This window comes from Streptomyces sp. NPDC058470 (assembly GCF_042721055.1).
Lineage (GTDB): Bacteria > Actinomycetota > Actinomycetes > Streptomycetales > Streptomycetaceae > Streptomyces.
The window spans coordinates 198,314-255,984 of record NZ_JBHXMF010000003.1 but is presented as its reverse complement, the minus strand read 5'-3'; the positions used below and the strand labels follow the sequence as shown (position 1 = coordinate 255,984).

Sequence of the window (57,671 nt, the reverse complement as noted above, 5' to 3'; positions counted from 1 at the left end):
TCCGAGGATCTCGGCGAATGCGGCGCAGAGGATCTCCGCCTGCTCCGTGGCCGGTGCCCGGCGCGTGCCGGTCGGGTAGGTGGGCCGTGGGAGCGCCCTGCGGTCGATCTTGCCGTTGCTTGTCAGGGGGAAGCCGCCGAGTACGACGACGGCGCTCGGCACCATGTACTCGGGGAGCCGTCCGGACGCGAACGTGCGGACGGTGGCGGGCAGTTCGGCGATGCGGGAGCCGTCGGCCGCGACGACGTACGCCACCAGGCGCTTGTCTCCGGCGGGTTCCTCGCCGACCACCACGATGGCCTGTTCTACGTCGGGGTGTGCGGTCACCACGGACTGCACCTCGCCGGGTTCGATCCGGTAGCCGCGGATCTTCACCTGGTCGTCTGCCCGGCCGACGAAGGCCAGTTGGCCGTCGTCGGTCCATTTGACGTGGTCTCCGGTCTGGTACATGCGGGTGCCGTCCGCGGCGAACGGGTCGGCGACGAAGCGTTGTCCGCTCAGTGCCTGCCGTCCGAGGTAACCCCGGGCCACTCCGGTTCCGCCGACGTACAGGTCTCCGACGATTCCGGCCGGGACCGGAAGCAGCGCCTGGTCCAGTACGTACACCCGGGTGTTGGCGTTGGGTGTGCCGATGAGCGGCTCGTCTTGGGCGTGCAGGGCGCCGGTCATGGTGGCGCAGACCGTCACCTCGGTGGGGCCGTAGGCGTTGATGAACGTCCGGCCCGGGGCCCAGCGTGCCAGCAGGTCCTTGCCGAGTGCCTCGCCCGCGGAGATCAGGGTGCTCACGGAGGTGAGGTCTTCGGGAGCGAGCACCGCGAGTACGGCCGGGGGCAGGGTCGCGTGGGTGACGCCGTGCCGGTTGAGCACGTCCACCAGGCCTGATCCGGGCAGCAGTTCCTCGGCGGGGGCCACCACCAGTCGCGCGCCGGTGCCCAGTGCCATCAGCAGTTCCCAGGTGGCGGCGTCGAAGCCGACCGACGCGAACTGCAGCACCCTGGCACTCTCGTCTACGCCGCATCGCCGGGCCTGCACCGCGGCGAGGTTCACCGCGCCGGCGTGGGTGAGCATGACCGCCTTCGGTGTGCCCGTGGATCCGGAGGTGTAGATCACGTAGGCCAAGCCGTCCGGCTTCAGGGCTACTTGGGGCGCAGTGACGGGTGCTGACGCGAGGGCGGCCTGTACGGGGGTGGAGTCCACGGCGAGTGTCAGGACGCGCCTGACCGGGAGGTCGTCGAGGAGTTCCTCTTTGCCGAGCAGCATCGCGGCGCGGCTGTCGGCGAGCATGAAGCCGATGCGTTCGGCGGGCAGCGAGGTGTCGATAGGCAGGTAGGCCGCGCCGGCTTTGAGCACCGCGACCAGGGACACCACCAGGTCCACGCCGCGCTCCATGGCGACCGCCACCACGGACTCCGGTCCGACCCCGTGGGCCTTCAGGTGGTGTGCCAGGCGGTTGGCCCGCTCGTCGAGTTGTGCGTACGACAGCCGGAGTTCGTCGGATGCCACGGCAACGGCGTCCGGTGTCCGCGCCGCCTGCGCGGCGAAGAGTCCGGGGACCGTGGTGGCCTCGATGTCGGTGCCGGTCCCGTTCCATTCGAGCAGCACGCGCAGGCGCTCGCCGTGTTCCAGAAGATCCACACGGCCGACCGGGTCGGTGGGGGCGGCGGTGACGATCCAGTTCAGGATGTGCAGGAAGCGGCGGGCGATGTCCGGGGCCGCGGCCGGCTCGTGGACGTCGAGGTTGACGTCCACGTCGAGCTGTACGCCGGGTTCGCCGGGCCTGGTGTAGAGGTCGATCCGTGCGTTGTCGATCGGGCCGGTGGAAAGGTTGTGGCAGGTGATCCGGCAGTCACCGAACCGTTCGGGATAGTCGAAGGACATGACGTTGACGTGCAGGCCGCACAGCGTGTCGCCCTTCGCGCGCTTCAGATCCCGGAGGGTGTTCTCGTAGCGGTACCGCTGCTGGCGCCAGCCCTCGCGGACGGTGCCGGTGGCCTGTCGGATCACGTCGGCGAGGGTGGTCTTCCGGTCGAACCGGACGCTTACCGGCATGTTGTTGGCGGTCATGCCGGGAATGCCGAGGGCTCGCTCGCCGAGCCGGCCGGCCACCGGGAGGCCGATGATGACGTCCCGGTCTCCGGTGACGCGGTGCTGGTGGATGGCCGCCGCGGTGATCACCAGGCCGGCGAGACTGGTCCTCAACCGGCGTGCGACGGCCTCGAGTTCGGTGACCTGTTCGGCGGCGATACGGTCCCGGTGGCGCACCAGGGTGTCGGGCAGGCGTCCCCCTGTGGGGCCGCCGGCTCCGTCCGTGTTCGCGAGCTCGGACAGGGTGTCGAGCCAGTATGCGCGGTCGCGCGCGAAGTCGGGTGAGTCCTGGTAGGCGCGGTCCGCCGCCAGCAGTACGGACAGGGGCTCCAGCGACCGGCCCTCGGGGGCTCGGCCGGTCAGGAGCGCGTCGTAGAGCCGGCCGACCCGGGTGGCGATGGGGCCCGCCGCCGGGCCGTCGGCGATGAGGTGGTGGTAGCGCTGGTACCAGAAGTGGTGCTCGGGGCCAAGCTTGAGCAGGGCGAAGGCGAACAGTGGCCCGTCCGTGAGGCAGGCGGGGCGGCGGAACTCCGCCCGCATCCATTCCTGGGCGGCCGCGTCCGGATCCGGCCCGGCGCTGACGTCGATGACATGGATCGGATAGCCGTCGTGCGGGTCGGCGACGTACTGCATGGGGGTGCCGTCGACCACCCGGAAGCGCAGCCGGAGGCTGTCCGCCTCGTCGACGGTGCGCCGCAGGGCCTCCACGAAGAGCTCGACGTTCAGATCGCCGTTGATCTCCAGATACTCGGCGACGTTGTAGATCGGGTTTTCGGGCGCGAGTTGCTGCGCCTGCCAGATCTCCAACTGGCCAGCCATCAGATGCTGGATTTCGCGGTCGATAGCAGCCATTCCCGTCCACCCCAAGTATTCCGGCACGCCTATTGACAAACAGAGGTCAGCCGCCGTTCAGGCATGCTGAAAGGCGCCCAGTTCCGATGAGAGAACTGAGCCTTGGCAATTGGAAGTCCAGGGAGCGCGGACAGCGCCCCGGCGGTGTGTCAAGCAGGATCGCTGCCGCTCGGCGGACCCGAACGAGGGATCGCCGAGCGGCAGCGGTCACTTCCCCATGGCCTCGATCAGGCTCTTGGGTCGCATGTCGGTCCAGGACTTCTCGATGTAGTCGAGGCACTCCTGCCGTCCGGCCTCGCCGAATACGGTCTTCCAGCCGTCGGGCACATCGACGAAGACCGGCCAGAGCGAGTGCTGTCCTTCGTCGTTGACCAGGACCAAGTAGATGCCATCCGGGTCGTCGAACGGATTAGTCACGACGCCGTCCCTTCCTGGGTGAATTGAATCGGGCAGCCATGGGTCTGCCCCGATGAACGATGGTCCGAGCCTTGAGGCTAATCAATCCCCGGCGATCACCACACCCGCCGTTCAACTGCGTCGCCGCACCAGTTGAACAGGGCTCCGGTGCGGGACGGGTCCCGGGTGACGGCGGCTCCTGGCCCCTATGGTCGGGCGGTACGGGCGGGCGTGAACCGTTGCGGTGAAGGGCAGTTGACGCCGACCGTGAGATGCGGTGCCGACGGCGCGCGACCCGCCTGTCGCCGCCCGGCGCTCCGACGGCCGGATGCCCGAAGTCGGCCGCGGTTGTGCCGTGTTCTCGACCTGGATACGGTCGCCGGACGAAGAATTCATGGGGAATGCGATGGCGTCTGCTGTGCCGACAGGCGGTACTCAAAGGAGCGGCAAGATGCAGGTACCGGGCATGAGCGCGGCCGTGGTCGCTGGATTGGGAACCTGTTTACCTTCCACCAAGGTTGACAACGCGTCGCTGCCGGATCACCTGGACACCAGTGACGAATGGATTCGCACCCGGACGGGAATATCCGCGCGCCGTCGGACCGCCCCTGACGTCTCCGTGAACGATCTGGCCTGTGCGGCCGCCGCCAATGCGATGAGTTCGGCGGGGACCGGCACGGTAGGGGCCCTCATTCTTGCCACCACGACACCGGAACGTCCCTGTCCGCCTGCCGCGCCCGAGATCGCGTACCGCATGGGGCAGGGAAGGATTCCCGCATTCGACGTGTCAGCCGTCTGCAGTGGATTCCTGTACGCCGCCGCGGCGGCCGGAGGTCTGATCACGGCCGGCATCGTGGACAGTGTTCTGGTGGTCGCGGCCGAAACCTATTCCCGCATCGTCGATCCCCTCGACCGGTCCACAGCCGTGCTCTTCGGAGACGGTGCGGGGGCCGTGCTGCTGCGCCGCGGCTCCGCAGCCGAGCAGGGCGCGTTGCTCGCGTTCGACCTCGGCAGCGACGGCTCCGACGCCGAGCTCATCCGTGTTCCCGGCACGCGCGAACAGCCGACCGGCGAGCGCTGGTTCTCGATGGCGGGACGCAAGGTGTATCTCCAGGCGGTCGAGCAGATGACGAACTCGGCCCTGCGGGTGATGAAGGACTGCGACTGGAGCCCCGAGACGCTCGACCTGCTCGTACCGCATCAGGCGAACGCTCGCATCATCGAGGCGGTGGCGAAGCGGCTCGGCCTGCCACCCGAGCGCGCGGTCTGCGCCCTCGCCGAGGTGGGCAACACGGCGGCCGCCTCCATCCCGCTGGCCCTGGCCGGGGCGACGGCCGCCCATGAACTCCAGCCGGGTGACCGGACCGTACTGACCGCCTTCGGCGGCGGCCTCACCTGGGCGTCGGCCGCGCTGGTCTGGCCCCGGCTGACAGCTGTCCATTCGGAGATCTGAGTGAGAAGGGAATGCGGCATGTATGTCACGTACCTCACCACCATCCTGAACACCGTCTACAAGGTTCCCGACCCCATCGACCCGGAGAGGTCGTTCATGGACCTGGGGGTGGATTCACTCTCCCTCGCGGAGCTCGGCGCGCATCTTGAGGACGAGCTGGGTGTGACGGTCGACGAGGAGGATCTGAGCGCCGTCACCACCGTCTCCGGGCTGGCCGTCCTTCTGGAATCCCAAGGCGCGGTCATCCCCGCATGAGCAACAGGGGACTTCGGCGCCCGGAGGTGGTGATCACCGGGATCGGGATGGTCACTCCGGCCGGGGTCGGCACGGGCTCGGCCTGGAAGACGGTCTGCGCCGGACTGTCGACGGCCGCCGCGGACCCGCGACTTGAGGGCCTGGCCGTCGATTTCAGTTGCGGGGTACGGGAGTTCGACGCGGACGGGTTGCTGGGTGCCGAGGCGCGCCGGATGGATCCCTTCACGCAGTACGCGACGGCCGCGGCCCGCGAGGCGGTCTTCGACGCCGCGCCGGCGGCCGGGGACTGGGACCCGGCCAGGGTGGGCGTGCTCATGGGCACGGCGCTCGGTGGGCACGCCACCTGGCAGGAGCAGGGAGCGCGGTTGCGGGACAGGGGGCCGCGTGCGGTCAATCCGCTGACCGTTCCGAAGGCCATCGGCAATATCGCCGCGGCCAACGTGGCCATGGAACTCGGCCTGCACGGCCCTGCTCTGAGCCTGTCCACCGCGTGCGCGTCGGGCACCACGGCGCTGGGCTTCGCCCTCGACCTGCTGCGCGCCGACCGCTGCGACGTCGTCCTGGCGGGCGGTACCGAAGCCGGTGTCTCGCCGCTCATGTCCACCGGGTTCGACCGGCTCAAGGCGCTGTCCCGGCGTCGTGACGAACCCGCGGTCGCGTCCCGGCCGTTCGACCGGCAGCGCGACGGTTTCGTGCTGGGAGAGGGCGCCGCCGTTCTCGTACTGGAGCGGGCCGCGGACGTGAGGGCGCGCGGCCGGCACGCCTACGCGAGGCTGCTCGGGTACGGCGAATCCTCGGACGCGCACCACCTCACGGCACCGCATCCCGACGGGCTGGGCGCCCAACTCGCTGTGCGGCAGGCCCTGGAGGACGCGGACATCGGCCCGTCGGACATCGCGTTCATCAACGCTCACGCGACCAGCACCCCCCAGGGCGATGCCATCGAAGCGCGGCTCATCGAGCAGGTCTTCGGGAACGGCACACCGGTCACCTCCGTCAAGGGCGTGACCGGGCACATGCTGGGTGCCGCGGGAGCCGTCGAGGCCGCGTTCACCGCTCTCTCGGTCGAACAGGGAATCGTCCCGCCCACCGCGAACTTCGGCGAGCGGGATCGCGGCATTCCGGAGATCGACATCGTGCACGGTGCGCCCAGACATACGCCCGTAGGTGCGGCCGTCAGCAATTCCTTCGGTTTCGGCGGCCACAACGCGGTCGTCGTCCTCGGCGCAGTCTGAGCAAGATGGGGTTTCCGTGGATTTCAGCCTTCTGTATTTCGCCAACCGTGAGGTCGTAGACCCGCCGCAGGAGTACGAACTGCTGCTGGAAACAGCTCGATTCGCCGACGAGCACGACTTCAAGGCTCTCTGGATTCCGGAGCGGCACTTCCATCCCTTCGGTGGCGCGTATCCGAATCCGGCGCTCGCCGCGGCGGCGCTCGCCACCAGGACCCGGCGCATCCGGCTCCGGGCGGGCAGCGTCGTCCTTCCGCTGCGCGACCCGCTGACCGTCGTCGAGGACTGGTCGTTCGTGGACAACCTCTCCTACGGGCGGGTCGATCTGGCGATGGCCACCGGGTGGAACCCCAACGACTTCGTGCTGGCTCCCGACCGGTACGCGGACCGTCGGCAGTACACGCTGGACACGATCGAGGAGATCAAGAGCCTCTGGGCCGGCAAGCGGCTGTCGCGGCGCAACGGCGAGGGCGAGCTGGTCGAAACACTGACGTACCCACGGCCCGTCCAGCCGGAGCCGGACATCTGGCTCACCTGTACGTCGAGTCCCGAGTCCTTCGCCCAGGCCGGAGCGCGGGGACTCAACGTCCTGACGGCGCTGCTGTTCCAGAGCGCGGACGAACTGACCGAGAAGATCAAGCGTTATCGTGCCGCCCGCGAGGAGCACGGCCACGATCCCGCGGCGGGCACCGTGACCCTCATGCTGCACACGTTCGTGGGAGAGAACGACCGGGCGGTGCGCGACACGGTCCGTGCCCCGTTCGGCGAGTATCTGCTCTCGTCCATCGATCTGTGGAAGAGGCAGTGGAGCGCGCTCCAGCAGGCCGATCCCGAACGGCTTGCCCAGCTGGCCTTCCAACGCTACTTCCACGCCGCGGCTCTGTTCGGATCGGTCGACAAGTGCACGGACTTCGCACGCGCCCTCGGGGCGGCCGGTGTGGACGAGATCGCCTCGCTCGTCGATTTCGGAGTCGACGGTCACAAGGTGCTCGCCGCGCTCCCCCACCTCGACGAGGTACGGCGGCGGGTGCAGGAGGGCGAGGCCACAGCCGCGTAGCCACGGTACGGCTGCCGCTGCTCCTTCACGTCAGGTGAGCACCCCGGCGCACGTGCTGTGCGCCGGGGTGCTCACCGATAGGAGTCCCTAAGGCTGCGGGTCCCCTCTCACTGCGTGCGTTCGTCCAGCTCCTTCGCGAACTCCGTCCAGGTTTCCGCGTACTGGCGTGCCAGGTCGACCACCAGGTCCCCACAGTGCGACGGCACCGCATCGGCCAGCTTGGACCAGTCCTGCTCTCCCAAGGCGTTCTGCTGCAGCACCCGCAGCAGACGCCTGCCTTCCTCCTTGTGCCGCAGTGACGGATCACGCAGCAGCTTCTCCAGCAGGGGTACCGGATCCGGCGGGACCAGCCGGGCCTTGCGGGCGGCTCGGCGCTCGCCGGCCCAGCCGGGTTCGGGGGTCTCCTGCCGCCCGTCCTTGGCGGCGAACTCGTCCGGCTCGGGCACCGGCGGCTCGCCGGACATGACCCGTTTGCGGACATCGCTCACGGTCGCCGGAGAGATTCCGGCGAGTCGTGCCAGTTCGCGCAGTGACGCGTCCGGGTACTCGGCGATGAGTGCGGCGGCCCGCTCCCGTCCCTCCGCGCTGTTGAGGGGCCGCAGTTTGCCGTCCCGTCCGATGCGTGCGCTCAGCTGCGGGGCGGCGTCGAAGGCACTGCGCCGGACGGCTGCCACCGTCTTGGCGCCCAGCCCGGTGGCCCGTGCGATCGCCCGGTCCGACATCTCGGGATGTGACGAGATGATGCGCTCGGTCGCGGCTCGCCGGTCTTCCTTGGAGAGCGGAAGGCCATGCGTGACGTTCGCTTCGACGGCCCGCAGGAAGGCTTCTTCAGGGGTGCCGTCGAAGAACTCGACGACGATCGACTCGTCGCCCCTGAGGAGGGCCGCCGTCAGGCGGTGCATCCCGTCGATCACCCGCATGCTGCGCCGCTCCACAAGGATCGGCGGAAGCGGTTCGTCGATCTCCAACAGCCGGCCCACGTGCTCCGCGTCCTGTCCTTCCAGACGCGGAGAGTCAGCGGGAAGGAGTGAGGCGATGGAAATGGAAACGGCGGTTCGTTGCGGAGCTTTCGGATGTCTGACGGCTCTGATGAGATCGACTGACTTTTTTGCGGGTTCCGGTCGTCTTAATTGGACAGCCTCGCTCTTCAAACTGATCTCCCCCATTTGCCGCACGGTAAGAATCGATTTTTCTCGATGCCTTCCACTGGCCACACCAGTTCGCGCAGAGATTTCAGGGAATGTGGAAGACGGCGAGCACCGACTCTCCCTCCCCGTTCCCTACATGCGATCCATGCAGGTGAAACGAGAAGCACCATGGACGATCCGGCAACGGCTTCGGTACTCCACCTGACCGTTCCCCACGAGCCCCAGAAGTCTCGTTCGAACATACATCAGGGGTCACGGTTTGGGTACAGAAGCCCTCAAGGCAAACACAAGGTCAATCTCCCGTTCAACTGCGGCACCGCATCGGTTGAACGGCGGGCCGGGGGCCAGCGGTGGGGCCGCCACAGGAGCCTCACCCGTGTCACCGTGCCGGACCCCCGCTTCGACCGCCGGAATTTCTGTGCGGTCGCTGATATTCCGCTTCAGATCGAACGACGACGACGCCGGGCCTACAGGCACCGCATCCAGCGGTGGAATCAAATACTTCTTTCATAAACAATGCGGACACGGCATCCGCTCACCGCGGTCAATCGTCTCGGACGACACAGCACAGTACTCTGTGACAAGGGCCCGACCACACCACTCAAGGGGCGCATACGCCCAGGTGGCAGCCCCCTTTGGCCAGATGTTCCGGAATCGTCGCGACATCCTCGCCCCGCACGGGCATGCGCCTTGGGCGGCCTCTCATTCCGCATACACCGCCCCACGTCAATTCTTCGGCCACGGTCGCCGGTTGCATCACTATCTTTCGAACACGTCCAGACCTTTGATAGGAACCCCTCATGTCCGCAGGCACCACCGAAGATGCGTCCACCGCCATTCGGGCAGCGCGCCCACGGCTGCGGACGCCCCGGACGACAGGCGGCCACCGATGAGAAGTGCCACGGTCATCGGAACCGGCGCCATCGGTACATCGGTCGCCCTCGCCCTGACGCGCAACGGCGTGGCCGTGCATCTCCAGGACGTGAACAGCACGGCGGCCAGGACGGCCGAGGCCATGGGTGCGGGCTCGCTCCGGACGCCCCAGGAACCGGTCGACCTCGCGGTACTCGCCGTACCGCCCGCGCACATCGCCACCGAACTCGCGCGCGTCCAGCGCGGCGGCCTCGCCCGTGCCTACACCGACGTCGCAAGCGTGAAGGCGGGGCCGCACCGCGACCTGCACAGCGAGAGCGCCGACGCCGCCAGCTACGTCGGCGGTCATCCGCTGGCCGACACCGAGCGCTCGGGACCGCTGGCCGGGCGGGCCGACCTGTTCGAGGGCCGGCCCTGGGTCCTCACCCCGTCGGCGCACACCGAGGAGGCCGTCCTCAACCGTGCGCTGGAGCTGGTCGCGCTGTGCGCCGCCACGCCGGTGATCATGGACGCCACCTCGCACGACCGGGCCGTCGCCCTCACCTCGCACGCGCCCCACCTCGTCTCCTCCCTCATGGCGGCCCGGCTCGGGCACGCCCCGGAGGCAAGCATTCGGGTCTCGGGGCAGGGATTGCGGGACGTCACCCGCATCGCGGCCGGCAATCCGGCGCTCTGGCAGGACATCCTCCATGCCAACGCGGAGGCGGTGGCGGAGATCCTCGACGCCTACGCGGCCGATCTCGGCCTGGTCATCGGCGCGCTGCGCGCCCTGGCCGGCACGGACCCGGTGGCTCGCAAGCGCGGGGCGAACGATGTGGAGCGACTCCTCGAACAGGGCTGCGCGGGGCGAGCCCGTATCGAGCACAAGCCGGGCACGTCACTCGCCGACCTGGCCGCGGTCACCGTCACCATCCCGGATCAGCCGAATTCGCTCGCTCGGGTGTTCGCCGCAGTCGGCGAGATCGGCGTCAACATCGAGGACGTCCGTATCGAACACTCGCCGGGCCAAGGGCAGGGCCTCGTCGAACTTCTCGTACGGCGGACCGCGGCTCCGGAGCTGTCCCGGATGCTGGGCGCCGACGGCTGGTCCACTTCGCACTGAGGGGCGCCCTCGACCCGCGCCGGGGACGACGACCAGGCACAGCGTTCGCCCCGGAGTCCTCAGCGGCCCTGCCACCGGGGCGCACGGCGCTCCGCGAAGGCCCGCGGCCCCTCGACGGCGTCCTCGCTGTGCCTGCGCCGCTGCTCCCACGCGAACGGGGTGCTGAAGGCGTCCCGGAGAGGCATGTCCAGCGACCGCATGACCGCCTCCTTGATCGCCCGGACCGCCAGCGGGGCGCTGCGCACCAGATCGTCGGTCCACCCGGCGACGCACTCGTCGAGCTGCCGCAGCGGCACCACCTCGTTGACCAGACCGAGGCCGAGCGCAGTGGTCGCCGTCATACGGCGGCCCGTCAGCAGGTACCCCATCGCTGTCTTCAGGGGGAGCTGACGGGCAAGTCTGAACGCGCCGCCCGCGCCCGGGACGAGACCCAGCCGGGCTTCCGGCAGAGCGAACTCGGCGTGGTCGGCAGCGATGATCAGGTCGCAGGCCAGGGCGAGTTCGAAGCCACCGCCCAGCGCGTAGCCGTTGATCCGGGCGACCACCGGTTTGGACAGCTCGAACCGCTCGGTCAGCCGTGGCCAGCCAGGTTGGCCACGGCTGCCGAACGTCGAGCGCGGCACCCCCTCCCGGTCGAGCCGGGCCCGCTCGCGCAGGTCCTGCCCGACCGAGAAGGAGCGGTCGCCGGCACCGGTGAGAACCGCGACCCGCAGCTCGTCGTCGGCCTCGAAGTCGTCCCAGACGGCGGCGAGTTCCTCGTGCGTCCGCAGATCCATGGCGTTGAGTACGGCGGGCCGGTCGAGTGTGACGCGGGCGACGCCGTTCTTCTTCTCGTACCGGACGCGGGGCTCCCGTGCGTCACTCACCGCGGGCTCGCCGGCCTCGCCGCGGAGAAGCGGCCGACCTTGTCGAGGACGTCGGAGCTGTACAGACGCAGCGCCTGCTGGAGAGCGAACTCGGCCATGTAGAGACGGAAGACGTCCACCGGTTCCTCGGCGAGATTCAGCATCCGCCGGTTGGCGACGACGGCCGGTCCTCGGAGTCGTTCGACGCTCCGCTCCACCGCCAGGTCCAGTTCGTCGCTCTCGTGGACCTCGTCCACGAGCAGCCGGGCCGCCGGTTCCGCCGCCCGGATGCGGCGCCCTTCGAGGATCACCTGGCGGGACAGGCGAGTGCCGGCGGCCCGGCTCAGCCGGAGCGCCGAGGCCCCGGGGATTATGCCCTCCTTGGCGGCCGGAAGGCTGAGGAACGCGTCGGACGCGGCGAGGACGTGGTCGAACACGAACAGAAGCTGCGCGCCGCCACCGATGGCGAAGGTGTCCACTACGGCGACCCAGGGCTTCTCGGCCATCGTTCCCCGCCAGCCCGCGCCGTCCTCGACGCGGATGCCGCGCAGGATCTTGTGGAGGTAGCCCAGTTCGCGCCGCAGGAGGAAATCGACCAGCGAAATGCCGCCGCCGTGCAGGGACTTGAGGTTGATTCCCGCGCTGAACACACGCCGCCCCCGGTAGCGGGGATGTGTCATCTCGCCGCCGCGAAGCAGACAGACCTCCGTCCCGGTGTCCAGGAGTGCGAGGTCGACGGCCGTCTCCATGTCGTCGATCTGCTGGTTGTCCTCGGCGTTGAGACAGTCGTCGCGACACATGGTCAGCCGGGCCACCCCGGCGTCGCGATCCAGCCGTACGGAGCCCAGGTCCGCCGTACCGGTTCTGCTGAACTCCGCCAGCAGGGCGAGTGCGCGGGGGGTCGGGGTGAGCAGGGTGTCGATCAGGTGCGGGCCTGCCTGCGACGAGCGCAGCACCCGGCTGAAGAAGATGCCCTGATCGATCTCGTGCCCTTCCTTTCCCGCCTGGGGCAGGGCGCGTTCGGCCTTGAGCCGGTCGGCCGTGGGCACCAGGCCGGGGAACGCCGTCGCGGCGGCCTCGGCGAGTTCGGCGAGCCTTGGGCGGCGGGTGCGGCCGGCGGTGAGTTCGTCGTAGACCGCGTCGGTGTGCGCGTCCATGAAGGCGGCGCGCAGTGTCCGGGTGGCGTCGAGCGCCGCCGCGGCACGGTCGCGCTGTCGTGGTGACCGCTCCTGCGGCCCGGGCAACGCGTCCAGGAGCTCGTCGGTATCTCCGGCGGACTCGGCGAGCGCGGCCCGGGCGTACGTCAATTCCGCTTTCGCGGCGGCGAGTTGGCTGCCCCGCGAGACCTGGTCGTCGGCGGCGGTCACGACGCGGCTCCGCCCGCCGCCACGGCCGCCCGCCGCAACGTGCGGTCGCAGGCGGCCAGATGGGCGCCGAGCGCCTCCTCGAAACCGGTGGTGGAGGCGTCGAGCATCAGTTGCCGCCGTATCGCCAGTTCGGTGCCCGAGACGGTCGCGAGCCGTTCCCGGGCGAGGGCGAGGGTGCGGGCGGGGTCGTCGGACAGTTCGTCGACGAGGTGCAGTGCCAGTGCCTCGGACACCTCGACGGGGGTGCCGAAGAGCAGTGCACGGCGGATCACGGAGCCGCTCGCGCCGTGCCGGCCGAGCCTGTACAGCGCCATGCCCGGCCAGGTGCCGCCCTCCCCGGCCGGCAGCAGGAGTCGTACGGAGGGGGTGGCGATGCGGTAGTCGGTGGCCAGCAGCGCGTCCAGGGCCAGTCCGCCGCAGTCGTCGGCGGCGACGGCGACGGTGGCGGCCGGCAGGCGCTCCAGGCGGCGCAGTGCGCGTTCCCACTTGCTCACCAGGGACACCGTCGGATTCCCCGCCCAGGGTTCTTCGGGGGCGCCGGACACATGGACGACGACCCTGCTCCGGCCGCCGCGGTCCTCGGCGCTGTCGCAGGCCGCGCTCACCACGCCGATCCACTCGGCCGACAGGGCCTGGCGTCCGTCGATCCGCAGCACCACTTCGTCGGCTCCGTCGTGGAGCCCGTCGGTCTGCGGCATGCTCTCGCGGGTGTTCATCTGCCCTTCCCTCACCATTGCGCCAACGCGGTCTCGATGGTCGAACCGGGGCCCATCGTCATCAGGACGCCGTAGTCACCGGCCTGGGCGACCCGCTCCCGGAGCAGCCGCTCGTAGGAGAAGAGGAAGGAGCCGCTCGACACATTGCCCTGGTCGCGCAGGACTCCGGTCGTGTGCCGGAGGTCGTGGCGGGTGAGGCCGAGGTTGACCCGTACGGCGTCGATGACCTTCTTGCCGCCCGAGTGCACGAGCCAGTGACTGATCTCGCTGCGCCGCAGTCCGGCGCCGGACAGCAGCCGGTCGACGACCTGTTCCGCGTTGGCCCCGACCACGTAGGGGATCTCGGGGTCGAGATAGAAGCTGAACTTCGCCTGTACGTCGTCCCAGTCGTACCGCATCGCGTCGATCGCGTCGGTGATGAGGTGGCTGGCGAAGCCGATGAGGCGCGGGCTGCCGGGGGCCGCCGGCACGTCGGCCGGACCGTAGGCGGTGTCTGGGGTGTCGGCGACCAGGGCGATCGCCGCGGCGCCGTCGCCGAACAGACTGTTCACCACCGCGGTGCGCATCGACGCGTCGATGACGTAGGCGGCCGAGCAGGCTTCCACACACAGCAGGACCGCTACCTTGCCCGGGTTGGCGACCGCCCAGCCCGCGACGGCGTTGAGGGCGTTGAGTCCGGCGTTGCATCCCATGCCGACCACGTCGACCCGGCTGGTCCTGGAGAGGATGCCCATCTCCCGGATGAGCAGGGCGCTCAGTCCCGGGGTGAGAAACCCGGTGGTGGTCACGCAGCAGAGGTAGTCGATGTCCGAGACGTCGAGGCCGGAGCTGTCCAGGCAGGTGCGCACCGCTCTCGCCCCCATGTCCAGAGCGAGCCGCTTGTGTTTGGCGAGCAGCTCTCCCTGGGGTTCGGGGAGGCAGACGCCGTCGGCGTCCAGGGGTGGCACGGTGAGGTGGCGCCGTTCGATGGCGCTGTTGAGGAAGACGGAGCGGACCCTGGGGTCGGTGATCCCGAAGAGGTCGATGAGTTCACGCTGGGTGTAGGAGACTCCGGTGGTCGCCGTTCCGATGCCCACGATGGCGGCGGCGCCGGTGTTCTTGCCCCGGGGGGCGCCGAGTTCGGTGGTGAGGTCGGTGCCGGGACGTTCCGTGGTGACGGTCATCGGTAGGTCCACCCCCACATCCGGGTCTTGCTGCGGATGGTGCTCACTGCTGTCAGCACGTCGATCACCCTTCCGGTGAGCTGCTGGTCCGGGACCTGATGAACCGCGCCAGTCGTGCGATCCCGGCGGCGATCTCGTCGTGGGTCAGGTAGCTGACGGACAGGCGCAGGCCGTGCTCGCCGCCGCCCTCGGGATAGAAGTAGGACATCGGGGTCCAGATGACGCCGAATTCCTCCGCGGAGCGCCGCAGCGCGGTGTTGTCCGCGCGGAAGGCGACGTCGACCGCCAGGAAGAAGCCGCCGCTGGGTTCGTTCCAGCGGATGCCGAGTGCGGCCCGCTCGTCCTCGGGGAAGGTCTCTTCGAGCTGCCGCAGGGTGACGCGCATCGCGTCGCCGTAGTACGCGGCGGTCTTGGAGTTGAGCTCGGAGGCGCGTTTGTCGGCGGCGAGGAGCATGCCGGCGACGACGGCCTGGGCGACCGGGGAGGTGTTCACCGTGACCATGCTCTTGATCTTGGTGAGTTCGTCCGCCAGCAGTCCGGTGCCGCCCGCGTCGTCGTGGACGTCCTGGTCCGCGATGACGAAGCCGACGCGCGCGCCGGGGAAGAGCGTCTTCGAGAAGGAGCCCAGGTGGACCACGCGGCGGTCCCGGTCGAGGGCCTTGAGTGTCGGAAGCTGGGTGCCCGGGCTGACCAGCCGGTAGGGGCTGTCCTCCAGCAGCAGGATGTCCTCCCGGGCGGCCAGGTCGAGCAGTTCCCGGCGGGTCTCCAGGGGCATGGTGGTGCCGGAGGGATTCGCGTGGTCCGGGATGACGTAGAAGGCCCGGGGGTTACGTCCGCGGGCCCGCTCGGCACGGATCGCCGCCGCCAGGTCGGCGCAGCGGAATCCGCCGGGGTCCTCCGCCACGGCCGTCAGTTCGGCGTCGAGCAGCCGCGCCGCGCCGGTGATTCCCACGTAGCAGGGGCTGGAGACCAGCAGTACGTCCTGCGGCCCGGCGATGAGGGCCCGTACGGCGAGCAGCATCGCCTCCTGGCAGCCGACGGTGACCACGATCGAGTCCGGGGAGACGTCGATGTTCTCGTCCAGGCGCAGCCAGTCGGCGATCAGTTCGCGGATCTGGCCGCTCGTCGGGCCGTACTGGAAGAGCGCGGAGCGGACCTGGTCGGGCGAGGATCCGCTCTCCTCCAGGTGGTCCAGGTAGCGGCGCAGGTACGTGAAGATCTGCTCGGTCTCGAAGAAGCCGTCGTACGGGCGGCCGGGCGCGAAGGAGATCGCGTCGGGGTAGCGGTGGGTGATCTCGTTGAGGAAGTTCATGGTGTCCAGCACCGGGTCACCGAGGCTGCCGTGCAGCTCCGCCTTGCGCAGCCCCGGGCCGCTCGTCCGCCCGACCGGGCGTACTGCCTGCGGGGTTGGGGTGCTGTTCGGTGTGCGCACCAGCTCCGGTCCCGCGTCCGCGACCGTGCGGATGCCGGTGAGGGTCATCGCCTCCCTGAGCTCGTCGGTGACGATGCCCAGGACGTGGCGTACGCCTTCCTCCTCGGCCACCGCCAGGCCGTGCAGTACGGGGCGGCCCAGCAGTACCGCGTCGGCGCCCAGTGCCAGGGCCGCGAGGACGTCGGCGCCGCGGCGGACCCCGCCGTCGAGGAGGACGGGGCAGGCGCCCGCGACCGCTGCCGTGATCTCGGGCAGTACGTCGAGGGTGGCGGGCGCGCCGTCCAGCTGCCGGCCACCGTGGTTCGACACCACGATGCCGTGTGCCCCCGCCGCGATCGCCCGCATGGCGTCGTCGGCGGTCAGGATGCCCTTGACCAGGACGGGCAGGGAGCTGATGGAGCGCAGCCACGCGACGATCGACCAGTCGAGGGACGGATCGAACTGGGCCAGTGCGTGGGCGGCGGGTGCGGCGAAGCCGTCCGTGGTCAGATTCGCCGGCTCGATTCCGACGGGCAGGGTGAAGTCGTTGCGCAGATCGCGTGGCCGTCGGCCCAGTTGCGGGGCGTCGGCGGTGAGCACCAGGGCCTCGAAGCCCGCTCTTTCGGCGCGTTCCACGAGTTGGCGCGTCACGTCGCGGTCGCGGAAGCAGTACACCTGGAGCCACAGGGGGGCCGCGGCGGCGGCGATGTCCTCGAAGGTCCGCCCCGCGAAGGTGCTCACGACGAGGGGAACGCCGGCTTGTCCGGCGGCCCGGGCCGTGGCGACCTCCCCCGTCGGGTGGGCGAGGGTGTGGTAGGCCACGGGCGCGACGGCGATCGGCGCCGCCCAGCGGCGGCCGAGGAGCGTGATCCCGGTGTCGGGGCGGCCGGCGCCGGTGAGAACGCGCGGGTTCAGCCGCACGCGGTCGAATGCCCTCAGGTTGTCCGCGAGGGTCCGTTCCTGTCCCGCACCGCCTTCCAGGAAGTCCCAGACAGCGGGGCTCATCCCCGTGCGCGCCAGGGTGGCGTAGTCGGTGAGGGTGAGCGGGCTCGCGGTCCCGGCGTCGGCGTCCGGGGCGCTCACGAGGCGGTCAGCCGGTCGCGCTCCACCGCTTCGTACAGGGCGCGGATGTTGGCGCTGCCGAATCCGCGGGAGCCCTGGCGCTGGATGAGTTCGAAGAAGAGGGTGTTGCGCTCGTAGGGGGAACGGGTGAACAGCTGGAGCAGGTAGCCCCATTCGTCGCTGTCCGCGAGTACCTGGGCGTCCCGCAGCCCGGCGATCTCCTCGTTGAGGCCGGTGAGGCGGTCGGCGAGCATGTCGTAGTAGGTGTCCGGCGTGCTCAGGAACTCCACTCCCCGGTCCCGGCAGGCACGGACGGCGGGGATGATGTCGTCGACCAGGAAGGCGAGATGCTGCACGCCTTCACCGGCGTTGCGCTGGAGGAAGGCGTCGAGCTGGCCGGGCTCCTTCGACGGGTCGGGGGCGACGAGGGTGAAGATGACCCGCTCCGAGGCGCTGCGCACGACGAGCGAATCCATCGCCTGTCCCCCGACGGCCACGTACTCGGAGGAGTAGCGGGCGAAGCCGAAGGCGTCCTGGTAGAAGTCCGCGTGGCGGTCCAGGCTGCCACCCTCGACGCAGACGGCTACGTGGTCGAGCAGTCGGATCGGACCCTCGGGGCGTGCGGACGGCTCAGGAGCGGCCGTCCACCGCCTGCCCGGGGGCAGGTAGGTGGCCGAGCGTGCGGTGACCGGGAGGAGCGGGTGGGTGACGTCGCCGAAACCGGTCACGACGGGGCTGCCGTTCGGGGTGCCGACGGACCGGGCGCCGGCCGCCACCGCCGCGTCATGGGTGGCGGCCACGTCGTCGCACGTCAGGGCGATGGTGGCGATTCCGTCCCCGTGCTTGTCGAGGAACTTCCAGACCCCCGGACCGGAGGTGGCCACCAGATGCAGGTCACCCTGTCCGAGCAGAACGGAACTCCGGTCGACCTCCACGCAGTCGGCGACCCGGGTGAAGCCCATGGCCTCGACGAAGTAGTCGGCCATGGCAGCTTTGTCTCGCGTGTACATCTCGACGTGCGCTATGTCGTGCGCAGGCATGGAGGTGCCCTCCTGATGTGCGGGTCAAGAGCGGGTGCTTGGCCCGCCCGGTGGGATTACCAGCGCCATTCCTGCTGGCCGTACAGGTGCCCGGCCTTGATGCCGCGGTCCTTGCACCAGGTCATGAACTCGTCGATCTGCTTGATCTGGTAGGTGTCCTCGTTGTACGTGGTGGCCATGACATGGCCCAGCCAGGGCTCCTCGCCCATGGCGTAGACGTACGCCTCCTTGGCCCCCAGCTCGGTCATGATCGCGGCGGCCTGCTCCGCGTTGGACCCCGAGAGCTTGCGCGAGTTGCTCATCTTCTTGGTGACCGGGATGGTCAGCAGGGCCTGGTAGAGCCACGTCAGCGGTGCTCCGTCGCACTCCATGCCGAGGTAGGCGAAGTCGGCGGTGCCCAGGTGCTGCTTGATGTAGCGGTAGAGCATCGGATCGATGCCGGAGGAGTCGGCGCCGATGAAGACCTTCTTGCCCGCCAGTTCCGCCCAGTAGGTGGACTTGGCGCGGATGTCCAGGTCACAGTGCTCGCCCAGGAAGGGGGTCGCGGTGACCTTGCCGCCGGGGAACTCGACCTCGTCGAAGTCGTCGACCTCGATCACCGGGAAGCCCTGGTTCTTGAGCATCAGGGCCATCGACGGGTCGGCCAGGTTGCCGCGCGAGGAGCGCGGCATCACGACCGCGCCCAGCCGGCCACGCAGTTGCAGCAGGGTCTCCAGGACGATGTGGTCCTGGTGGCCGTGGGTGATCAGCACGAGGTCGATGTAGTCCGGCAGATCGTCCAGGGTGTAGCGGTCGCCGACGGAGTTGTCGGCGCTGATGAACGGGTCGGTCACGACGGCGGCCTGCGGCGTCTGCAGGACGAGACAGGCGTGCCCGAAGTAGCGGATGCGGCCGCCTTCCTGGATGTGCCGGTCCTCCGCGAGACTGGGCTGCTCGCTGAACATTCCGGCGAGCCGGTCCACTTGTGCGCCGGCCAGTCCGAGCCCGTCGGCGACGTGGCTCACGCTGGTGGGGCGTACGCGTGCCTTGAACAGCTCTGCCAGCCCCGGGTGCTTGAACGGCACGTCCAGCTCCAGCACGTCCGGCGAGGTCAGTCGCGGTGTGCTCAGGATGAAGGGACGCTCGATGCCGGTCTCGTACGAGATCTGCACCGACTGCCGCGACTCCTGGTAGACGTCGCTGGTGTAGACGATCGGCTCCATGAACCGCATCTGGGCCTGGTTGTCGGTGTCGTAGGCCAGCTCGACCAGTCCGCCGAGCTCCGGGGGCAGCTTCGGGTACAGCGGGGTCAGGTCGAATCCCGTCGCGTTCGCCCGCAGCAGTTCCTGGCCGGCGGCTATCGCCTCGGCGAAGCGCAGGATCGCCGCACGGTCGCGCTTGATGCCGGCGAGGAGATCACGTACCTCGTCGGCGCGCTCCTCGGCGATGTTGATGAAGTAACCGCCGCGCAGCTCCGGGTTGTTGCTGGCCGCGACGTGCACCTGAGGGGACTGCAGATAGGACTCGAGCAAGGGTACCTGGAGGAACGCGAGATTCATCGCGGACTGAACCGGCGCCAATGTGTACGGCCAGGCGAAGAACCTGTCTATCAGTGGCTCGACAATGACGTTCGACCGCAGGAACAGCTTCTGGTCAGTCATCTGCGCCCCTCCTTCCGGGAGATATTCGGAGCAACGACTTCCCTCAATACATACGTGGGAACACCTGTGGCCCAAGGCGCTTATTGCGCCTCTCGCTTCAGCAGGATGCCCCGTCGACATACGGTGGATCAATACGCGGCGGCGTCACTCACCGATGGGCACGGAAAACTCCTGGAAGTTCCCCACCCGTCCTCTCGCTCGCTTTTTGAACGGCTTTTCAGCGGCCCTCGCCGGACGGGTTCTCTCCTCGGGTGTTTAACTGCGCTGCGGCGTCAGTTGAACGGGTGGGGAGGCCTCGGGCCGGCCGTCGTGAACCCTTGTTGATAGGTCCGGCCGCCCGGTGACATCGTGAGGCGCAGCCGGCCGAACACCCCTGCCGCACCGCGAGGAGAGGGCCTTGCCCAAGACGAGAACCGACGCCCACCGTGATTCCGCCGACGCGCGCCGCGCAGCGTTCCACCGCGTCGCCGGCCGGGAGTGAGTGAGACCGCCATGCCCTTCGTCAGCACCAACGGCATCCGGCTGTCCTACCAGCGCTCGGGCCGTGGCGAGCCGGTCCTCCTCATCATGGGGTCGTCCGCCGCCGGACGGGTGTGGACCGTGCACCAGACACCCGCGCTGCACCAGGCGGGTTATGAGACGGTCGTCCTCGACAACCGGGGCATCGCACCCTCCGACGCGCCGGACGGCGACTACTCGTTGGCCGATCTGGTCGCCGACACCCGTGGAGTGATCGAGGAGTTGGAGCTCGGTCCGTGCCGCGTGGTGGGCACGTCGATGGGCGCCATGATCGCCCAGGAGCTGGCTCTCGGCCAGCCGCACCTGGTGCGTTCGGCGGTCCTGTTGGCCGGCCGGGCACGGTCGGACGTCCTGCGGCGGGCGCAGTCGGCCGCCGACCGCGCCCTGCGGGACAGCGGGGTGCGGCTGCCGCCCCGGTACACCGCGGCCAAGACGGTGATCGAGATGCTCTCGCCGAAGACCCTGAACGACGACGGCGCTGTCGCCTCGTGGCTGGAGCTCTTCGAGGTCTCCGGCGGTGGCGACACCGTCCCCGGTCAGTCGGCGGCCGTGGCCGAACTCGGCGACCGCCGTGCGGAATTGCGCGGCATCACGGTACCGTGTCGTGCCATCGCGTTCGCCGATGACCTGATCTGTCCTCCGCATCTCGTCGCGGAAGTGGCCGACGCCATTCCGAACTGCGATTTCGTGCAGATTCCCGACTGCGGTCATCTCGGGTACCTGGAACAGCCGGAGATGGTCAACTCGGCCATCATCGAGTTTCTCGACAAGTACTGACAGAGCGATTTTCTCCACTCGTTGCCGGGCGTCCACCAGCGGCCATTCGCCGTGCCGTGCGAGAGAACAAGAGAGCGAGGCGAAATTCCGTGGCCATGATGGGCGGGCCGGGTATGGGCGGACCGGGCATGAGCGTGCCGATGCGGGTACGGCAGGGCGAGGAATCACTGACGCGGCAGCGGATCAAACCGGGCACGGTGCGCCGCATCCTTCCGTACGCGCGTAAATACCGCTGGCAGGTGGCCCTGCTGGTGTTCGCGACGAGCGTGAGCGCGGCCATCACGGCTGCGGGACCCCTGGTTCTCAAGAAGGTCATCGACGACGGGATCCTTCCCAAAGACCTCGGGGTGGTGGTGTGGCTCTGCGTACTGCTGGCAGGCCTCTCCCTGGTCGACGCGGCGTCGCTGTTCGTCCAGAACCGGTGCTCGGGACGGATCGGTGAGGGGCTCGTCTACGAGTTGCGCACCAAGGTCTTCTCCCATGTGCAGGAACAGTCCCTCGCGTTCTTCACCCGGGCCCAGACGGGTGCGCTGGTCAGCAGGCTCAACTCCGATGTCATCGGCGCCCGGCAGGCCGTGACCACCATGCTGTCCCAGGCGGTCTCCACGATCCTGACGCTGCTTCTCGTGCTCGGCGCCATGGTGTACCTGTCGTGGCAGATCACCGTGGCGGCGCTGGTGATGATTCCCCTCTTCCTGGTCCCCGCGCGGCTGATCGCGCGCAGACTTCAGCGGCTCACCCGCGAGACGATGCAACTGGACGCGGAGATGAGCTCGATGATGAACGAGCGCTTCAACGTCTCCGGGGCGATGCTGGCCAAGCTGTACGGCCGGACGGACGAGGAGTCGTCGCTGTTCGCGGGCAAGGCCGGCCGGGTGCGCGACGTGGCGGCGCAGGCGGTCACCTGGGGGCGGCTGCTGCCGATCATCGTGTCCGTGCTCACCGCGTGCACCACGGCGCTGGTGTACGGCCTGGGCGGCAGCCTCACCATCGACGGCACCCTGCAATTCGGCACGCTGGTGGCCATGGTGACGCTGCTGATGCGGCTCTACGGGCCGGTCAACCAGTTGTCGAGCCTTCAGTCGACCGCCATGATCGCCCTGGTGAGCTTCGACCGGGTCTTCGAAGTGCTGGACCTCAAGCCGCTCATCGAGGAACGCCCCGACGCCCGGTCGGTGGACCTCACCAAGGACGTCACCGCGGAGCGGGACACCCCCGAAGGCGCGGGCACGCTCGCGCCGGACATCGAATTCTGCGAGGTCTCCTTCCGCTATCCGACCGCCAGCGAGGTGTCTCTCGCCTCACTGGAGTCGATCGCGATACGCAAGCCCGAGCGCACGAGTGAAGCGCTGACGCTGGAGAACCTGTCCTTCCGCGCACCGTCCGGCAAGCTCACCGCACTGGTCGGTCCCTCCGGTGCGGGTAAGACCACCATCACCCATCTGGTTCCGCGTCTGTACGACCCGTCGTCGGGCAGCGTACGGATCGGTGGGCACGACATCCGGGAGCTGACCCTCCAGTCGCTGCGCGACACCGTCGGAGTCGTCACCCAGGACGCACACCTCTTCCACGACACCCTGCGCGCCAACCTGTCGTACGCCCGGCCGGAGGCAAGTGAGCAGGAGCTGATCGACGCCTGCCGGGCCGCCCTGATCTGGAACACCATCGAGGCGTTCCCGGACGGTCTCGACACCGTGGTCGGTGACCGCGGGTACCGGCTGTCCGGCGGTGAGAAGCAGCGGATCGCTCTGGCCAGGCTGCTCCTCAAGGCCCCGCCGATCGTCGTCCTCGACGAGGCGACGGCCCACCTCGACTCCGAGTCGGAGGCGGCGATCCAGCGCGCGCTCAAGACGGCCCTGTCCGGCCGTACGTCGTTGGTGATCGCGCACCGGTTGTCGACCATCCGCGAGGCCGACCAGATCCTGGTCGTCGAAGCCGGCCGGATCCGCGAGAGCGGTACCCATGAGGAGCTGCTGGCATCGGGCGGACTCTACGCCGATCTCTACCACACCCAGTTCGCCCACCAGGCCCCGGACAGCATGAGCGCCGGTTCCTCAACCCTTCCGGTCGGCTCGCAGCCGATCCCCTCGCACGACGGGGCGTGACCACCTCCCGTCCCCGCGCGCCCGAAGCAACAACCGACCGTGGAGAGAAGAAGCTCATGTCGATGACCCTGGGCTGGCAGCCCCGAGAGCTGACTCCGGACGGCGCAGGCGTGGGGGCGAGCGCGCAGGGGCTCCTGGAGCTCTTGGGCCGGCTCGACGTCGGCGCCCTGCTGGCGGACGAGAAGGCCCTGGTCCTCCGGGGGTTCGGCATCACGCCCGAGACCCACGGCACGGCCGTCGACGCACTCCTGCCTCGGCGCCTGGCCTATGTGCACGGGAACTCCCCGCGTACGAAGGTGGGCGACAACGTCTACACGTCCACCGAATATCCGGCCGAGTTCGTCATTTCGATGCACAACGAGATGTCGTACTCACACACCTGGCCGTCACGGCTGCTGTTCTTCTGCGAGCAGGCCCCGGAGGGCGGTGGCGCGACCCCCGTCGTCGACGGGCGGCTCTGGCTGTCGACGCTCGACCCCGAAGTCCGGGCCGCGTTCGCTCCGGGCGTCCGCTACGTCCAGAACCTTCATGACGGCTACGGGTTCGGCAAGAGCTGGCAGGACACCTTCGAGACCGACGACCCGTCCGCGGTGGAGAGTTTCCTGACCGGCACGGGCGCGGAGTGGACGTGGACCCCGGACGGCACCCTGCGCATCAACCATCTCCGGCCCGCCACCACCCGGCATCCCGTCACCGGTGCCGAGGTGTGGTTCAACCAGGCGGACCAGTTCCACCACGCCGGCCTGGGCGAACACGCCGCGGCCGTACAGGAGTTGATGTCCGAGGACGAGCTGCCACAAGCGGTGACATTCGCCGACGGGAGCCCCATTCCCGCCCAGTACATCACTCACATCCAGGAGACGGGACTGGCCCTGGCGGTCGACGTCGAGTGGGCGCCGGGCGATCTGCTCCTTATCGACAACGTGCTGGTGGGGCACGGCCGACGCCCGTTCACAGGGCCGCGCCGTGTCCTCGTCGCCATGTCCGACTGACCTGCGCGTTGCTGTTTGTGATCTTCGTGGTTCGGTGTGCAGGGTGGTGCGGTCTTCACTGTCGAGGCCGGAGGTCGCGCCGTGCCCACGCCCGCTGCCGTCATGAAGCGCCGACTGCGCGCGTTCGAAGCCCGTGCCGCCGAGATCTGGGACGCGGCCGAGCAAGTACTACGCGGTGATGCCGGTGAGGCAATCGTGGCCTGTCCCCGTCGGCCGATGGGGACACCTCGGGCGACGCGGCAACGGGGAGTCCTGTCGGTGGTGGCGGCGAGTCACGGTACGTGCCGCAGCGGCAGGAGAACGACGACCCGAGCCGGCTACCCGGCCTCTACTCCAAGATCGTCGAGTTCGTGTGGGATGCGCAGGAGCCGGTGCGGGTGCGGGACGTGGTGCGGGCGCTGTTCGGCGAGGGGCCGGCCGCACCGGGCAGGCGGTGTGCGCTGTCAGCTCAAGCGACTCGTCCAGCGGGACTGGCTGGCCGGCGCGGACGGCCGGGAGTTCAGCGCGGTGACATGACGCCGCTCACACCGGCCGGTCCTGTCCAGCGGCTCCTGGCCACGGGCGCGGCGCAGGAACTGCAGGTCCACCACCTTGTTGATGTGGCCGTCGATCTGGTCGACCAAGCGCGACTCGTTGGTGCCGGCCGGGAGGAACGCGCGGATCATCTCGACGATCTCGTCTCGGGTGATCATGAGCTGGGTGCCGTCCGCGCCCGCGTCGAACGCGAGACGCTTGCGCAGCAGCACGACCAGCAGACTGACGGGGTAGGACAGCGAGCGGCGGGGCATCAGTCGTGGCGGCGCCGTGCGCGGATACGCGGACGGGCGTCTTCGTCACCGGGTTGCGAAGAGCACCGCTCAACCGAGCCTATCCCCCCAACGCAGAGACCCCGTGGGAAAAAGCCGACGGGGGGTCCACATCAGTCACTGCGATCACATGCGCGTCACCAACAGTGTCGACGCGTCTGGATCACAAGGCCCTGACCAGGCCGAACGCTCCCCACCTGGACCACATGGACGCCAGAAGACGCTTCCTACTACCCGTGCCGCGTCGGACCGTTGCCGCATCCACTGCAAGACGCCCCTCACACATCTCTCTGCAGGGCACATCCAGGGCACACACACCTGGAAAACGCTGCGAAGCGACGAGAACTAGTGAGGGGCGTTTCTGCAGGTCAGCACACATCAGAGCGCGTTCGAGCAGGTCAGAGACGTGCCGCAGAACTCCACTCTCAATCGCACGCGCTCAACCTACTGCCCGGTGTCGATTTTCCGGCAGCCCCCTCTTGACAACCCCCGACACACGGCGGCAATCTTCCATTAGGCAGAAACGAACTTCCGCAATACGGAATCAGCCCAGAATCACCCGTACACCCGACCCGCTGATAAGGAAGGGAGCGCCGACCCCCATGGGATTCGCAGACCAGCGCTTCAACGTCAACCTGTCGATCCTCTTCACGGAACTCCCACTCCTGGAGCGCCCCGCGGCCGCGGCCGCGGCGGGCTTCACGGCGGTCGAGCTGTGGTGGCCCTGGGTCGACTCCGCCACCCCCGAGCAGTCCGAACTCGACGCCCTGAAGCAGGCGATCGAGGACGCGGGCGTCCAGCTCACGGGCCTGAACTTCTACGCCGGACAACTGCCGGGCCCGGACCGCGGCGCCCTGTCGATCCCCGGCGAGGAGTCGGTGCGGTTCCACGCCAACATCGACGTGGCCGCGGACTTCGCCGAGTCCCTCGGATGCCGGGCGCTCAACGCCCTGTACGGCAACCGTGTCGAGGGCGTGGACCCGGCCGAGCAGGACGAACTCGCCCTGGAGAACCTGGTGCTGGCCGCCCGCGCGGCCAACCGCATCGGTGCGATCCTGCTGGTCGAGGCCCTCAACAAGCCCGAGTCGCCGCTCTACCCGCTGGTGAGCGCCCCGGCAGCCATCGAGATCGTCGACAAGGTCAACGAGGCCACTGGGCTCGGCAACGCCAAGTTCCTCATGGACCTCTACCACCTGTCCATGAACGGCGAGGACCTGCCGTCGGTCATCGAGCAGTACGCCGCCAAGACCGGCCATGTGCAGATCGCCGACAACCCGGGCCGCGGCGCGCCGGGCACCGGCTCGCTCCCGCTGGAGGACCTCCTCGACCAGTTGGGCAAGGCCGGTTACGAGGGCTGGGTCGGCCTGGAGTACAAGCCGGGCGACCGGCCGAGCGCCGAGTCCTTCGCGTGGCTGCCCGCAGCGGCCCGAGCCGCCCGCTGAGCGGCAACTCACCGACGTATCACAGCAGTCAGAGAGGCACCCTCATGAGCAGCAATCTCCCCAAGGTCGCATGGGTCGGTCTCGGCATCATGGGCTCCCCCATGTCCGAGAACCTGATCAAGGCCGGATACGACGTCACCGGCTTCACCCTGGAGCAGGACAAGCTGGAGCGGCTGGCCGGCGCCGGCGGCACGGCGGCGGGCTCGATCGCCGAGGCCGTACGGGACGCCGACGTGGTGATCACCATGGTGCCCGCGTCCCCGCACGTCGAGGCCATCGCGTACGGCCCCGACGGCATCCTGGAGAACGCGCGGTCCGGCGCGCTCCTGATCGACATGTCCTCCATCACCCCGCAGACCTCCGTGGACCTCGCGAAGGCGGCTGTGGCGAAGGGCATCCGGGTGCTCGACGCGCCGGTGTCCGGCGGTGAGGCGGGCGCGGTCGAGGCCGTGCTGTCGATCATGGTCGGCGGCGAGCAGGCCGACTTCGACGAGGCCGAGCCGATCTTCGAGGCCCTCGGCAGGACCATCGTGCTGTGCGGTCGGCACGGCTCGGGCCAGACCGTGAAGGCCGCCAACCAGCTGATCGTCGCCGTGAACATCCAGGCATGCGCCGAGGCCGTGGTCTTCCTGGAGAAGTCGGGCGTGGACCTGAAGGCCGCCCTCGACGTCCTCAACGGCGGGCTCGCGGGTTCGACCGTGCTGACGCGGAAGAAGGACAACTTCCTCAACCGCGACTTCAAGCCGGGCTTCCGCATCGACCTGCACCACAAGGACATGGGCATCGTCACGGACGCCGCCCGCAACGTCGGCGCTGCTCTTCCGGTCGGCGCCGTGGTGGCGCAGCTCGTCGCCAGCCTGCGCACGCAGGGCGACGGGGGCCTGGACCACTCGGCCCTGCTGCGGGGCGTGGAGCGCCTCTCCGGCGCGCAACTCTGAGCCCAGGTCACGCCTTCAAGACTTCCGGGCCACGGCGGCGCTGACACCTGTCCTGTCGCGCCCATGCGCCACCGTGGCCCGGATTCACACTCTGGACTTCAACGAACCGTTGACGCCGTACCCGGCGCTCAACTCAATGGCTGCGTCCGGGATCCGACGGGAGGTCTGATCCGGGGCGCACGCCCGCCACGGCCGTGGACCCGGATCAGGGGTGGTCACACGGTCGGCGGCGGGCAGGCCGAGGACCGCGGCGGCGTGCGAGCCAGTGCGGTGGTAAAGGTCCCGGGGTCCCCTTCTCGACCTGAGGGAAGGCGGCCCCGGCTCCATCGCACCCGCCGCGGTCCCAGCCACACGGCACGATCCACACCGAGTCATAGGGCACGCGCACCGACTCCCAACCCTGCGGCACGTCCCTATGGCACGCTCACCGACTCCGTCCGGCGGCGCGAATGTTCCGTTACGCCCGGCCTCGCGCCCTCGGACGGCACAAATTCGCAGATCACCGGCCCAGAGCGCCGGGTACGGAGCACCCCGTATCCGGCGCTCCGTCGTGTACCCGGGGTGCGGATCGGGCCGACGCGCAGCAGCCTGGGGTCATGAACCATCCCAGCATCGTCGTGCACACCCCAGGTCTTGACGGGTCCCGGCGGGTCACCGCCGGGGACGAGACGCTCGGTGTCGCCTACCACCTCGATGACGTCGTCGACATCCTGCGCCGGGCGGACGTGGACCTCGACGCCATCGAGGTCGAGGAGAGCGACATCATCGACTGGCAGGGCGGCAGCCCCGACGAGTGGCCGGGGCTGTCGGAGCACACCGAGCCGTGAGCCCGGCTCCCCGGTGGGTACACCAGCAGGCGTACGCGGGGTACGGAACCCTCAAATCAACCTCTGAACACGGCCCCGGGGGCTTCAACTCCCCCCGGGCAGGGGCACATTCTCAGCACACGGGGCCCGCCGACACGGGGGCGGCGGGCCCCGTCCTCGGGGGGACACCATGGACAGCGCGTCGATTCAGCTTGGGCCACACGCCGTCGCACTGCTGCGCGGCGGACCACTCGCCGCCGTGAAGGTCGCCGCACTCGCCCTGCACCTGGAGGGCGCCGCGAACTCCGCACGGGCGGGCACGATGCGGACCTCGGGGGTGGCTGCGCAGCTTGCGGGTCATCCTCTGGAGAAAGCGGTGCACACCTCCCTCTATCACCGGCCGACGGGGGTACGGGACCTGTTGAAGCAGCCGCGGATACGGACGTCGCTGGAGGACCTGCGCGCCGAGCTGATCGCGGCAGGGCTACTGCGCAGTTTCCCGCGGGCCCGGACACGGACCGCCCGACACACCCTCGACGACCTTCGTGCCCAACTGCCCCTGCCCGCCGGACGGGAGGGCCTCTCGAAGGACGACGTGCTGCTCGCGGTCGCGCTCTACGACGACGAGGCACTGACCGTGCTGTCACCACGCTTCGCCCGTGACGCCGGGCTGTTGGGGCGCGGCGGGGCGGCCGAGCAGGAGCGGCCGTCGCAGGGCTCGGACGGCGGTGGGTTCGGGGCAGCCGGAGCGGCCTTTTAGACGGCTCGCACGCCTCGCACGCCTCGGACGACTTGGACCCTCGGACGGCTTGCACGCCTCGCACGCCTCGCACGGCGAAGAGGCGGCTCTCCTCCCAGTGAGCCGCCCCTTGCCGGACGTATGGCCTGCCGTGTCCCGCGGGTCAGACCTTCAACGTCCTGATCGAGGTGGGCGCATGGCCCGGTTCGGTCGCGATCTCCTCGAACTCGACGACGTTGCTGATGTCGTTCGTCTTGCTCATCGCGATGTTGGTGATGCGCTCCAGGATCGCCTCGACGACGACGGGGACCTGGAACTCGGCGGCGAGCTTCTTGGCCTGTTCGAAGGCGGCGCCCAGTTCGCTGGGGTCGGTGACGCGGATCGCCTTGCAGCCGAGCCCTTCGACGACCTTGACGTGGTCGACACCGTAGACGCCCAGCTCGGGCGAGTTGATGTTCTCGAACTCCAGGTTGACCTGGAAGTTGATGTCCAGGCCGATCTGCGCCTGCCGGATCAGGCCCAAGTAGGCGTTGTTCACCAGGACATGGACGTACGGGATCTTGTGCTGGGCTCCGACGGCCAGTTCCTCGATCATGAACTGGAAGTCGTAGTCGCCGGAGAGCGCGACGACCTGGGCCTCCGGGTCGGCCTTGGCGACGCCGAGCGCGGCCGGGATGGTCCAGCCGAGCGGGCCCGCCTGACCGCAGTTGATCCAGTGGCGCGGCCGGTAGACGTGCAGCATCTGGGCGCCGGCGATCTGCGAGAGCCCGATGGTGGTGACGTACCGGGTCTCCGGGCCGAAGGCCTTGTTCATCTCCTCGTAGACGCGCTGCGGCTTGATCGGGATGTTGTCGAAGTGCGTACGGCGCTGGAGAGTTGCCCGCTTCTCCTGCGCGGAGGCGGCCCACGCGCTGCGGTCGGGAAGCCTGCCCTCGTCCTTCAGCTCGCGCGCGACCTCGACGAACAGCTTCAGCGCGGCCTTGGCGTCGGAAGCGATGCCGTAGTCCGGGGCGAAGATCTTGCCGATCTGGGTGGGCTCGATGTCGACGTGCACGAACTTGCGACCCGCGGTGTAGACGTCCAGCTTGCCGGTGTGCCGGTTGGCCCAGCGGTTGCCGATGCCGAGGACGAAGTCGGACTCCAGGAAGGTGGCGTTGCCGTAGCGGTGCGAGGTCTGCAGGCCCACCATGCCGGCGTTCAGGTCGTGGTCGTCGGGGAGGATGCCCCAGCCCATCAGGGTCGGCACGACCGGAGTGCCGGTCAACTCGGCGAATTCGACGAGGAGTTCGGCGGCGTCGGCGTTGATGACACCGCCGCCGGCGACGATCAGCGGCCGCTCGGACTCGTTCAACAGCCCAATCGCCTTCTCGACCTGGGCGCGGGTCGCGGCGGGCTTGTACGCCTGGAGCGGCTCGTAGGTCTCCGGGTCGAACTCGATCTCGGCGAGCTGGACGTCGATGGGCAGGTCGATGAGGACCGGGCCCGGACGCCCCGAGCGCATGAGGTGGAAGGCCTGCTGGAAGACGCCGGGGACCTGGGCCGGCTCAAGGACGGTGATCGCCATCTTGGTCACCGGCTTGGCGATGGAGGCGATGTCGACGGCCTGGAAGTCCTCTTTGTGGATCACGGCGGTCGGCGCCTGGCCGGTGATGCAGAGGATCGGGATCGAGTCGCCGGTGGCGGAGTACAGCCCGGTGATCATGTCGGTGCCTGCCGGTCCCGAGGTGCCGATGCAGACGCCGATGTTGCCCGGGTGCGTCCGGGTGTAGCCCTCCGCCATGTGCGAGGCGCCCTCCACATGGCGGGCGAGGGTGTGGTTGACCCCGCCGGCGGCCTTGAGGGCCGCGTAGAAGGGGTTGATCGCCGCGCCCGGGACGCCGAACGCGTTGCTGACGCCCTCGCGCTTGAGGATCTCGACTGCCGCGCGGGCAGCGGTCATACGAGCCATGGAGTACTCCTGCTTCGGCTGTCGGTTTCTCGCTCCCGTCGCGCCCGCGGAGAGCTGGTGATTCCGTTTGCGGTTCCGCAGCGGCTTCCCTGTCCGAATTCCGTATTGCGGAAACTAACTTCTACTATCTGGAAGCAATGTAGGTGGAGCACCGAGAGGCGTCAAGAGTGCCGCCGGAGGCTGTCGGGCCGTTTCCCTGTCGGAGGCCCCCTCGCTGGAGGACTATGGACACGCTGTCCCGACGTGACGACGTGACGACGTCCTGGAGTGGGCCATGGCCGAGAGCGTGCCGGTGCGGTGCCCGGCCTGCCGCCGCGAGCATCTGTACGCGGCGCTGTCCTATCCCTGCGTGTGCGGCGCCCCCGTCACACCCCCGCTCGACCGCCTCGCGGAACCGGCGGCCGTCACCTACCGCACCTGGGACGAGGACTGGGTCACGGTCCGTTGCGAGGCCTGCGGCCGCGAGGACCAGTGGCCCGCTCCCGAGCTGGGGTGCCCCTGCGGTACAGAGCTGCGGATTCCGGTACGAGGGATACGCCGCGCGCAGCACACGCCCGGCGCCGTCGCCGAGGCGAGCCGCGACACGGACGAGGACACCCGCCCGCAGACCCTCCCGGGCCCCCGGGCCCATCCGGCCGACAGCCCGCCGCCCACCTCCGAGGACACCTCGCCCGCGCCCCGCCCCGCGTTCCGGCCGGTCACCATCCGGACCGCCCGGGACGCCGTGACGGCCACCGCGCTGTACCTGCGCTGGCTCGGCTACCGGGACATCAGGCGGGCGGACCAACGGCCCCCGTCGGGGATCGGCCTTGCCGCCCGCGGGATCCTGGCCCAGGTGGACCCCACGGTCCGGCCCGCCTCGCTGCGTGACGTGGAGTGCCTGTGGCTGACGGCGATGACGGAGTCCGCGGGGTGCGTGTACTTCTCCCTCGCGGGCTTCGCGGACGACGCCCGCGCCCGCGCCGACACCCTCGGCGTCCCCCTCTTCGTCCTCGACCTCACGGGCACTCCCCAGCCGGTGAACGGCACGGCCGACGAACTCGTCGCGACCGGCGCCTGAGCACCGCTCTCACTCCTGGTACGACTCCCGCAGCTCGATCTTCCGCACCTTCCCCGACACCGTCATGGGAAAGGACTCCAGGATCCGCAGCCGGCTGGGGATCTTGTAGTGCGCCAGCCGCCCCTCACAGAAGGCCCGCAGCTCCGCCGGCGTCGGCGGGTCGGTCACGTCGCGCGGGATGACGCAGGCGAGCACCTCCTCGCCGTAACGCTCATGGGGCACGCCGACCACCTGGACGTCGGCGATCTTCGGGTGGGCGTACAGGAACTCCTCGATCTCGCGCGGGTAGATGTTCTCGCCACCCCGGATGATCATGTCCTTGATGCGCCCGACGATCTCGGCGTAACCGTCCTCGCGCATCACGGCGAGGTCGCCGGTGTGCATCCAGCGGCCCGCGTCGACGCTCTCGGCGGTCTTCTCGGGCTCGTTCCAGTAGCCGAGCATGACGCTGTAGCCGCGGGTGCACAGTTCGCCCGCCGAGCCGCGCGGCAGTGTCACCCCGTCCACCGGGTCGATCACCTTCACCTCGATGTGCGGGAGGACCCGGCCGACCGTGCCGGTGCGGTGCTCCAGGTCGTCGTCGCGCCGCGTCTGCAGGGACACCGGCGAGGTCTCCGTCATGCCGTAACAGATGGACACCTCCGCCATATGCATCTCGGCGACCACCCGTTTCATCACCTCGACGGGGCAGGGCGAGCCCGCCATGATGCCGGTACGCAGCGACGACAGGTCGTACGTCGCGAAGTCGGCGAGGTTCAACTCCGCGATGAACATGGTCGGTACGCCGTACAGGGATGTACAGCGCTCCTCCTGGACCGCGCGCAGGGTCGCCGCCGGGTCGAAGGAGGGCGCGGGGATGACGATGCACGCACCGTGCGAGGTCGCCGCGAGGTTGCCCATCACCATGCCGAAGCAGTGGTAGAAGGGCACCGGCACGCAGATCCGGTCCTGCTCGGTGTAGGCGATCGACTCACCCACGAAATAGCCGTTGTTGAGGATGTTGTGGTGGGAGAGGGTGGCGCCCTTGGGGAAACCGGTCGTCCCCGAGGTGTACTGGATGTTGATCGGGTCGTCGCAGGACAGCTCGCTCGCGCGGATGCGGAGGTCATCGGAGAGTTCGGGGATGCCACGCCCGATCAGCGTGTCCCAGCTCGGGTCGCCGATGTACACGGTCTCCCGCAACTGCGGGCACCTGCCGCGCACTTGCTCGACCATCGCCCGGTAGTCGCTCGCCCTGTGGCTGAGCGAGGCGAACAGCACCGAGATGCCGGCCTGGTTGAGGACGTACTCGACCTCGTGGGTGCGGTAGGCCGGGTTGATGTTCACCATGACCGCGCCGATGCGGGCGGTGGCGTACTGGACGAGCACCCACTCCGGGCAGTTGACCGCCCAGATGCCGACGCGGTCGCCCTTGGCGACTCCAAGGGCGAGCAGCGCGCACGCCAACCGGTCGACGTCCGCGGCGAATTGGGCGTACGTCCAGCGTCGCCCGGACGGCACGTCGACGAGCGCCTCCCGGTCGGGCCAGGCCTCGAAGCCCCGGTCCAGGTTCGCCCCGATCGTGTCCCCCAGCAACGCGGTCGTGCTCGTCCCGTGCGCGTACGACGGCTCACTCATCGGAAGTCCTCCTCGCGGTACTCGGCGTCCGAGCCCGCGGCCGTGGCCTCGCGCAGCTCGATACGGCGGATCTTGCCGGACACGGTCTTGGGCAGTTCGCCGAACTCCAGGCGGCGCACCCGCTTGTAGGGCGCGAGGACCGTGCGGGAGTGTTCGAAGAGGACCTTGGCGGTGTCGGGGCCCGGCTCCCAGCCCGCCGCGAGGACGACGTACGCCTTCGGCACCGCGAGGCGCAGCTCGTCCGGCGCGGGCACCACGGCCGCCTCGGCCACCGCCTCGTGCTCCAGGAGCGCGCTCTCCAGCTCGAACGGGGAGATCTTGTAGTCGGAGGCCTTGAACACGTCGTCGGACCGGCCCACGTAGGTGATGTAGCCGTCCGCGTCGCGTGAACCGATGTCACCCGTGCGGTAGTACCCGCCGCCCATCGCCTCGGCGGTGCGGTCCGGTTCGCCGTGGTATCCGGTCATCAGGCCCACCGGCTTGAGCGACAGGTCGAGCGCGATCTCGCCCTCGTCCGCCCCCGGCGCGCCGGACACCGGGTCGAGCAGCTCGACGCGGAACCCGGGGCTCGGCCGCCCCATCGAGCCCGTCTTCAGCGGCTGTCCTGGGCTGTTGGAGACCTGGACCGCGGTCTCCGTCTGCCCGAAACCGTCCCGGACGGTGACGCCCCAGGCGCGCCGCACCTGCTCGATGACCTCGGGGTTCAGGGGCTCCCCTGCGGCGACGGCCTCGCGCGGCGGTGTGCGCAGCTGGGTCAGGTCGGCCTGGATGAGCATGCGCCACACGGTGGGCGGCGCGCAGAAGGTCGTCACGCCCGCCCGGTCCATCTCCGCCATCAGCCGGCCCGCGTCGAAACGCGTGTAGTTGTGGATGAAGACGGTCGCCTCCGCGCTCCACGGGGCGAAGAGGTTCGACCAGGCGTGCTTGGCCCAGCCGGGCGAGGAGATGTTCAGGTGCACGTCGCCGGGCTTGAGCCCGATCCAGTACATCGTCGCCAGATGACCGACCGGGTAGGAGACGTGGGTGTGCTCGACGAGCTTGGGGCGGGCCGTCGTGCCGGAGGTGAAGTAGAGCATCAGCGGGTCGTCCGCGTGGGTTGCGTCGTCGGGTTCGAAGGCCGCGTCGGCGGCGTACGCCTCCTCGTACGAGAGCCATCCGGGCCGCGAGCCGCCGACCGCGATCCGGGTGTAGCGGCCCGGGACCTCGTCGAACTTCCCGGTGTCCTGCGCGCGGGCGATCACCTGGCGGACGCGGCCGCGTTCGACGCGGTCGCGCAGGTCGGCGGGGCCGAGCAAGGGGGTCGCCGGGATGACGACGGCTCGCAGCTTCATCGCGGCGAGGGCCGTTTCCCACAGTTCGGCCTGGTTGCCGAGCATCACGAGGATGCGGTCCTCGGCGCGGACGCCCTGCGCGCTCAGCCAGTTGGCCGTCCGGTTCGAGCGCTCGGACATGGCGGCGAAGGAGATCTCGGTCCGCGAGCCGTCCTCCTCGACGAGGTGCAGGGCCGTGCGGTCGTTGTCTCGGGCGATGACGTCGAACCAGTCGAGCGCCCAGTTGAAGTGGTCCGGACGGGGCCAGTCGAAGCCCTCGTAGGCCGTGGCGTAGTCCTCGCGGTGGGCCAACAGGAAGTCCCGCGCGGTGCGGAACTGCTCCGTCGGGTTCGTCGTCACCGTCATGCGTCCTCCTCATTGCCGGACAGCCGCCTACCATCGTGTATGCCGTGAACCAGGTCTCACCACCCCCGAACGGGGGTGCGCCGCGACGAAGGGGCGATCAGGTGACAGCAGACACAGCCGATGCGGTGGAGGTGCGTGGCGCACTGGTACGACTGCGGCGCGCCACGGGACTGCCGGTCGCCTTCGGTGGTCTGGTCGACTCCGGGAGCGGGCGCGTGTGCATCAGCCAGCTCAGCGGTACGGCGACGGCCGCGCTCAGCGCGCTCGCGGTGTCGACCGGCAACGGCCTGGGCGGCAAGGCGGTTGCTCTGGCCCGGCCGTGCGCGGTGACCGACTACCGGTCCTCGCGGCAGATCAGCCACGAGTACGACGTGGCGGTCGCGACGGAGGGGCTGCGCTCCGTCCTTGCAGTCCCTGTCGTCGTACGCCGCCGGGTGCGCGGTGTGCTGTACGGCGCCCTGCGTACGTCCCAGCCGCTGGGTGACCGCACGCTGGGCGCTGCGGTGGCGGCGGCCCGGGACGTGGAGCAGGCGCTGGTCGTGAAGGACGAGGCCCAGGCTCTGCTGGCCCTCGCGCGGGAGCCCGCACCCGAGGTGGGGAACGCTGCGTGGGAGGAGGTGCGCGAGGCACACGGAGCGCTGCGCGCGCTGGCGCCGCGCGTTCTCGATCCCGCGCTGCGGGCCGAACTCCTCGCGGTCTGCGGGCGGCTGGCCGGGGCGGTGTCACCGGGGCCGGGTTCGCACGAGGTCGGCCTCCCACCGCGCGAGGTGGACGTTCTCGCCTGTATCGCCGCGGGCGCGACGAACGCGGTGGCGGCGGAGCGACTGGGACTGCGCCCGGAGACCGTGAAGGGATATCTGCGGTCGGCGATGCGCAGGCTGGGCGCCCATACCAGGTGGGAAGCGGTGGTCGCCGCGCGGCGGGCCGGGCTGCTGCCGTAACCGCCGACGGATCCCTGGCGTTTTCTCATTCAGTCGGCGGCGCTCTGAAATGCGTTATACCGGCCCCTGTTATTTCCCTCACCGTTCCTACCGTCCGTAATTCAATGACACATTGCCTAATATTGGTCAGGACACGACACACGAGGGGAGCGGTGACCGTGCGAGGGGACTTCAAGGAGCCTGCGAGACCCCGCCCTGACCTGGTCATCGGCCGGGAGGAGCTCTTCACCGGGGCGCGTGAACAGCTCTCCGGTGGTGGCAGTGTGCTGGTGCACGGCCCTGCGGGAATTGGAAAGTCGACCGTCCTGCGGGCGTTGGTCTCGGAATACACCGAATCTGCACAGACCGTGTTGCGCTGCTCGGCCACCGAGTCCGAATCCCATCTCCCCTTCCTCGCCCTGGCCGACCTCCTGGGTCTGGTCGTCGACGAGGTGTCCGCGCAGCTGCCCGGCCCGCAGCGCACCGCCCTGGAGTCGGCGCTCACCGGCCGCGGCGAATCCACCCTGCAACGCGACGGACTGGCCCTGCGGCTCGCGGTCCTGTCGGCGTTCCGCGCCCTGGCCGCCCAGGGACCCGTACTGGTCGTCGCCGACGACCTGCAGTGGCTGGACCCGGCCAGCGCCGAGCTGCTCGGCTTCGCCGCCCGCCGACTCGGCGGCATGCCCGTACGGATGCTGTGTGCCGTGCGCACCGACACGGAACCGCAGGGGCAGCGGCACGACCGATATCTACGCGCGTCCCCGCCGGACACCCTGGCCGTGCGGCTCAACCCGCTCTCCCGGGCACATGTCGCCGAACTCCTCGGCCAGCGCGGCTACACCGGGCTGCCCCGCTCGACCGTGCGGGACATCCACCGCACCAGCGGCGGCAACCCGCTCTTCGCGCTGGAGCTGGGCCGCGCCCTGGCCGAGAGCCCGACCCCGCCGAGCCCCGGCGAACCCCTGCCGGTGCCGACCTCGCTGAGCGCGCTCGTACTCAGCCGGCTGGAGATGCTGTCCGCCGAGGCCCGCCGCACCCTGCTCGTGGCGAGCGCCGGGGCGCGGCCCACGCTCGCGCTGCTGCACGCCGCCGGGCGGGAGAACGCCGAGGCGGAGACGGCCTCGGCCGCCTCGCTCGGGCTGCTGGCGACCGAGCGCGAGGCTCCGGTGATCCGGTTCGCGCACCCCCTCGTGTCCGCCGCCCTGTACGCGCAGGCGAGCGCGCAGGAGCGGCGCGCCGCCCACGCCGCGCTGTCCGAGGCGGCCTCCGACCCCATCGAGCGCGCCCGCCACCTCGCCCTGGCCGCCACGGGTACGGACCCGGACGTCGCCGCCCGCCTCGGCGAAGCAGCCGCGGCGGCCCGGGACCGGGGCGCGCCCTCGGTCGCGGCGGGGCTCGGACTGCTGGCGGCCCGGCACACCCCGCCGGACACCGTGCCGGGCCCGGACGAGCGCAGGCTGCAGGCCGCCGAGGACGCGCTCACGGCCGGCGAGACGGACCTCGCGCGGGACATCGCACGCCAGGTACTGGCTCGTGCCACCGTGCCCGCGGACCGCGTACGGGCCTGGATGGTCGTCATCGACGCCGCGGGACAGGCCATGGCCGAGATCGACGCCGTCTTCCCGCAGGCGCTCGCGGACGCGGGCGAGGACCCGCGACTGCTCGCCCTCGTCCGCTACCAACTCGCCTGGCGGGCCCTGCTCATGGATGGCGAGATGGCCAAGGCCCGCGAGGAGGCCGCCTGCGCGGCGGAGCTCGCGGCCCTCGCCGGGGACCGGCCCACCGAACTCCTCGCGCTGGGCTTCCAGGCACAGATGGAAACCCTGATGGGGCACCCGGGCGCCCCGGCGACCATCCAACGCGCGATGCGTGAACCGCAGGACCCCCGGGTGGCGTGCGACCACAACGGCGCCGGTGCCGCCCGCTTCCGCTGGCTGATCATGGGCGACCAGCTCGCCGAGGCGCGTACGACCATCACCGCGTTGCTGCGCGAGGTGCGGCGGCGCGGGATGGTCGAGAGCGAGGTCCACTTCCTGCGCGGCCTCGCCGAGACCGAGTTGCGCTCCGGTCACTGCGGCCGGGCCCTCGACCTGGCCCGCGAGAGCCTGCGCCTGGCCCGCGACACCGGAATCGGCGAGGCGGCCACCGCCATGTTCACCTCGCTCGCCGAGGCCGCGGGCGGCGACGTGGACCAGGCACTCACGCTCGCCCAGGAGGCCGTGGACCGCGCGGAGGAGGACGGCGACCTGATCTACCTCTCACGCGCCCTCGGCGCCCTCGGCCACGCTCAGCTGGTGGCGGGGGACGCGTCGGCGACGGTCCGGTCACTGCGGCGCGTACGGGAGTTGGAGGAGCGCCTCGGGGTCGTCGATCCCGCCCGGGGCCGCTGGCACGGGGACCTCGCCGAGGCGCTGGTACGGATCGGCGAACCGGACGAGGCGCAGGACGTCATCGACGCGACGCGGAAGCAGGCCCTGCGGCTCGGCCGGGAGAGCGTGCTCGCCGTACTCGATCGCGCCGAGGCCCTCGTACGCGCCGCACGCGGCGAACAGGGCATCGCCACCCGGCAGTTGACCGCGGCCCAGGACCGGCTCCGCAAGCTGGGCTACGGCCTCGAGGAGGCCCGCGCCGCCTACGCCCTGGCCGGGCTGCGCGCCGCACGGCCAGGGCCCACCTCGTACGACGAGGCGACCCGGCTCTTCCGCCGCTGCCGCGCCCTGCCGTGGCTGCGCCAGGTCGAGACGGCCTCCGCGGCCCTCCCGGCAGCCTCGCCCCTCGCGTCCACCGACCCCGACAGCCTCGCGGCCGCCTCTCTGGACAGCCTCGCCGCGACCGAACGGCAGGTTGCCGCGCTCGTCATGGAGGGCGCCACCAACCGCGAGATCGCCGCGCGCCTGTTCATCAGCGTGAAGACGGTGGAGGCCACCCTGACGCGGGTGTACCGGAAGTTGGGGATCCGCTCGCGGGTCGACATAGTCCGGCTGGCGGTCGGGCACCGTCCAGGCTGACGTTCCGTCACATCCGGAAGAGCAGGCACCTGCTCCCCCTGCCTTCCGGATACGGGATACGGGACCAACCGGACGGAATCACAAGCTAAACCCAGCTGCCGCACAGCAAGGGTTATCCCTCCTCCAACTCCCTTAGGGGCTTCCCCCATTGGGTTGGCGGGGTTCCGCTTCTAGCCTGATCCCAGTGCCGCTCGCCCGGGCACACGGCGCCGGTCCACCGGCGTCGTGCAGCACCCCCCACACCCGCGCGTCCCCCACCGGCAACTTCCGAGGAGAACCATGTTCGGGCTCAACCGCGCCAAGAAGACCGCCGCGCTCTGTGTGGCGACAGCCGCCGCCGCCGCGACGGCGCTGCTCGGCGCACCCGGTGCCGTCGCCGCCCCCCAGCCCATCGTCGGCGGCACGACGACCACCACGACCGCGTACCCGTTCGTCATGCAGATCACGGACGCCTCGCAGAACCAGTTCTGCGGCGGCACGCTCGTCTCGGCCACGAAGGTCGTCACCGCCGCCCACTGCATGGTCGGCGAGACCACCAGCAGCGTCCGCGTCATCGGCGGCCGTACGTACCTCAACGGCACGAACGGCACGGTCAGCAAAGTCAGCAAGATCTGGATCAACCCCAGCTACACGGACGCCACCAACGGCGACGACGTGGCCGTACTGACCCTGTCGACGGCGATGTCGTACACCCCCGTGTCCTACGTGACCTCCTCGCAGACCAGCGTGTACGCGACCGGCGCCACCGCCCGCGTCCTCGGCTGGGGCACCACCTCCGAGAGCGGCAGCTCCTCCAACCAGCTGCGGACCGCGACCGTCCCGATCGTCTCCAGCACCAGTTGCACGAGCTCGTACGGCTCCGACTACATCGCCAGCGACATGGTCTGCGCCGGATACACCTCAGGCGGCGTCGACACCTGCCAGGGCGACAGCGGCGGCCCGCTGCTCATCGGCGGCGTCCTGGCAGGCATCACCTCCTGGGGCGAAGGCTGCGCCGAGGCCGGCTACCCGGGCGTCTACACCCGCCTGACGACCTTCTCCAGCCTGGTGACCACGCAGGTCAACTCCTAGTTCGCACCCTGGTTCAAATCGCAGTCACCTATGAGCTCCTGAGTACCCCTCAGGTGAAAGCCGGGGGGCGTTGCGGGCCTCCACGAGCGGCCCGCAGCGCCCCCTCTCCACTACCTGCCCGTCGGCGGCCGGCTTCCCCCACAGCCGGAACCACCGACGGGCATACGCCTGTTGGGAACCCGCGGCGGGATTCGGTCGACCCTCACCGGGGCGGCCTGCTTGAATGACCACCATGGTGTCCACGGACCGTTTCCTCGCCTTCGCCGCGATGTCGCTCCTGGTGATCGTGATCCCGGGACCGAGCGTGCTGTTCGTCATCGGGCGGGCGCTCGCGCACGGCCGCCGCACCGCGGTCGCGACAGCCCTCGGCAACGTCGTCGGCTCGTATCTGCTGGTCGTCGCGGTCGCCTTCGGCATCGGTTCACTGGTCGAGCGTTCGGTGACGGTCTATCTGGCCGTGAAGCTGGCCGGCGCCGCATACCTCGTGTTCCTCGGCGTGCAGGCGTTCCGGCACCGCCAGGAGCTGAACGCCTCGGCGATCACGACGCGTGACACCACCCCGGCCCGCGGGGATCTCCGCACGGTCCTGGACGGTGCACTGGTCGGCGTCACCAATCCCAAGGGCATCGTCTTCTTCGCCGCGGTACTCCCCCAGTTCGTGGACCACTCGGCGGGCCGACTCCCCCTGCAGATGCTCCTGTTGGGCCTGGTCCCGATCTCCATCGGCCTCGTCACGGACACCCTGTGGGGTCTGACCGCGTCGGCCACCCGCACCTGGTTCGCCCGCTCGGACCGCCGCCTGTCGCTGATCGGCGGGGCGGGAGGCTGCACGATGATCGGCCTCGGGGTGACGGTGGCGGTCACGGGCCGGGACTGAGTCCTAGCGGTCACGGGCCGTGGCTGGGCTCTATCGGTCACGGGCCGTGGCTGGGCTCTATCGGTCACGGGCCGTGGCGGTGGGCCCTACTTGACGACTGTTCCGAAGCGGATGTCCGAAGGAGGCGACGAGCCTCCCAGCACCTCCATGATCCGCTGGGCCTCCGCCACAACCTCCTCCCGCTGCGGCTTCGTGAGCGTGCCGAAGAGCTCGATCGTGAGGATCTCCCCCTCCTGCCGCCACACGCCCGCCAGGAAACCGTCGACGAGCAGCACGCAGTACGCCTGGTTGCCCTTCCACGTCCGGCCCTTGAGGTCCGCGGATCCCAGCCGGGAGCGGTCGGCGTGTGAGAGGAACAGGTTGTCGAACTCGGGGAGGAAACGCGGCGGGGCCGGGGTGTCGGCGTCCGGGCGGGGCGCGTCGGGGAGGTCGAAGAGCTCGACGCCGTTCTCGTCGCGGAAGGTGACCAGCTCGGGTCGGAGCCGTTCGAAGGCCTCGCGCAGCCGGGTCAGGCCGGCCCAGGTCTGCATGTCCTTGACGGAGGCGGGCCCGAAGGCGGCGAGGTAACGCAGGACGGTCGCGTCGGGGGCGGGTGCCGGCTCGGACGGGCGGCCGAGCCAGTGCTCGGCGGTGGTGAGCGTGACCTGGCCGCTCCGGCCCCACAGGCCGCGCGGGGTGACCTGGACGAGGGGGAGCCGACAGCGGGCGGCGACCGAAAGCGCGAAGGGATCGGCGTCCGGCCACTCGGCGAGCAGAGCCTCACGCAGCTGCTTCATGGTGCGCGGCTCGGCCTCCACCAGCTCCCGGCTGATCGAGGCGAGCCGGTCCAGGTCGACGCCTTGGAGCCCCTTGCGGAACTGGTGGAGTTCCCGGTCGCGCGCGGCCTGCACGAGCGGGCGCAGCGTGAGGGCGTCGTCGGCGCTGTGGGTGTGGATGGTGGAGCGCATGGTGACGAGGCGGACGACCTCGCGGTCGGCCATGAGCCGCGACAGGGCCTCGGGGGCGAAGCCGTCCAGCCGGGCGGCGAGCGCGTAGTACGGCGGTTTGACGTTCTGCGCCTGGAGGCCGAGGAGGTGCTCGACGGCGTCCTTGGTGCCGAGGGCGGACCGGCGCAGGAGAAGCTGCCGGGCGAGGGTCGCGCGGTTGAGGGCGCGGATGCCGAGCACGGGGGCCGCGGAGGTCTTCTTCGTCATGCTCCGCACGGTAACGGGACTTGCGGACAGCTTCTGTCCTCATTTCCTGGGGACTCCGTGCCTCGGAGCGGCACACCCCCGCGCCGCGGACATTTGACCCGTATATCCTGCTCCGTGATCACAGAAACGTACGTTCGACCACATTCACGCTTCACGCTTCACTCCACGACAGACGACAGACGACAGGGGAGGCAGCCGCGATGTCCGAGCGCCACGCTCGCCCAGCCTCGAAGGGCGCCAGGAAATCCGTGTGGCGACGCGCCCTCACCCCGCCGACCGCGCCTCCCGCCCCGCCGCCGGCCCCTCGCCCCGACCCTGCGTCGCCGGAACCCGCCGACGCCGACAGCGTCGTACAGGCGGCGCTCTACCGTGACGGTGTGCGCGTCGCGACCCCGGAGACCCTGGCCGACACCTTCCGCGAGCTGCGCGAACAGCCGGACGGCATGGCGTGGATCGGCCTTGCCCGCCCAACGGAGTCCGAACTCCATTCCCTGGCCGCCGAGTTCGATCTGCACCCACTCGCCGTCGAGGACGCGATGGAGGCGCACCAGCGCCCGAAGCTGGAGCGCTACGGCGAAACGCTGTTCGTCGTCCTGAGCGCGGCGCGCTATCTGGACGCGCTGGAGGAGGTCGACTTCGGCGAACTGCACGTGTTCGTGGGCCCCGACTTCGTGATCACGGTCCGGCACGGCGCGGCACCGGACCTCTCGGCGGTACGCCGCCGCATGGAGGACACCCCTGAACTGCTGAAGCTCGGCCCGGAAGCCGTCCTTTACGCGATCCTCGACTCCGTGGTCGACGGCTACGTCCCGGTCGTGTCCGGCGTCCAGAACGACATCGACGAGATCGAGACCGAGGTCTTCCGCGGCGACCCCAAAGCGTCTCGCCGTATCTACGAACTCTCCCGGGAAATGGTCGAGTTCCAGCGCGCCACCCGCCCCCTGGTCGGCATGCTGCACGCCCTGATGGCCGGCTTCTCCAAGTACCGCACCGACGAGGAACTCCAGCGCTACCTCCGCGACGTCGCCGACCACGTCACCCACACCAGCGAACAGGTCGACGGCTTCCGCCAGGCCCTCACCGACATCCTCACCGTCAACGCCACCCTCGTCACCCAGCAACAGAACGCCGAAATGCGCGCGTTGGCGGAGGCGGGCTTCGAACAGAACGAGGAGATCAAGAAGATCTCCTCGTGGGCCGCCATTCTCTTTGCTCCCACACTCGTGGGAACTATTTATGGCATGAACTTTAAACACATGCCTGAGCTGGGCTGGCGCTTCGGATACCCCTTCGCGATCGGTCTGATGGGGATTGTTTGCGCCGGTTTGTATGTGATTTTCAAGCGACGGGACTGGCTCTAGATCGGGCAGTACCCACGCAATCCCTTCGCGCGATTTGCTCACGCACCGCGCGAAAACAGAGCCATGACGGGCTCTGGGGAGTCCCTGGGGAGAAGTGACGCGGGTGATCTCCTCACCCTGCGTCGAACACGCCTCCGACCAGGTCTTTTGGGCGTCGGCGAACGCTGGGGAGAAGGGAACGACAGCCCACGCCCTGCGTCTCCCACAACCAGCACGCCTGGCTTCCTGTTCGGACGGAGGATCTCCCACTCCGCATCGGACAGATCCGTCGAGTAGCGGGAACGCAGCCCGCACACCCCAGCCCCCGAAAGTGCGCCACCACCCCGCTACCAGGCAACGTGCCCGCTGACCGGCTTTTCAGACGCCCTCTAGCGGCTCGACTGGCGCCTTCAGCTGGGAAAACATCAGCTCATCCGCCATGTGCGCCGTTCACCTCCCAGAACAGAACCGGCGCTCGACGATTCAGTACACCCAGCGCCAAGCAGGCACCGCCCAGGACCTGCGGCGCTCGTCCACCGCACTACGTCGTGCGGCGGTTCAGGAGAACAAGGTTGCGCTGCCGTGTTCAACTGGCGCGGCCCGCCACTTGAACGCTCGCCGGTATGCCTTTCCGCGGTTCTTTGCGCACCGCTTTCTCCGCGGCGAAAGCACGGTCGGACCGATAACAGCGAACCGGACGCCGCTGCGGCGTCCGGTTCGCTGTTTCACCCGCGGGGCGAGCCCCGCTTCGCTCAGTCCTCGATCCAGCCGTGGCTCTCGCTGAACTTCACCAGCTCATGGCGGAGCTGCAGGATCTGGTCCGCCGTCAGGGAAGGTGCCGCCTTCAGCAGGAGCTCGGTGATGTCCCGTGTGTACTCCTCGCCAGTGAGCACGTCACACATCGGAAAGTCACCGTCCACGGCCTTGGCCGACGCCTCCTTTCCCTTCCTGAAGGACGACGAGGGACCCGTGGTCGCCGAAGCGGCCGACGTAGCCCTGGCCAGCGCAGCACCTCGCCCCGCAGTGGAAACAGCCGCGGCTTCGGCCGCCTGAGCAAGCTGAATGTTCGACGCCTTCAGACCGCGGTCACCGTCCTGCACCTCGAATTCGACGGCCAGTCCCGAGCGCAACTGCTCCTCGGGGATCAATAGGTCGTTCACATGCAGGAAGATGTCCTCTCCACCGCCGTCGGGAGCGATGAACCCGTATCCCCGCATGCCGTCGAACCGCACCACACGTCCAGTAGCCATACACACCCCCAACACACCCCGGGCCCCTTGCCCGGCCACGCAGCGATCGTAGCTCCACGCCCGGCGAGACAGCGACCTGCGCACCGTGCGCTTCGCCCACCCCGGCCCGGCGCTCGTGGGGATGGTGCTCGCCACCCGTGTGCCGGGCGTAGGAGGCAGCGTGTCCGGCGAGGTGGGGTCGGCCACGGTGGCCCCGGCGGAGGAGGTTCAGCTCCTGTCGGAGACCGAGCCGTGACGGTTCGGCCGAGAGGCGCTCGCCCAGCGCCTGCCGCGGAGCGCCGTGCTCCCGGCGTACTCGGGTCGTGCGAATACGCCACGAGGTGCCCGTGCAGGGCGCCGCGGACCCGGGCACGGAAGAGCCGGCGCGGTCTCGGAGCCAGCGCCGCGCAGTACCGGTGAACCTCGACCCTGGCCCATCCCCGCTTCCACCTGCACTTCACGCCGACCGGATCGTCCTGGCTGAACCTCGTCGAGCGCTGGTTCGCCGAACTGACCAACAAACAGATACGGCGAGGCGTCCACAGGACCGTCCAAGCGCTGGAGAAGGACATCCGCACCTGGATCGCCGCTTGGAACACCGATCCGAAGCCCTATGTCTGGACGAAGACCGCGGACGCGATCCTCGAACGCCTCGCCAGTTATCCGAATAGAATTCCTGACTCAGAAGACTAGAGGGCGTCTGAAAGGCCTGTCAGCGGGCCGGTCTTGCGAGGCGGCGCACGAGGAGCATGGCCATGGTGAGGTAGATGGCGTTCTCCGAGCAGACGCGCAGGTGGGCCGGCTCGTCTCTTCCGCGACTTCTCAGCGGGATCCATCCGCGCGGGATCTGCCACCGCGCTCCTTCTGACCAGTAAGGACGCTGACCGGGAAGCCGACCGGGCCTTCTTCATGCCGCGGTCTCGGTCTTCATGCCGCGGCCTCGGGCGACGAGGCTCACATGGTCTCGTTGAGGTCCTTGGAGTACTGCTCGATGGATCGCCGATACTGCTGCACGTAGGGGTCCTGGCTCGTCGTGGCGAGAAGTCTCAGCAGGATCTGCATGGCTTCGTGATGGTCTCCGGTGTTGAACAGCGCCATGGCGAGGAACGTCTGAAGGCCTCCGTCGTCGGGGTACTGCAGTACGCCGAGACGAAGGGTGTCGACAGCACGCGTGTACTGACCGAGCACCCGGTAGGTGCTTCCGAGGCCGAGCAGCGCGCCACGGCGGTCCTCGTCCGACAGCCCTGTCCCGCTCAGGCAGCTCTCGTAGAACGGGACGGCCTCGGATTCCAGCCCCAGCACGTCATGGACCCCGGCCGTGCAGTACGCCACTTCGGCGTTGTCGGGGAATCGGGCGGCCAGGGCCAACAGGTGCTCTCTGGCTTCCTCAAGCCTTTCCTCCTCACGGAGCCGGACGGCCTCGGCGAGCAGGTTCCCGGGCCGGTCTTCCTTGTCCTGTGCACTCATGCGCACATCTTCGCAGGCCGCCGACTTCCGCCGGACCGGAAGCCGGCGGGAACGAAACGGGAAGCGGCGCCCCGACACTCTCCTCAACTGATGCAGCGAGTGAGGAGCGCCCCGTGACGGACACCCCGTCGGCAGATCGCATCCTGATGGTGCTGCCCTCGGACCGGCTGGTGCGAAAGGCCGCAGAGGCCGGCTGCCGGGTCTGGTCGGTGTGGGATCCCGCGCTGCGCGACCGCGCCTATCTCGACAGGGTGGCCCAGCACTCGGAGCAGCTGCTCCTGGCCGACCTGGGCGACGAGACGGCTCTGCGGGCTCTCATCGCGCGCACCGCCCGCGAGCACCGGCTCACCCATGTGATGCATACGGGCGGCGCCCCGGCCATGGGCCCCGTGCTCGCGGAGGCCGAGGCTCTGGGGCTCAGTACCAACCCCCCGCACGCCATCCGGCTGCTCGGCGACCGGGTCGCGATGCGTGAGTTGTTGCGAACCCATCCCCGTCTGCGGGTACACGCGAGGCGAGCGGCGGCCGTCGCCGGAGTCCGGGAGGCGATGGTTCACTTCGCGGGGGCTCCTGTCGTCGTCAAGGCAGCGGCGGCGTCGGCCGGTTTCGGCGCGGCGCTCGTCAGGGACACGTACGAACTCGGTCGCTGGGAGCGGGGGGCCACGGCCCGGGGCATCTGCGGTCCCTTCATCGTCGAGGAGTATCTGCCTGGCCCTCAGTACGCCGTCGAGACGCTCAGTGTCGACGGGATGCACCAGGTGGTCGGCATCACCGCCACCCGGACCACGGGCGCGCCCCATTTCACGACGACCTCCCATGTCCACCCGGCGCAGCTCAACGTCCGCGACGACGCGGAGATCCGGTCCGCAGTCTGCGCGCTGCTGGACCTGGCCGGTCTCGAGTGCGGCCCGGCGCACACCGAGGTGGTGCAAGCCCCTGGCGGGCTCCGCATCCTGGCCTCGCGGGCAGGGCTCGGGGGTGACCGCATCCCGCTGCTCGTCGAGCTGGCCACCGGGATCGACCTGGAAGTGGAGTCGTTCCGGGCGCTCACGGGTGGTGTCCTGTCTCCGGCCACCGTACGGCGCACCGCCATGATCGGTTTCTTCCGGCTTCCCGAGGGACGACCGCCCTCGCGCTCCGGGCTCGGCGAACTACGCGCCCTGCCCCATGTACACGCCGTGGACGTCCCGGCACGGCCGGGCGGGCCTGTCCACGTGGTCGTCGTCGGCGCTGGGCCCGAGGAGGCAGCGCAACAACTGGCGGCCGCCCGCGACCTTCTGGGCGCGGAAACCGAGGCCTACGCCGAGCTGCACCCATGAACGGACTACGACGTCGACCGAGGAAACAACGGAACGCCAAAACGGGAGGACAGCGACAGATGAACATACGCCAGCTGACGACGTTCCAAAGGGCCGCCACACTGCTCAGCTTCAGCCGTACGGCCGCCGAACTCAACTACGCGCAGTCCAGCGTCACCGGACAGATCAGAGGGCTCGAGAGCTCGCTGGGGGTGGAGCTGTTCGAGCGGCTCTCCGGCAAAAAGGTCCGGCTCACGCAGGCGGGGCGGCGGCTGTTGCCGTACGCCGAGCGTCTGCTGTCCCTGGCCGACGAGGCCCGCGGAGCGACAACCGGTCCTCTGGAGCCTTCGGGGCAGTTGGTCATCGGCACGATGGAAACGCTTGCCAGCTACCGCATACCGCCTGTACTGGAGTACTTCCACCACCGCTACCCGCAGCTGCAGTTGGTGCTCAGGCCCGGCTCCGGCGCGGAGATCCTGCACGCGCTGCGGGAGGGCAGCGTCGACCTCGGACTGCTCATGTCGGCCGAGACCCAGCACAGCGGCGTAGCGAGCGAGGTCCTCAGCCCCGAGCTTCTGGTGGCTTTCGTCAGCCCCGACCACCAACTGGCTGCTCGGGCGCGAGTCACCACAGCGGATCTGCGTGGCGTACCCATCCTCGCGCCGGAGTCCGGGCGTGGCTACCATCGCCTGCTGGAGACAGAGTTGCGCAGCGGCCCTGGCGCACCCCTGCTGCTGGAATCCGGCACCGTCGAATCGACCAAGCGCTGGGCGGCGGCCGGGCTCGGCATCGGACTGCTGCCGCTCGTGGCGGTGGAGGCGGACATCGAGGCCGGGATTCTCGCATCCCTGGCGTGGCAGCCGCCTTTCGAGGTGTACACCCAACTCGTCCGTCGCCGCACCCCGCTCACCCGAGAAATGCAGCTGTTCGTCGACCGGGTCTGCTCCTTTATGGGCCAGGAGCACGGTGCGGCCGCAGCCTGATCCACCAGGCATGTGCGGACGGCACGCACCGAGCCATCGGAATGTCCGAATACTAAGTCACCATAATCCGATGAGGAATTCGTTGACCCCCCAACCGCCGAATGTTGAAATTGAATCACCAACACGGACCGCCCCTTAAGCGGAAATTCCGTGACCGTGCTCGGCGAAAAAGGAGTCGACCATGAACAGCAACGCGATCCCGAACACCGAGGCCCACCAGGTGCTGGACGGCCTGTACGCCGCCGGCGCGGAGTTCGACGCCGACTGGAGCGGCGTGGACGACGAGACCGTGGCGAAGCTGCGCGAGGCCGCCCTCTCCGGCGACGAGGCCCTGCAGACCCTGCTCACGAACCTGGCGTTCACCAAGTTCGAGGGTGCCGACCAGGCCGCTCGCCTCTCCGCCTCGCTGGCCGGCATCAAGCAGGCGGCCGTCGCGGAGATCTTCGACGAGCTGCCGACCACGTCCATCGAGGACCTGCGCGTCGCCGCCGAGGCGGCCGGCTACGAGGTAGAGGTCCTCGCCTGACAGTAGGGGGCGGTACGGCCCGGTCCCGGACCTCTGCGTCCCGGGACCGGGCCACCCCGGGCCGGATTTCGCCCGCCCCCCTCACCGGGCCACACCACAAAGGAAAGAGGACTGCAGTGAACGAGTCGTTCTCCATCGACGGACTTTGCTGGCGGGAAAACTGGCGGATCGAAAATGGGAACGATTCCTACGTCGTCCCTTTTCCGACGCTGCGGCCCGCCACTCTCGTCTTCCACGGTGAGACAGAATTCAGTTACGGACACTACGGAATTCATCTGGGTCAGGCCGATGTGCTGACCTTCCTCGGGCCGAGCACCGGCACCGTCACCGGCCACTTCATCGACTGCCGGGAGGGCTCGCCCACGGCCGGCGTTCGCGAGCAGCACACCTGGGCCCCCGGTTCGGCCCGGGCGCTCTACATTCCGCCGGGTGTTGCCCACACCTTCGACGGCCTGGAGTGCGTCAATACCATCAACTCCTATGAGCTCTTCCTCCCCGCCCCCGAGGACTGGGTGCACGGGAGCCTCGACTGGCAGCCCGACGCGGACATCATCAACCTGCCGCTCGATGTCGCTGACGAGGACCTACCGCTCTACAAGCCCAACTCCCACCAGGCGAGCGAGCTTTGGTACGACATGGTGGCCGCGCAGCAGCGTGCCATGATTCCCAAGGTGTTGTACGAATACCCCGTCACCCGCGATGTGCGGCTCGCCGACGGCAGCGTCCGCCGGGTCGAGCTGCGCAGGCTGCTCCCGCAGAGCAAGAAGAAGAACTGGGAGCCCATGGACACGGTGTTCGGCGTCGGATGGGTGCGCCACCCGGTGATCGCTTCCGGCCCGGAGTCCGGTTTCTCCGCGCTCCTCGACCGGCATCCGCTGTACTTCATCGACCACGGCGAGGCCGGCTACACGCACGACGCCTACGGCATCCACCTCGGTCAGGAAGACCGGCTGACCTTCGCCGGACCCCGCGACCAGGAGGTCACCCTCCATCTCATCGACACCCGGGTGGACTCGCCGACGTACGGCGCCGACGTCACGTACCGCTTCTTCCCCGACCCGGAGCGATACCTGCTGATTCCGCCGGGAGTCGGCCACGCCTTCGAGCACCTGGAAAACGTCTACACGGTCAACCGGCCCCGCACGCTGCTCCCCGCGGACGGCAGCGAGTACCTGCCGGGCAACGACGTCATCGACTGGCCGGTGGCCAAGCGCCCGATCCCGGCGCTGCGGGTGAACACCGTCCCGGCGAGCCGCGAGTACTACGAGGCCCGGGTCGCCGATCAGAAGCAGCTCAGGAAGATGCCCGTGATGCACTCCACGCCGTCCGTGATGATGATCAAGGGCAAGGACGGCAAGGAGATCCGGGTGGCACTGAGGAAGAAGGTGCCGGCCGCCTCCTGACCCGGCTGGGCCCAGGGGTGAACGGCCCGGCCTTCCCTGGCCTGCCCCCTACCCCCGCTCTCACCGCACCGTGGGTGCGGCCGCCATGACAGGCCGGCCGCACCCACGGCTTCCCACGTTCCACCACCCCTCACCACACTGCTGTCATCCCGGAGTTGGGAATCGATGTTCTCGCTGTCCAAGTCGCTGGCCCCTTTGCGGCACAAGAACTACCGCATGCTCTTCATCGCCTTCGTCATCAGCATGCTGGGTGACGGTGTCTGGCTGGTCGCCCTGCCCTGGGTCGCCATGGAGCTGGGAGGCAACAGCTCCGACCTGGCCATGGTGGTGGGCGCGGAGGCGGTCGGCCTGATCTCCTGCGTCCTGATCGGCGGCGCTCTCGCTGACCGCTATCCGCGCAAGGCGGTCATCGGCTGGTCCTACGTAGCGGCTCTTGCCGCCCTTGCGACGCTTGCCGTCATCCATGTGACAGGCCAACTGCAGATCTGGCAACTGGTCGGGGCCGCATTGGTGCTGGGTGCCGCCGCGGCGATCAGCGGCCCGGCGTCCGACGCCTTCACGCCCGACCTGCTGCCGGAAAAGGATCTGCACGCCGCCAACGCGCTTGAGTCCATCGTCCGGTCGCTTGCCGTCAGGATGGTCGGTCCGGCCCTGGGAGGTCTGCTCATCTCCCTGGTCGACTCATTCAGCATCATCGTCCTGAACGCGGTCAGCTTCGGCATCGCCGCTGCCTGCATCGCCACGATCACCCCACTGCCCAGCTCGGCGGGGCAGGCCGGCGCGGACGGCGCCGAGGACGCTGAAGGCACTCCGGTTCCGTACCGCGAGGCACTGCGTTATCTCTTCAACGAGCGCTGGCTGTGGGTACTGATCGTCTGGTCCGGGCTTGTCCTGCTGCTCCAGTCGGGACCGCGACAGATCCTGCTGCCGTTCGTGATCCACAATGATCTGAACGGCGGCCCCCGCGACTACGGCATGCTCATCGCCACCACCGGCATCGCGGCGGTTGTGGCATCGTTCCTCATCGGCTCCCGCAAACTGCCCCGGGACTACCCCCGTTGGATGCTGCTCGCGTGGACCGCAGGGGCGGCTCCGCTGGCGCTGATGGTCTTCGTGCCCTCCTTCTGGATTCTGCTGCCGATGGGCGCCATGTACGGGTTCTTCTCCACCGTCGGCAATGTGTACTGGTCCACCCTTGTGCAGACCTCGGTGCCCAACGCCGTCCGGGGCCGGGTCATCAGCATCGACTGGCTGGGGTCGTTGGCCCTCGTCCCGCTGTCGGCGGTGCTGGCGGGCGTGAGCACGAACCACACCTTTGTTGTCTGGCTGTTCGTGCTCGGTGGCGTACTCCCGGTCCTGCTCACGCTGTTCACTCTGCGCTGGGTCGATCTGCGGGTGCTTCGCACGGACGCGTCGCCCGAAGAAGCGGTTCAACCCGCTGCAGCCGAGCTGGCTCCAGCCACGCAACCTCTGCCCTGACGGTACGTACGTTCTTCCGCTGCACCTCCCGGAATCCGTGGAAGGGAGAGGGAAGGGAAGAGTTCGGGAACAGCCTCGATCAGTATCACGGGTGTCGGAAAGCAACCGGACGGATCGATACCAAGGGGTGGGAAATGCGCAGCACGGTGACCATAGTTACCAGGGGACTCGCCCTGGCGCTTGTGCTTGGGGTCGGGGGGGCTGCCCAGACGTTCCACGCCGAGGAGACGGCACGGGCGGTGGCGGGCGACGAGGGGCCGTCGGTGGGCACGCCCGCAGCACCGGCCCGGAGTGGCGCCACAGCCTTCGGCTTCTGATCCGCTCGCTCCCGGCCTCCCGGCCCGCTCAGACCCAGCTGCGGCCGGAGGCCGGGATGCCCAGGTCGTCGAAGAGGTCGTGCGCCTGGCGGAGGTACTCCGCTGCACTCCGGTCGTCTCCCGCGTCCTCGGCGGCGCGCGCAAGACCAGCGAGCGCGCAGGTCGTCTCGACGCGGTAGCCAAGGGCGGTGGAGCGTTCGAAGGCGCTCGTATGCAGCTCCAGGGCTCGGATCGGGTCGCCGCTCCCGCGGTGGACCCGGCCCACGATGTTCTCGACCTCCGAGGACCTCAGCCTGACTCCCGAGCGGCGGACCAGGTCCAGAGCGCGCTCGGCGTCGAGGAGGGCACGCCCCTGGTCGCCGAGGAGCTGCCGAGCCTCCGCCGTGAAGGCCAGGGCAAGGGCGTGGTTCTCCGATCTGCGCGTCTCGTCGCCGATCGCAAGGGCCCGTTCGAGGATGTCCAGCGCCTCCCGTACGTCCCCGGTGGCGAGTCGGGTGGCCGCCAGTTCGATCAGGGCCATCTTCTCGTTGTCGTGCGTGCCGATCCGCTGGTTGATGCTCACGGCACGCTCGGCGGCCGCCGCGGCCTCCGAAAATCGGCCGAGCCAGCGATAGACGGGACTGAGATTGGTCCAGCTCTCGGCTTCACCGACCTCGTCCCCGCTCTGCTTGCGCAGGACCACCGCCTGTTCCAGGAACGAGAGGGCTTGGGCGACATCACCGAGCGCGCCGTACAGCAGTCCGAGCCGGCCGACGCTGATCGCCTCGTGCTGGCGGTCGCTCGATCGGCGAGAGATCTCCAGGGCCTCGGACGCCGCCTCGACGCCTTCGGCGAAGTGGCCGAGCTTCCAGTGCGCCACAGCCAGGTTGTTCAAGCTCAGGCTCAGCAAACTGGGTTCGCCCAGGCGCCGCGCGGCACGGACGGCGGCGACCCCCTGCGCCGCCTGCTCCTCGACCCGGCTGCGTGTATAGAAGTAGAAGGCGAGGTTCCGGGACAGGTGGAGTACGCATCGCTGATCCGCCGCGTCGCCCTCCCGGTCCAGGGCGAGCTGGATCGCGTGGTGCTCCCGGTCGAACCAGGCCAGCGCGTCCTGTGGGGTGAGGAACGGCGGCAGTTCGTCGGGCACGGTGACACCGGTCTCGATACGCAGCCTGTCGGGGTAGAGCACAGCACAGGCGACTTCCGTCGCCCCCAGGTAGTACGGCAGGAGCCGCCGCGCCAGCACGCCGTCATCGCCGTCATCACCGTCCTCACTGGCGGCGATGTCGGACCTCAGGATCCGTGCGAAGCTGCGCACCAGGTCGTGGAAGCTGAACAGCTCCGCCACGTGCTGCTGAAGGAGATGCACGTCCAGCAGATGCTCGAGAACGTCCTCGACCTCGCGGGCCGAGATACCCGCCAGCGCCGCGGCGGACCAGACATCGATCTCCACCCCCGGGTGCTGGCCCAACACCCGGAACACCGCGCGATGTTGGGCTCCCAGTGACTGGTACGACAGCTCCAGGGCGGCCGTGACACTGCGCTGCCCGGCGTTGAGTTCGTCGAGCCGCCGCGTCTCGTGACTGAGCCGCTCCACCAGGTGGCGCACGGTCCACCGCGGTCGGTTGCGCAGCCGGGCGGCCGCGATACGCAGGGCGAGCGGCAGTCGGCCGCACAGCTCGGCGAGTTCGGCCAGCGCTTCCGGTTCGCCCGCGGTGCGCTCGGCACCGAGCGTCTCCGCCAGCATCGCGGCGCTGTCCTCGGGCGTCAGCATGCCGATGGAAAACCACTCGGCACCGTCCAGATCCACCAGCCTGGCCCGGCTGGTGACCAGCACCAGACAGCCGGGAGAACCGGGCAGCAGGGGCAGCACGTGAGCGGCGTCCGCGGCGTTGTCCAGCAGGACCAGCACTCTCTTCTGCGCCAGCGCGACCCGCCACATACGGGCGCGCTCCTCCACACCCTCCGGCAGATGCTGGTCGGGCATCCCCAACCCCTGCAGCAGGCTCTCCAGCGCGGCGCCGGGCCGGACCGGGCTCTCGCCCGGGGTGAAGCCGCGCAGGTCGATGTGGAGCTGACCGTCGGGATAGTGCGGGGCGAGCCGGTGGGCGGCATGCACGGCCAGCGCCGTCTTCCCGGCGCCGCCCATGCCGTCGATGGCGATGACACGGGTGCCCTCGTCGCCGGGCATACGGGCGCGATCAAGCAGCAGTTCGAGTTCCTTGTCCCGTCCGGTGAAGTCCGGAATGTCGTACGGCAACGCCCGGATCCCCTGCGCCAGACCGGGCGGATCGACCTGCCCGGTTCCGGCGGCCGGGGGCGGCGCGGCGAGGCCCGGATCCTCTCGCAGCAGCCGCTCGTGCAGCTCGGTGAGGTGCGCTCCCGGGTCGATGCCCAGCTCCTCCGCGAGGAGAACACGCACCGCGCGGTACTCCTCGAGCGCCTCGGCCCTTCGGCCCGCTCGGTACAAGGCCAGCATCAGGTGTCCGCGCAGGGTCTCTCGCAGCGGATACTGCGACACGAGCGCCCGCAGATCGCCGACCAGCTCGCCGGCCCCGCCGAGCGCGAGCCGCAGCTCGAAGAACTGCTCGGCCGCGGACAGCCGCCGCTCCTCCCAGACGGTCGCCGCCGCCTCGATCACCCTGCCGCCCCGGCCGGCCATGACGGGACCACGCCACAACGCCAGCGCCTCACGCAGCGCGACAGCAGCGTCCGGCCGGCGCTCCGCTGCGACAGCCTCCCGCGCCACGCGCAGCCCCTTGGCGAAATCGCTCAGGTCGAGTCCGAATCCGGCCGCTTCGGCGCGATAGCCCGGACCGTCGGTGACGATGACCCCCGCGCCGCCCGGTATGCACCGGCGCAAGTCCGAAATCGCCTTGCGCACCTGGTGCTCGGCGCTGGAGGGAGGCAGCTCCTCCCAGGCCGCTTCGACGAGCCGGGAGACCGGCACGACACTTCCGTACTCCAGGAGCAGGGTGACGAGGATGCGTTCCTGGATCACGCCTCCGAGACGGAGCCTCGCTTCCCCGGCCCAGCCCTCCACTGCCCCAAGGATGTGAAACCGAAGACCGTGCTCAGAACCCACTCGTGCCCCCCGCTCTCTCCTGCCGGTGCTGCTCCTCAGTATCCGATCCCCACCGGATCCGTCAGGCACCTGTACGGCTGAGTACGTGAGCCAAGCCCTTCACCATCTCGGTCGTCATCACCGCTTGCCCCGAAGTCGAGAAGTGGATGCGGTCCTCACTCAGCAGATCCTCCCGGCTGTTGATGGGGTGGTCCCACATGTCGACGACAACAGCCTCGTACTCGGCAGCCAGGGTGCGAGTGATGTCGTTGACCCTGGCGACGCGCTCGCTCCAGTCCGGGAAGACCGGAACAACATACGCCCTGCCCAAGGTGAACGTTGTCAGCTGGGCCCCGGTCTCGGACGCCAGGTCGTACATGCGCCGCAGTGACTGCTCGATCTTGTCGAAGTCCGGCGTCCGCCGCACTAGATCATTCGCGCCGCACGGCAAGTGGAGGAGGTCCGGGTCGAACTCCAGCATGCCGTCGATCTGCTTTTCGAGGGTCTGCGCCGTCGTGGCTCCGATCTCGGCCGTGTTCAGGTACTCGAGATCCGGCCGTACTCGACGAAGGATGCCCGCGAACCTGTCAGACCAGCCCATTTCCGTGTATCCGGGGCTGGGGTCCCCGGTACCCGCGGACAGGCTGTCGCCGATCACGGCGTACCGGTGCCACGGGGCGTCGAAGAGAAGCGCTGCGGCATCCAGTGACGGCAGGCAGAACGGATCGGACTCTTCGGTGAGTTGTGTCGTCGTCATACTGAAAGAATACGGACGTACGTATGCAATAACAAGAGGCAGATCTTCCCGGCCGACCGGAGCCGGCGACCCACGGTCGCCGCCACCCCGGCCGAGCCGTACGGGAGGGTGTTACATCGGCGCGCCGATCAGGATGCTTTCACGCCGCCGATTTCCCGATATCGAAGTGAACTCGATCGTTGGATCGGAGGCGGCACGGAGCTCGGTACCAGGCGTGATACCCAATTCCTGGCCCAGCACCCGCTCGGCACTGTTGTAAGCCTCGACCGCTTCGGCGTGCCTTCCCATTCGCTGAAGTGCGACGATGTGCCGAGCGCGCATCGGTTCATTCAGCGGGTCCTCGACGATGAATTTCCTTGCGTTCAGAACCACCTTCTGATTGCAATCGAGTGAAATCCACGCGTCGATCAATGTCTCCCGTGCCGCTGCACGCCACTGATGCAGTTCATCGGCCGCGGCGGCAACCAGCGGCCCCTCGAGAGCATCGAACAGAGCATCTCCGCGCCACAGAGAAAGCGCCTCCTCGAGAATGGCCGCGACCACCGAAGGAACGCCCGGAGCCAGGCTCAACGCCCGCTCCACCAACTTGACGAACCGATGGGCGTCCACCGAGTCCCGATCGAGGTTGAGCCGGTATCCGGAGTTGACTGTCTCCAGCAGGTCGGCGTTCCCACCGTGCCGCTGGAGCCAGCGGCGCAGTCGGGCGACGTGGGCGTGCACGGCGTTGATCGCATCACCCGTCGTTCGCATCAGATCTAATTCCTCGATGAGCTCATCGCGACGAACCTCACCGTCGGCACGGAGCGCAAGAACAGCAAGAATGCTGCGTAGCTTCGCTCCGCTCAATACCGCTTCCGTGCTTCTGAGTTCGACCCGCAGGGGCCCGAGTACACCTATTTCAGCGATGGCCACTGTTCAATTCCCCCTTAAACGCTGCGGTTCCCAGCACTTTGATGATCTGACCGGAACCCGCAATGGCGACCGAGCGAGATCCTAGTGACGCACGGGTTCCGTCTGCATCCCGCACATTCAGGTAGGGGACCCACTCGGTCAGGTGGGAAGGTGATCCTCGTTACCTCGGTCTCGTCGTTCCCAACAGTCGGCATGGCCTGACCACGTACGGGCCAGATCCACATCTGTCATTTCGAAACAGGGATTTCTGGCCATTACGGCGGCACACCCCGAGCAGATGGCTGCCACGAGCACCCGTACGCTAACTGTCGAATTAGGGTACGATCGACCGTATGGGAAGTGTCTCCGAGGTCACCGACAAACGCCTGCTGCGTGGCGCGCGGACGCGGAAGATCGTGCTCCGGCGGGCCGTCGACGTCGCCTCGCTGGAGGGCCTCAACGGCGTCAGCTTCGGCGGGCTCTCGGTCGACACGGGACTCAGCAAGGCAGGCATCCAGACTCTCTTCAGGACGAAGGAAGCCCTCCAGCTCGCGGCCGTCGAGTTCGCGCGCGAGATGTTCATCGACGCCGTCATTCGCCCGGCCAGGACGGCACCCCGCGGCGTAGCCCGCGTTCGCGCTCTGCTCGAACACTGGACCGTGTATGCCGAGACACCGTTGTTCGCCGGCGGGTGCTTCAGAGCCGCGAACCTCGCGGAGTTCGACAGCCGTCCGGGACCGGTCCGCG

45 protein-coding genes and 2 pseudogenes (2 of these 47 running past the window's edge) are annotated in these 57,671 nt (G+C 69.2%); 27 read left to right on the top strand and 20 right to left on the bottom strand.

What is annotated here, in order from left to right:
- Together ACFWP7_RS03700 and ACFWP7_RS03695 are read right to left on the bottom strand one after the other, a co-directional pair.
- Positions 1 to 2,937: part of an amino acid adenylation domain-containing protein coding region (locus ACFWP7_RS03700; protein WP_384375405.1), annotated on the bottom strand (this coding region is incomplete at its 3' end). The annotated region extends 648 nt beyond the left edge of the window; the window shows 2,937 of its 3,585 annotated nt.
- A gap of 207 nt (positions 2,938 to 3,144) precedes the next feature.
- Positions 3,145 to 3,354 (bottom strand): MbtH family protein, encoded by a 210-nt coding sequence (locus ACFWP7_RS03695; RefSeq protein WP_280878746.1) that lies wholly within the window; start codon positions 3,352 to 3,354, stop codon positions 3,145 to 3,147.
- Positions 3,355 to 3,784: 430 nt separating this feature from the next.
- Here ACFWP7_RS03695 and ACFWP7_RS03690 point away from each other — a divergent pair, with 430 nt between their 5' ends.
- Genes ACFWP7_RS03690 through ACFWP7_RS03675 form a run of 4 tightly spaced genes read left to right on the top strand, consistent with a single transcriptional unit; the run spans position 3,785 to position 7,330 of the window.
- Positions 3,785 to 4,786, top strand: a complete 1,002-nt coding sequence (locus ACFWP7_RS03690; RefSeq protein ID WP_384375401.1) for a beta-ketoacyl-ACP synthase III — start codon at positions 3,785 to 3,787, stop codon at positions 4,784 to 4,786.
- Between the two features lie 18 nt (positions 4,787 to 4,804).
- Entirely contained in the window at positions 4,805 to 5,041 is a 237-nt protein-coding gene (locus ACFWP7_RS03685; protein WP_384375398.1) for an acyl carrier protein, read from the top strand.
- Positions 5,038 to 6,276, top strand: coding sequence for a beta-ketoacyl-[acyl-carrier-protein] synthase family protein (locus tag ACFWP7_RS03680; protein WP_384375395.1), 1,239 nt, complete (start codon positions 5,038 to 5,040; stop codon positions 6,274 to 6,276). The genes ACFWP7_RS03685 and ACFWP7_RS03680 overlap by 4 nt, the downstream gene beginning before the upstream one ends.
- 16 nt (positions 6,277 to 6,292) lie before the next feature.
- Positions 6,293 to 7,330 carry a MupA/Atu3671 family FMN-dependent luciferase-like monooxygenase gene (locus tag ACFWP7_RS03675; protein WP_384375392.1) on the top strand — a complete coding sequence of 346 codons (1,038 nt, stop codon included), beginning with the start codon at positions 6,293 to 6,295 and terminating at the stop codon, positions 7,328 to 7,330.
- A 107-nt stretch (positions 7,331 to 7,437) separates the two neighbouring features.
- On the opposite strand, the gene ACFWP7_RS03670 is transcribed toward ACFWP7_RS03675, so the two are convergent.
- Positions 7,438 to 8,310 carry a transcriptional regulator gene (locus ACFWP7_RS03670; RefSeq protein WP_384375389.1) on the bottom strand — a complete coding sequence of 291 codons (873 nt, stop codon included), beginning with the start codon at positions 8,308 to 8,310 and terminating at the stop codon, positions 7,438 to 7,440.
- A gap of 1,057 nt (positions 8,311 to 9,367) precedes the next feature.
- Here ACFWP7_RS03670 and ACFWP7_RS03665 point away from each other — a divergent pair.
- Entirely contained in the window at positions 9,368 to 10,453 is a 1,086-nt protein-coding gene (locus ACFWP7_RS03665) for a prephenate dehydrogenase (protein ID WP_384375386.1), read from the top strand.
- A 59-nt stretch (positions 10,454 to 10,512) separates the two neighbouring features.
- On the opposite strand, the gene dpgD is transcribed toward ACFWP7_RS03665, so the two are convergent.
- The 7 genes from dpgD to ACFWP7_RS03630 all read right to left on the bottom strand — a co-directional run bounded on the left by dpgD (position 10,513) and on the right by ACFWP7_RS03630 (position 19,697).
- On the bottom strand, positions 10,513 to 11,319 hold the full coding sequence (gene dpgD, locus ACFWP7_RS03660) for an enoyl-CoA-hydratase DpgD (protein ID WP_384375383.1): 807 nt from the start codon (positions 11,317 to 11,319) through the stop codon (positions 10,513 to 10,515).
- Complete coding sequence (gene dpgC, locus ACFWP7_RS03655; protein ID WP_384375435.1) at positions 11,316 to 12,605, bottom strand: (3,5-dihydroxyphenyl)acetyl-CoA 1,2-dioxygenase DpgC; 1,290 nt, start codon at positions 12,603 to 12,605, stop codon at positions 11,316 to 11,318. Before dpgC ends, dpgD begins: the two co-directional genes overlap by 4 nt.
- 56 nt (positions 12,606 to 12,661) lie before the next feature.
- Positions 12,662 to 13,381, bottom strand: coding sequence for an enoyl-CoA-hydratase DpgB (gene dpgB / locus ACFWP7_RS03650; RefSeq protein WP_384375380.1), 720 nt, complete (start codon positions 13,379 to 13,381; stop codon positions 12,662 to 12,664).
- An 11-nt stretch (positions 13,382 to 13,392) separates the two neighbouring features.
- Positions 13,393 to 14,544 (bottom strand): 3,5-dihydroxyphenylacetyl-CoA synthase DpgA, encoded by a 1,152-nt coding sequence (dpgA, locus tag ACFWP7_RS03645; RefSeq protein WP_384375377.1) that lies wholly within the window; start codon positions 14,542 to 14,544, stop codon positions 13,393 to 13,395.
- A gap of 64 nt (positions 14,545 to 14,608) precedes the next feature.
- Positions 14,609 to 17,038 carry an aminotransferase class I/II-fold pyridoxal phosphate-dependent enzyme gene (locus ACFWP7_RS03640; RefSeq protein ID WP_384375374.1) on the bottom strand — a complete coding sequence of 810 codons (2,430 nt, stop codon included), beginning with the start codon at positions 17,036 to 17,038 and terminating at the stop codon, positions 14,609 to 14,611.
- Entirely contained in the window at positions 17,035 to 18,057 is a 1,023-nt protein-coding gene (gene hppD, locus ACFWP7_RS03635) for a 4-hydroxyphenylpyruvate dioxygenase (protein ID WP_384375371.1), read from the bottom strand. Before hppD ends, ACFWP7_RS03640 begins: the two co-directional genes overlap by 4 nt.
- Positions 18,058 to 18,113: 56 nt before the next feature.
- The gene (locus ACFWP7_RS03630; RefSeq protein ID WP_384375368.1) at positions 18,114 to 19,697 is read right to left on the bottom strand and encodes an MBL fold metallo-hydrolase; all 1,584 of its coding nucleotides are present in this window, start codon (positions 19,695 to 19,697) and stop codon (positions 18,114 to 18,116) included.
- Between the two features lie 492 nt (positions 19,698 to 20,189).
- Here ACFWP7_RS03630 and ACFWP7_RS03625 point away from each other — a divergent pair, with 492 nt between their 5' ends.
- The 3 genes from ACFWP7_RS03625 to ACFWP7_RS03615 all read left to right on the top strand — a co-directional run bounded on the left by ACFWP7_RS03625 (position 20,190) and on the right by ACFWP7_RS03615 (position 24,090).
- Positions 20,190 to 20,993 (top strand): alpha/beta fold hydrolase, encoded by an 804-nt coding sequence (locus tag ACFWP7_RS03625; protein WP_384375365.1) that lies wholly within the window; start codon positions 20,190 to 20,192, stop codon positions 20,991 to 20,993.
- A gap of 128 nt (positions 20,994 to 21,121) precedes the next feature.
- Positions 21,122 to 23,098 carry an ABC transporter ATP-binding protein gene (locus tag ACFWP7_RS03620; protein WP_384375362.1) on the top strand — a complete coding sequence of 659 codons (1,977 nt, stop codon included), beginning with the start codon at positions 21,122 to 21,124 and terminating at the stop codon, positions 23,096 to 23,098.
- A gap of 56 nt (positions 23,099 to 23,154) precedes the next feature.
- A complete protein-coding gene (locus ACFWP7_RS03615) occupies positions 23,155 to 24,090 on the top strand; it encodes a TauD/TfdA family dioxygenase (RefSeq protein WP_384375359.1) in 936 nt (311 codons plus the stop codon).
- Positions 24,091 to 24,533: 443 nt separating this feature from the next.
- Here ACFWP7_RS03615 and ACFWP7_RS03610 read toward each other — a convergent pair whose 3' ends face one another.
- The gene (locus ACFWP7_RS03610) at positions 24,534 to 24,878 is read right to left on the bottom strand and encodes a DUF4194 domain-containing protein (RefSeq protein ID WP_384375356.1); all 345 of its coding nucleotides are present in this window, start codon (positions 24,876 to 24,878) and stop codon (positions 24,534 to 24,536) included.
- Positions 24,879 to 25,498: 620 nt separating this feature from the next.
- On the opposite strand from ACFWP7_RS03610, the gene ACFWP7_RS03605 reads away from it, so the two are divergent.
- The 4 genes and pseudogenes from ACFWP7_RS03605 to ACFWP7_RS03590 form a co-directional block, all read left to right on the top strand.
- Complete coding sequence (locus ACFWP7_RS03605) at positions 25,499 to 26,338, top strand: TIM barrel protein (protein ID WP_384375353.1); 840 nt, start codon at positions 25,499 to 25,501, stop codon at positions 26,336 to 26,338.
- 44 nt (positions 26,339 to 26,382) lie between these two features.
- Positions 26,383 to 27,276 (top strand): 2-hydroxy-3-oxopropionate reductase, encoded by an 894-nt coding sequence (locus tag ACFWP7_RS03600; RefSeq protein WP_384375350.1) that lies wholly within the window; start codon positions 26,383 to 26,385, stop codon positions 27,274 to 27,276.
- A 596-nt stretch (positions 27,277 to 27,872) separates the two neighbouring features.
- Positions 27,873 to 28,103 carry a hypothetical protein gene (locus ACFWP7_RS03595; RefSeq protein WP_384375347.1) on the top strand — a complete coding sequence of 77 codons (231 nt, stop codon included), beginning with the start codon at positions 27,873 to 27,875 and terminating at the stop codon, positions 28,101 to 28,103.
- Positions 28,104 to 28,239: 136 nt separating this feature from the next.
- Positions 28,240 to 28,842: pseudogene (locus ACFWP7_RS03590) on the top strand (TIGR04222 domain-containing membrane protein); the annotation flags it as partial.
- Positions 28,843 to 28,984: 142 nt separating this feature from the next.
- On the opposite strand, the gene gcl reads toward ACFWP7_RS03590, so the two are convergent.
- Positions 28,985 to 30,769, bottom strand: coding sequence for a glyoxylate carboligase (gene gcl / locus ACFWP7_RS03585; protein ID WP_384375345.1), 1,785 nt, complete (start codon positions 30,767 to 30,769; stop codon positions 28,985 to 28,987).
- A 274-nt stretch (positions 30,770 to 31,043) separates the two neighbouring features.
- Between gcl and ACFWP7_RS03580 the strand changes: the two genes are divergently transcribed.
- Positions 31,044 to 31,829 (top strand): hypothetical protein, encoded by a 786-nt coding sequence (locus ACFWP7_RS03580; RefSeq protein WP_384375342.1) that lies wholly within the window; start codon positions 31,044 to 31,046, stop codon positions 31,827 to 31,829.
- Between the two features lie 9 nt (positions 31,830 to 31,838).
- Here ACFWP7_RS03580 and ACFWP7_RS03575 read toward each other — a convergent pair whose 3' ends face one another.
- Together ACFWP7_RS03575 and ACFWP7_RS03570 are read right to left on the bottom strand one after the other, a co-directional pair.
- Positions 31,839 to 33,446, bottom strand: a complete 1,608-nt coding sequence (locus tag ACFWP7_RS03575) for an AMP-binding protein (protein ID WP_384375339.1) — start codon at positions 33,444 to 33,446, stop codon at positions 31,839 to 31,841.
- Entirely contained in the window at positions 33,443 to 35,122 is a 1,680-nt protein-coding gene (locus tag ACFWP7_RS03570) for an AMP-binding protein (protein ID WP_384375336.1), read from the bottom strand. Before ACFWP7_RS03570 ends, ACFWP7_RS03575 begins: the two co-directional genes overlap by 4 nt.
- A 101-nt stretch (positions 35,123 to 35,223) precedes the next feature.
- Here ACFWP7_RS03570 and ACFWP7_RS03565 point away from each other — a divergent pair, with 101 nt between their 5' ends.
- The 4 genes from ACFWP7_RS03565 (at position 35,224) to ACFWP7_RS03550 (ending at position 40,998) form a co-directional block, all read left to right on the top strand.
- Positions 35,224 to 36,063 (top strand): response regulator transcription factor, encoded by an 840-nt coding sequence (locus ACFWP7_RS03565; protein WP_384375334.1) that lies wholly within the window; start codon positions 35,224 to 35,226, stop codon positions 36,061 to 36,063.
- A gap of 152 nt (positions 36,064 to 36,215) precedes the next feature.
- Positions 36,216 to 39,050 carry an AAA family ATPase gene (locus tag ACFWP7_RS03560; RefSeq protein ID WP_384375331.1) on the top strand — a complete coding sequence of 945 codons (2,835 nt, stop codon included), beginning with the start codon at positions 36,216 to 36,218 and terminating at the stop codon, positions 39,048 to 39,050.
- 279 nt (positions 39,051 to 39,329) lie between these two features.
- Positions 39,330 to 40,121, top strand: a complete 792-nt coding sequence (locus ACFWP7_RS03555; protein ID WP_384375328.1) for a S1 family peptidase — start codon at positions 39,330 to 39,332, stop codon at positions 40,119 to 40,121.
- A 232-nt stretch (positions 40,122 to 40,353) separates the two neighbouring features.
- Positions 40,354 to 40,998 carry a LysE family translocator gene (locus ACFWP7_RS03550; RefSeq protein ID WP_384375432.1) on the top strand — a complete coding sequence of 215 codons (645 nt, stop codon included), beginning with the start codon at positions 40,354 to 40,356 and terminating at the stop codon, positions 40,996 to 40,998.
- Between the two features lie 86 nt (positions 40,999 to 41,084).
- Here the strand turns inward: ACFWP7_RS03550 and ACFWP7_RS03545 are convergent, their stop codons facing one another.
- Positions 41,085 to 42,191, bottom strand: a complete 1,107-nt coding sequence (locus tag ACFWP7_RS03545) for a winged helix DNA-binding domain-containing protein (protein WP_384375325.1) — start codon at positions 42,189 to 42,191, stop codon at positions 41,085 to 41,087.
- Positions 42,192 to 42,391: 200 nt separating this feature from the next.
- Between ACFWP7_RS03545 and ACFWP7_RS03540 the strand changes: the two genes are divergently transcribed.
- Positions 42,392 to 43,552, top strand: a complete 1,161-nt coding sequence (locus tag ACFWP7_RS03540; RefSeq protein WP_384375322.1) for a magnesium and cobalt transport protein CorA — start codon at positions 42,392 to 42,394, stop codon at positions 43,550 to 43,552.
- Between the two features lie 731 nt (positions 43,553 to 44,283).
- On the opposite strand, the gene ACFWP7_RS03535 is transcribed toward ACFWP7_RS03540, so the two are convergent.
- On the bottom strand, positions 44,284 to 44,781 hold the full coding sequence (locus ACFWP7_RS03535; RefSeq protein ID WP_384375319.1) for a cold-shock protein: 498 nt from the start codon (positions 44,779 to 44,781) through the stop codon (positions 44,284 to 44,286).
- 85 nt (positions 44,782 to 44,866) lie between these two features.
- Here ACFWP7_RS03535 and ACFWP7_RS03530 point away from each other — a divergent pair, with 85 nt between their 5' ends.
- Together ACFWP7_RS03530 and ACFWP7_RS03525 are read left to right on the top strand one after the other, a co-directional pair.
- Positions 44,867 to 45,016, top strand: a complete 150-nt coding sequence (locus ACFWP7_RS03530) for a hypothetical protein (RefSeq protein WP_384375316.1) — start codon at positions 44,867 to 44,869, stop codon at positions 45,014 to 45,016.
- Positions 45,017 to 45,195: 179 nt separating this feature from the next.
- Positions 45,196 to 45,453, top strand: a pseudogene (locus ACFWP7_RS03525) (IS630 family transposase); the annotation flags it as partial.
- Positions 45,454 to 45,714: 261 nt separating this feature from the next.
- On the opposite strand, the gene ACFWP7_RS03520 reads toward ACFWP7_RS03525, so the two are convergent.
- A complete protein-coding gene (locus ACFWP7_RS03520; protein ID WP_384375313.1) occupies positions 45,715 to 46,227 on the bottom strand; it encodes a tetratricopeptide repeat protein in 513 nt (170 codons plus the stop codon).
- Between the two features lie 113 nt (positions 46,228 to 46,340).
- Between ACFWP7_RS03520 and ACFWP7_RS03515 the strand changes: the two genes are divergently transcribed.
- The 6 genes from ACFWP7_RS03515 to ACFWP7_RS03490 all read left to right on the top strand — a co-directional run bounded on the left by ACFWP7_RS03515 (position 46,341) and on the right by ACFWP7_RS03490 (position 52,233).
- Positions 46,341 to 47,546, top strand: a complete 1,206-nt coding sequence (locus ACFWP7_RS03515) for an acetyl-CoA carboxylase biotin carboxylase subunit family protein (protein WP_384375311.1) — start codon at positions 46,341 to 46,343, stop codon at positions 47,544 to 47,546.
- A gap of 59 nt (positions 47,547 to 47,605) precedes the next feature.
- Positions 47,606 to 48,508, top strand: coding sequence for a LysR family transcriptional regulator (locus ACFWP7_RS03510; protein WP_384375308.1), 903 nt, complete (start codon positions 47,606 to 47,608; stop codon positions 48,506 to 48,508).
- 181 nt (positions 48,509 to 48,689) lie between these two features.
- Positions 48,690 to 49,034, top strand: coding sequence for a hypothetical protein (locus tag ACFWP7_RS03505; protein ID WP_384375305.1), 345 nt, complete (start codon positions 48,690 to 48,692; stop codon positions 49,032 to 49,034).
- Positions 49,035 to 49,150: 116 nt separating this feature from the next.
- On the top strand, positions 49,151 to 50,437 hold the full coding sequence (locus ACFWP7_RS03500; RefSeq protein WP_384375303.1) for a hypothetical protein: 1,287 nt from the start codon (positions 49,151 to 49,153) through the stop codon (positions 50,435 to 50,437).
- A 165-nt stretch (positions 50,438 to 50,602) separates the two neighbouring features.
- Positions 50,603 to 51,916, top strand: a complete 1,314-nt coding sequence (locus ACFWP7_RS03495) for an MFS transporter (RefSeq protein ID WP_384375300.1) — start codon at positions 50,603 to 50,605, stop codon at positions 51,914 to 51,916.
- A 134-nt stretch (positions 51,917 to 52,050) separates the two neighbouring features.
- Positions 52,051 to 52,233 carry a hypothetical protein gene (locus ACFWP7_RS03490; RefSeq protein ID WP_384375297.1) on the top strand — a complete coding sequence of 61 codons (183 nt, stop codon included), beginning with the start codon at positions 52,051 to 52,053 and terminating at the stop codon, positions 52,231 to 52,233.
- Between the two features lie 28 nt (positions 52,234 to 52,261).
- Here ACFWP7_RS03490 and ACFWP7_RS03485 read toward each other — a convergent pair whose 3' ends face one another.
- From ACFWP7_RS03485 to ACFWP7_RS03475, 3 genes are all read right to left on the bottom strand, one after another.
- Complete coding sequence (locus tag ACFWP7_RS03485; protein ID WP_384375294.1) at positions 52,262 to 55,213, bottom strand: BTAD domain-containing putative transcriptional regulator; 2,952 nt, start codon at positions 55,211 to 55,213, stop codon at positions 52,262 to 52,264.
- Positions 55,214 to 55,358: 145 nt separating this feature from the next.
- Entirely contained in the window at positions 55,359 to 56,033 is a 675-nt protein-coding gene (locus ACFWP7_RS03480) for an SGNH/GDSL hydrolase family protein (RefSeq protein WP_384375291.1), read from the bottom strand.
- A gap of 111 nt (positions 56,034 to 56,144) precedes the next feature.
- On the bottom strand, positions 56,145 to 56,945 hold the full coding sequence (locus tag ACFWP7_RS03475; RefSeq protein ID WP_384375288.1) for a BTAD domain-containing putative transcriptional regulator: 801 nt from the start codon (positions 56,943 to 56,945) through the stop codon (positions 56,145 to 56,147).
- Between the two features lie 332 nt (positions 56,946 to 57,277).
- Here ACFWP7_RS03475 and ACFWP7_RS03470 point away from each other — a divergent pair, with 332 nt between their 5' ends.
- Positions 57,278 to 57,671: the 5' portion of a TetR/AcrR family transcriptional regulator gene (locus tag ACFWP7_RS03470; protein WP_384375285.1), read on the top strand. 221 nt of this gene lie beyond the right edge of the window; only the first 394 of its 615 coding nucleotides appear in the window; the start codon lies at positions 57,278 to 57,280; the stop codon falls past the right edge of the window.

Excerpts from the sequence above, each read along its gene's own strand:
- ACFWP7_RS03690 (WP_384375401.1), top strand. The coding sequence starts at position 3,785 with ATGCAGGTACCGGGCATGAGCGCGGCCGTGGTCGCTGGATTGGGAACC.
- ACFWP7_RS03685 (WP_384375398.1), top strand. The coding sequence starts at position 4,805 with ATGTATGTCACGTACCTCACCACCATCCTGAACACCGTCTACAAGGTT.
- ACFWP7_RS03680 (WP_384375395.1), top strand. The coding sequence starts at position 5,038 with ATGAGCAACAGGGGACTTCGGCGCCCGGAGGTGGTGATCACCGGGATC.
- ACFWP7_RS03665 (WP_384375386.1), top strand. The coding sequence starts at position 9,368 with ATGAGAAGTGCCACGGTCATCGGAACCGGCGCCATCGGTACATCGGTC.
- dpgB (WP_384375380.1), bottom strand. The coding sequence starts at position 13,381 with ATGAACACCCGCGAGAGCATGCCGCAGACCGACGGGCTCCACGACGGA.
- dpgA (WP_384375377.1), bottom strand. The coding sequence starts at position 14,544 with ATGACCGTCACCACGGAACGTCCCGGCACCGACCTCACCACCGAACTC.
- hppD (WP_384375371.1), bottom strand. The coding sequence starts at position 18,057 with ATGCCTGCGCACGACATAGCGCACGTCGAGATGTACACGCGAGACAAA.
- ACFWP7_RS03630 (WP_384375368.1), bottom strand. The coding sequence starts at position 19,697 with ATGACTGACCAGAAGCTGTTCCTGCGGTCGAACGTCATTGTCGAGCCA.
- ACFWP7_RS03625 (WP_384375365.1), top strand. The coding sequence starts at position 20,190 with ATGCCCTTCGTCAGCACCAACGGCATCCGGCTGTCCTACCAGCGCTCG.
- ACFWP7_RS03620 (WP_384375362.1), top strand. The coding sequence starts at position 21,122 with ATGAGCGTGCCGATGCGGGTACGGCAGGGCGAGGAATCACTGACGCGG.
- ACFWP7_RS03615 (WP_384375359.1), top strand. The coding sequence starts at position 23,155 with ATGTCGATGACCCTGGGCTGGCAGCCCCGAGAGCTGACTCCGGACGGC.
- ACFWP7_RS03610 (WP_384375356.1), bottom strand. The coding sequence starts at position 24,878 with ATGCCCCGCCGCTCGCTGTCCTACCCCGTCAGTCTGCTGGTCGTGCTG.
- ACFWP7_RS03605 (WP_384375353.1), top strand. The coding sequence starts at position 25,499 with ATGGGATTCGCAGACCAGCGCTTCAACGTCAACCTGTCGATCCTCTTC.
- ACFWP7_RS03600 (WP_384375350.1), top strand. The coding sequence starts at position 26,383 with ATGAGCAGCAATCTCCCCAAGGTCGCATGGGTCGGTCTCGGCATCATG.
- ACFWP7_RS03595 (WP_384375347.1), top strand. The coding sequence starts at position 27,873 with ATGAACCATCCCAGCATCGTCGTGCACACCCCAGGTCTTGACGGGTCC.
- gcl (WP_384375345.1), bottom strand. The coding sequence starts at position 30,769 with ATGGCTCGTATGACCGCTGCCCGCGCGGCAGTCGAGATCCTCAAGCGC.
- ACFWP7_RS03580 (WP_384375342.1), top strand. The coding sequence starts at position 31,044 with ATGGCCGAGAGCGTGCCGGTGCGGTGCCCGGCCTGCCGCCGCGAGCAT.
- ACFWP7_RS03575 (WP_384375339.1), bottom strand. The coding sequence starts at position 33,446 with ATGAGTGAGCCGTCGTACGCGCACGGGACGAGCACGACCGCGTTGCTG.
- ACFWP7_RS03570 (WP_384375336.1), bottom strand. The coding sequence starts at position 35,122 with ATGACGGTGACGACGAACCCGACGGAGCAGTTCCGCACCGCGCGGGAC.
- ACFWP7_RS03555 (WP_384375328.1), top strand. The coding sequence starts at position 39,330 with ATGTTCGGGCTCAACCGCGCCAAGAAGACCGCCGCGCTCTGTGTGGCG.
- ACFWP7_RS03550 (WP_384375432.1), top strand. The coding sequence starts at position 40,354 with ATGGTGTCCACGGACCGTTTCCTCGCCTTCGCCGCGATGTCGCTCCTG.
- ACFWP7_RS03545 (WP_384375325.1), bottom strand. The coding sequence starts at position 42,191 with ATGACGAAGAAGACCTCCGCGGCCCCCGTGCTCGGCATCCGCGCCCTC.
- ACFWP7_RS03540 (WP_384375322.1), top strand. The coding sequence starts at position 42,392 with ATGTCCGAGCGCCACGCTCGCCCAGCCTCGAAGGGCGCCAGGAAATCC.
- ACFWP7_RS03535 (WP_384375319.1), bottom strand. The coding sequence starts at position 44,781 with ATGGCTACTGGACGTGTGGTGCGGTTCGACGGCATGCGGGGATACGGG.
- ACFWP7_RS03520 (WP_384375313.1), bottom strand. The coding sequence starts at position 46,227 with ATGAGTGCACAGGACAAGGAAGACCGGCCCGGGAACCTGCTCGCCGAG.
- ACFWP7_RS03510 (WP_384375308.1), top strand. The coding sequence starts at position 47,606 with ATGAACATACGCCAGCTGACGACGTTCCAAAGGGCCGCCACACTGCTC.
- ACFWP7_RS03505 (WP_384375305.1), top strand. The coding sequence starts at position 48,690 with ATGAACAGCAACGCGATCCCGAACACCGAGGCCCACCAGGTGCTGGAC.
- ACFWP7_RS03495 (WP_384375300.1), top strand. The coding sequence starts at position 50,603 with ATGTTCTCGCTGTCCAAGTCGCTGGCCCCTTTGCGGCACAAGAACTAC.
- ACFWP7_RS03490 (WP_384375297.1), top strand. The coding sequence starts at position 52,051 with ATGCGCAGCACGGTGACCATAGTTACCAGGGGACTCGCCCTGGCGCTT.
- ACFWP7_RS03480 (WP_384375291.1), bottom strand. The coding sequence starts at position 56,033 with ATGACGACGACACAACTCACCGAAGAGTCCGATCCGTTCTGCCTGCCG.